The sequence below is a fragment of the Pseudomonas sp. B424 genome (genome assembly GCF_055408345.1).
This window is the reverse complement of sequence record NZ_JBUZTL010000002.1, coordinates 1-55278: the sequence shown is the minus strand read 5'-3', so window position 1 is coordinate 55278 and position 55278 is coordinate 1. Positions and strand designations below refer to the sequence as shown.

General features: G+C 58.0%; 57 protein-coding genes and 1 tRNA gene (1 of these 58 only partly in view). 25 read left to right on the top strand and 33 right to left on the bottom strand.

Going from position 1 to position 55278, the window contains the following annotated elements; genetic code table 11:
* Positions 1–335, top strand: the final stretch of a protein-coding gene (locus ACZRMS_RS02615) for a mannose-1-phosphate guanylyltransferase/mannose-6-phosphate isomerase (RefSeq protein ID WP_463994002.1). 1111 nt of this gene lie to the left of the window's left edge; only the last 335 of its 1446 coding nucleotides appear in the window; its start codon lies beyond the left edge, outside the window; it ends in the stop codon at positions 333–335.
* Between the two features lie 129 nt (positions 336–464).
* Here the strand turns inward: ACZRMS_RS02615 and ACZRMS_RS02610 are convergent, their stop codons facing one another.
* A complete protein-coding gene (locus ACZRMS_RS02610) occupies positions 465–1691 on the bottom strand; it encodes a molybdopterin molybdotransferase MoeA (protein WP_463994001.1) in 1227 nt (408 codons plus the stop codon).
* Complete coding sequence (gene moaB, locus ACZRMS_RS02605) at positions 1675–2214, bottom strand: molybdenum cofactor biosynthesis protein B (protein ID WP_463994000.1); 540 nt, start codon at positions 2212–2214, stop codon at positions 1675–1677. Before moaB ends, ACZRMS_RS02610 begins: the two co-directional genes overlap by 17 nt.
* Before the next feature lie 79 nt (positions 2215–2293).
* Here moaB and mobA point away from each other — a divergent pair, with 79 nt between their 5' ends.
* Both mobA and ACZRMS_RS02595 read left to right on the top strand, forming a co-directional pair.
* Entirely contained in the window at positions 2294–2863 is a 570-nt protein-coding gene (gene mobA, locus ACZRMS_RS02600) for a molybdenum cofactor guanylyltransferase MobA (protein WP_463993999.1), read from the top strand.
* Between the two features lie 143 nt (positions 2864–3006).
* The gene (locus tag ACZRMS_RS02595; protein ID WP_463993998.1) at positions 3007–3228 is read left to right on the top strand and encodes a YgdI/YgdR family lipoprotein; all 222 of its coding nucleotides are present in this window, start codon (positions 3007–3009) and stop codon (positions 3226–3228) included.
* Between the two features lie 58 nt (positions 3229–3286).
* Here the strand turns inward: ACZRMS_RS02595 and ACZRMS_RS02590 are convergent, their stop codons facing one another.
* Positions 3287–4177, bottom strand: coding sequence for a pseudouridine synthase (locus ACZRMS_RS02590; RefSeq protein WP_463993997.1), 891 nt, complete (start codon positions 4175–4177; stop codon positions 3287–3289).
* Between the two features lie 327 nt (positions 4178–4504).
* Entirely contained in the window at positions 4505–4741 is a 237-nt protein-coding gene (locus ACZRMS_RS02585; protein ID WP_463993996.1) for a glutaredoxin family protein, read from the bottom strand.
* 209 nt (positions 4742–4950) lie between these two features.
* On the opposite strand from ACZRMS_RS02585, the gene ACZRMS_RS02580 reads away from it, so the two are divergent.
* From ACZRMS_RS02580 to ACZRMS_RS02545, 8 genes are all read left to right on the top strand, one after another.
* On the top strand, positions 4951–6684 hold the full coding sequence (locus ACZRMS_RS02580; protein ID WP_463993995.1) for a cation:proton antiporter: 1734 nt from the start codon (positions 4951–4953) through the stop codon (positions 6682–6684).
* 143 nt (positions 6685–6827) lie between these two features.
* Positions 6828–7142: an ElaB/YgaM/YqjD family protein gene (locus tag ACZRMS_RS02575; RefSeq protein WP_463993994.1), complete on the top strand. Its 315-nt coding sequence runs from the start codon at positions 6828–6830 to the stop codon at positions 7140–7142.
* Position 7143: 1 nt separating this feature from the next.
* Positions 7144–7518 carry a phage holin family protein gene (locus ACZRMS_RS02570; RefSeq protein ID WP_463993993.1) on the top strand — a complete coding sequence of 125 codons (375 nt, stop codon included), beginning with the start codon at positions 7144–7146 and terminating at the stop codon, positions 7516–7518.
* The gene (locus tag ACZRMS_RS02565) at positions 7515–7856 is read left to right on the top strand and encodes a hypothetical protein (protein ID WP_463993992.1); all 342 of its coding nucleotides are present in this window, start codon (positions 7515–7517) and stop codon (positions 7854–7856) included. The genes ACZRMS_RS02570 and ACZRMS_RS02565 overlap by 4 nt, the downstream gene beginning before the upstream one ends.
* Before the next feature lie 138 nt (positions 7857–7994).
* Positions 7995–9326 (top strand): deoxyguanosinetriphosphate triphosphohydrolase, encoded by a 1332-nt coding sequence (locus tag ACZRMS_RS02560; RefSeq protein ID WP_463993991.1) that lies wholly within the window; start codon positions 7995–7997, stop codon positions 9324–9326.
* A 325-nt stretch (positions 9327–9651) separates the two neighbouring features.
* A complete protein-coding gene (locus tag ACZRMS_RS02555) occupies positions 9652–10278 on the top strand; it encodes a response regulator (protein ID WP_463993990.1) in 627 nt (208 codons plus the stop codon).
* Between the two features lie 8 nt (positions 10279–10286).
* Entirely contained in the window at positions 10287–13910 is a 3624-nt protein-coding gene (locus ACZRMS_RS02550; RefSeq protein WP_463993989.1) for a transporter substrate-binding domain-containing protein, read from the top strand.
* Positions 13911–14005: 95 nt separating this feature from the next.
* Entirely contained in the window at positions 14006–16963 is a 2958-nt protein-coding gene (locus ACZRMS_RS02545) for an HD domain-containing phosphohydrolase (protein ID WP_463993988.1), read from the top strand.
* Here the strand turns inward: ACZRMS_RS02545 and ACZRMS_RS02540 are convergent.
* Both ACZRMS_RS02540 and ACZRMS_RS02535 read right to left on the bottom strand, forming a co-directional pair.
* A complete protein-coding gene (locus tag ACZRMS_RS02540; RefSeq protein ID WP_463993987.1) occupies positions 16960–17442 on the bottom strand; it encodes a GAF domain-containing protein in 483 nt (160 codons plus the stop codon). The genes ACZRMS_RS02545 and ACZRMS_RS02540 overlap by 4 nt on opposite strands.
* Positions 17435–18328, bottom strand: a complete 894-nt coding sequence (locus ACZRMS_RS02535) for an ATP-binding protein (protein ID WP_463993986.1) — start codon at positions 18326–18328, stop codon at positions 17435–17437. The genes ACZRMS_RS02540 and ACZRMS_RS02535 overlap by 8 nt, the downstream gene beginning before the upstream one ends.
* 176 nt (positions 18329–18504) lie before the next feature.
* On the opposite strand from ACZRMS_RS02535, the gene ACZRMS_RS02530 reads away from it, so the two are divergent.
* Positions 18505–20820 (top strand): response regulator, encoded by a 2316-nt coding sequence (locus tag ACZRMS_RS02530; RefSeq protein ID WP_463993985.1) that lies wholly within the window; start codon positions 18505–18507, stop codon positions 20818–20820.
* A 4-nt stretch (positions 20821–20824) separates the two neighbouring features.
* Here the strand turns inward: ACZRMS_RS02530 and ACZRMS_RS02525 are convergent, their stop codons facing one another.
* On the bottom strand, positions 20825–21310 hold the full coding sequence (locus ACZRMS_RS02525) for a glutathione peroxidase (RefSeq protein ID WP_463993984.1): 486 nt from the start codon (positions 21308–21310) through the stop codon (positions 20825–20827).
* 17 nt (positions 21311–21327) lie between these two features.
* On the bottom strand, positions 21328–21723 hold the full coding sequence (gene msrB / locus ACZRMS_RS02520) for a peptide-methionine (R)-S-oxide reductase MsrB (RefSeq protein ID WP_463993983.1): 396 nt from the start codon (positions 21721–21723) through the stop codon (positions 21328–21330).
* A 208-nt stretch (positions 21724–21931) separates the two neighbouring features.
* On the opposite strand from msrB, the gene ACZRMS_RS02515 reads away from it, so the two are divergent.
* Together ACZRMS_RS02515 and htpX are read left to right on the top strand one after the other, a co-directional pair.
* Positions 21932–23143 carry a pyridoxal phosphate-dependent aminotransferase gene (locus ACZRMS_RS02515; RefSeq protein WP_463993982.1) on the top strand — a complete coding sequence of 404 codons (1212 nt, stop codon included), beginning with the start codon at positions 21932–21934 and terminating at the stop codon, positions 23141–23143.
* A gap of 314 nt (positions 23144–23457) precedes the next feature.
* Positions 23458–24345 carry a protease HtpX gene (htpX, locus tag ACZRMS_RS02510; protein WP_463993981.1) on the top strand — a complete coding sequence of 296 codons (888 nt, stop codon included), beginning with the start codon at positions 23458–23460 and terminating at the stop codon, positions 24343–24345.
* Positions 24346–24401: 56 nt separating this feature from the next.
* On the opposite strand, the gene ACZRMS_RS02505 is transcribed toward htpX, so the two are convergent.
* A complete protein-coding gene (locus ACZRMS_RS02505) occupies positions 24402–25067 on the bottom strand; it encodes a thiopurine S-methyltransferase (RefSeq protein ID WP_463993980.1) in 666 nt (221 codons plus the stop codon).
* A gap of 101 nt (positions 25068–25168) precedes the next feature.
* Between ACZRMS_RS02505 and ACZRMS_RS02500 the strand changes: the two genes are divergently transcribed.
* Positions 25169–25936: a DODA-type extradiol aromatic ring-opening family dioxygenase gene (locus tag ACZRMS_RS02500; RefSeq protein ID WP_463993979.1), complete on the top strand. Its 768-nt coding sequence runs from the start codon at positions 25169–25171 to the stop codon at positions 25934–25936.
* A 150-nt stretch (positions 25937–26086) separates the two neighbouring features.
* On the opposite strand, the gene ACZRMS_RS02495 is transcribed toward ACZRMS_RS02500, so the two are convergent.
* Complete coding sequence (locus ACZRMS_RS02495; protein ID WP_048358745.1) at positions 26087–27760, bottom strand: DEAD/DEAH box helicase; 1674 nt, start codon at positions 27758–27760, stop codon at positions 26087–26089.
* A gap of 371 nt (positions 27761–28131) precedes the next feature.
* Positions 28132–28887: a spermidine synthase gene (locus ACZRMS_RS02490; RefSeq protein WP_463993978.1), complete on the bottom strand. Its 756-nt coding sequence runs from the start codon at positions 28885–28887 to the stop codon at positions 28132–28134.
* Between the two features lie 158 nt (positions 28888–29045).
* On the opposite strand from ACZRMS_RS02490, the gene ACZRMS_RS02485 reads away from it, so the two are divergent.
* Positions 29046–30392, top strand: a complete 1347-nt coding sequence (locus ACZRMS_RS02485; RefSeq protein WP_463993977.1) for a class II 3-deoxy-7-phosphoheptulonate synthase — start codon at positions 29046–29048, stop codon at positions 30390–30392.
* A 134-nt stretch (positions 30393–30526) separates the two neighbouring features.
* Here ACZRMS_RS02485 and ACZRMS_RS02480 read toward each other — a convergent pair whose 3' ends face one another.
* Complete coding sequence (locus ACZRMS_RS02480; RefSeq protein WP_019827444.1) at positions 30527–30706, bottom strand: DUF1127 domain-containing protein; 180 nt, start codon at positions 30704–30706, stop codon at positions 30527–30529.
* Between the two features lie 96 nt (positions 30707–30802).
* On the opposite strand from ACZRMS_RS02480, the gene ACZRMS_RS02475 reads away from it, so the two are divergent.
* Positions 30803–31660 carry a LysR substrate-binding domain-containing protein gene (locus ACZRMS_RS02475; protein WP_048358749.1) on the top strand — a complete coding sequence of 286 codons (858 nt, stop codon included), beginning with the start codon at positions 30803–30805 and terminating at the stop codon, positions 31658–31660.
* Here the strand turns inward: ACZRMS_RS02475 and ACZRMS_RS02470 are convergent.
* The 3 genes from ACZRMS_RS02470 to earP all read right to left on the bottom strand — a co-directional run bounded on the left by ACZRMS_RS02470 (position 31650) and on the right by earP (position 34293).
* Positions 31650–32402: a sulfite exporter TauE/SafE family protein gene (locus ACZRMS_RS02470; RefSeq protein ID WP_463993976.1), complete on the bottom strand. Its 753-nt coding sequence runs from the start codon at positions 32400–32402 to the stop codon at positions 31650–31652. The genes ACZRMS_RS02475 and ACZRMS_RS02470 overlap by 11 nt on opposite strands.
* A gap of 135 nt (positions 32403–32537) precedes the next feature.
* Complete coding sequence (locus ACZRMS_RS02465) at positions 32538–33110, bottom strand: elongation factor P (protein ID WP_016780001.1); 573 nt, start codon at positions 33108–33110, stop codon at positions 32538–32540.
* 49 nt (positions 33111–33159) lie between these two features.
* Positions 33160–34293 (bottom strand): elongation factor P maturation arginine rhamnosyltransferase EarP, encoded by a 1134-nt coding sequence (gene earP / locus ACZRMS_RS02460; protein WP_463993975.1) that lies wholly within the window; start codon positions 34291–34293, stop codon positions 33160–33162.
* Positions 34294–34417: 124 nt separating this feature from the next.
* Here earP and ACZRMS_RS02455 point away from each other — a divergent pair, with 124 nt between their 5' ends.
* Positions 34418–34900: a GreA/GreB family elongation factor gene (locus tag ACZRMS_RS02455; RefSeq protein ID WP_463993974.1), complete on the top strand. Its 483-nt coding sequence runs from the start codon at positions 34418–34420 to the stop codon at positions 34898–34900.
* A gap of 30 nt (positions 34901–34930) precedes the next feature.
* Here ACZRMS_RS02455 and ACZRMS_RS02450 read toward each other — a convergent pair whose 3' ends face one another.
* Positions 34931–35185, bottom strand: coding sequence for a hypothetical protein (locus tag ACZRMS_RS02450; RefSeq protein WP_016779998.1), 255 nt, complete (start codon positions 35183–35185; stop codon positions 34931–34933).
* 178 nt (positions 35186–35363) lie between these two features.
* On the opposite strand from ACZRMS_RS02450, the gene ACZRMS_RS02445 reads away from it, so the two are divergent.
* The 3 genes from ACZRMS_RS02445 (at position 35364) to ACZRMS_RS02435 (ending at position 37434) form a co-directional block, all read left to right on the top strand.
* The gene (locus ACZRMS_RS02445; protein ID WP_463993973.1) at positions 35364–35681 is read left to right on the top strand and encodes an ElaB/YgaM/YqjD family protein; all 318 of its coding nucleotides are present in this window, start codon (positions 35364–35366) and stop codon (positions 35679–35681) included.
* A 147-nt stretch (positions 35682–35828) separates the two neighbouring features.
* Entirely contained in the window at positions 35829–37031 is a 1203-nt protein-coding gene (locus ACZRMS_RS02440; RefSeq protein WP_463993972.1) for an MFS transporter, read from the top strand.
* A 106-nt stretch (positions 37032–37137) separates the two neighbouring features.
* The gene (locus ACZRMS_RS02435) at positions 37138–37434 is read left to right on the top strand and encodes a DUF6388 family protein (RefSeq protein WP_016779995.1); all 297 of its coding nucleotides are present in this window, start codon (positions 37138–37140) and stop codon (positions 37432–37434) included.
* Between the two features lie 58 nt (positions 37435–37492).
* Here ACZRMS_RS02435 and ACZRMS_RS02430 read toward each other — a convergent pair whose 3' ends face one another.
* On the bottom strand, positions 37493–38011 hold the full coding sequence (locus tag ACZRMS_RS02430) for a DUF4142 domain-containing protein (RefSeq protein ID WP_463993971.1): 519 nt from the start codon (positions 38009–38011) through the stop codon (positions 37493–37495).
* 234 nt (positions 38012–38245) lie between these two features.
* Between ACZRMS_RS02430 and ACZRMS_RS02425 the strand changes: the two genes are divergently transcribed.
* The gene (locus ACZRMS_RS02425; RefSeq protein ID WP_463993970.1) at positions 38246–38581 is read left to right on the top strand and encodes a hypothetical protein; all 336 of its coding nucleotides are present in this window, start codon (positions 38246–38248) and stop codon (positions 38579–38581) included.
* Positions 38582–38776: 195 nt separating this feature from the next.
* Here the strand turns inward: ACZRMS_RS02425 and ACZRMS_RS02420 are convergent, their stop codons facing one another.
* From ACZRMS_RS02420 to ACZRMS_RS02395, 6 genes are all read right to left on the bottom strand, one after another.
* On the bottom strand, positions 38777–39298 hold the full coding sequence (locus tag ACZRMS_RS02420) for a hypothetical protein (protein ID WP_463993969.1): 522 nt from the start codon (positions 39296–39298) through the stop codon (positions 38777–38779).
* Positions 39299–39475: 177 nt separating this feature from the next.
* Complete coding sequence (locus ACZRMS_RS02415) at positions 39476–40294, bottom strand: helix-turn-helix transcriptional regulator (RefSeq protein WP_463993968.1); 819 nt, start codon at positions 40292–40294, stop codon at positions 39476–39478.
* Positions 40291–41616 carry an MFS transporter gene (locus ACZRMS_RS02410; RefSeq protein ID WP_463993967.1) on the bottom strand — a complete coding sequence of 442 codons (1326 nt, stop codon included), beginning with the start codon at positions 41614–41616 and terminating at the stop codon, positions 40291–40293. Before ACZRMS_RS02410 ends, ACZRMS_RS02415 begins: the two co-directional genes overlap by 4 nt.
* Before the next feature lie 40 nt (positions 41617–41656).
* The gene (locus tag ACZRMS_RS02405; RefSeq protein ID WP_463993966.1) at positions 41657–41839 is read right to left on the bottom strand and encodes a DUF2783 domain-containing protein; all 183 of its coding nucleotides are present in this window, start codon (positions 41837–41839) and stop codon (positions 41657–41659) included.
* Positions 41836–43548: an FAD-dependent monooxygenase gene (locus ACZRMS_RS02400; RefSeq protein WP_463993965.1), complete on the bottom strand. Its 1713-nt coding sequence runs from the start codon at positions 43546–43548 to the stop codon at positions 41836–41838. The genes ACZRMS_RS02405 and ACZRMS_RS02400 overlap by 4 nt, the downstream gene beginning before the upstream one ends.
* A gap of 321 nt (positions 43549–43869) precedes the next feature.
* Positions 43870–43959, bottom strand: a tRNA-Ser gene (locus ACZRMS_RS02395).
* Between the two features lie 320 nt (positions 43960–44279).
* Here ACZRMS_RS02395 and ACZRMS_RS02390 point away from each other — a divergent pair.
* The 3 genes from ACZRMS_RS02390 to ACZRMS_RS02380 all read left to right on the top strand — a co-directional run bounded on the left by ACZRMS_RS02390 (position 44280) and on the right by ACZRMS_RS02380 (position 47027).
* Complete coding sequence (locus tag ACZRMS_RS02390) at positions 44280–44969, top strand: crotonase/enoyl-CoA hydratase family protein (RefSeq protein ID WP_463993964.1); 690 nt, start codon at positions 44280–44282, stop codon at positions 44967–44969.
* Between the two features lie 220 nt (positions 44970–45189).
* Positions 45190–45972, top strand: a complete 783-nt coding sequence (locus tag ACZRMS_RS02385; RefSeq protein WP_463993963.1) for a lysophospholipid acyltransferase family protein — start codon at positions 45190–45192, stop codon at positions 45970–45972.
* Positions 45973–46055: 83 nt separating this feature from the next.
* Entirely contained in the window at positions 46056–47027 is a 972-nt protein-coding gene (locus ACZRMS_RS02380; RefSeq protein WP_463993962.1) for a magnesium and cobalt transport protein CorA, read from the top strand.
* Between the two features lie 36 nt (positions 47028–47063).
* Here ACZRMS_RS02380 and ACZRMS_RS02375 read toward each other — a convergent pair whose 3' ends face one another.
* From ACZRMS_RS02375 to ACZRMS_RS02330, 10 genes are all read right to left on the bottom strand, one after another.
* Positions 47064–47777, bottom strand: a complete 714-nt coding sequence (locus tag ACZRMS_RS02375) for an amidotransferase (RefSeq protein ID WP_463993961.1) — start codon at positions 47775–47777, stop codon at positions 47064–47066.
* Positions 47778–48431: 654 nt separating this feature from the next.
* Positions 48432–48773 carry a ribonuclease E inhibitor RraB gene (locus ACZRMS_RS02370; RefSeq protein WP_003446510.1) on the bottom strand — a complete coding sequence of 114 codons (342 nt, stop codon included), beginning with the start codon at positions 48771–48773 and terminating at the stop codon, positions 48432–48434.
* 274 nt (positions 48774–49047) lie between these two features.
* Positions 49048–49656 carry an START domain-containing protein gene (locus tag ACZRMS_RS02365; protein ID WP_463993960.1) on the bottom strand — a complete coding sequence of 203 codons (609 nt, stop codon included), beginning with the start codon at positions 49654–49656 and terminating at the stop codon, positions 49048–49050.
* Positions 49657–49703: 47 nt separating this feature from the next.
* Positions 49704–49958 (bottom strand): YkgJ family cysteine cluster protein, encoded by a 255-nt coding sequence (locus ACZRMS_RS02360; protein WP_048358771.1) that lies wholly within the window; start codon positions 49956–49958, stop codon positions 49704–49706.
* Positions 49959–50115: 157 nt separating this feature from the next.
* Positions 50116–50589: a translation initiation factor 2 gene (locus ACZRMS_RS02355; RefSeq protein ID WP_463993959.1), complete on the bottom strand. Its 474-nt coding sequence runs from the start codon at positions 50587–50589 to the stop codon at positions 50116–50118.
* 70 nt (positions 50590–50659) lie between these two features.
* Positions 50660–52132 carry an aminotransferase-like domain-containing protein gene (locus ACZRMS_RS02350; RefSeq protein ID WP_463993958.1) on the bottom strand — a complete coding sequence of 491 codons (1473 nt, stop codon included), beginning with the start codon at positions 52130–52132 and terminating at the stop codon, positions 50660–50662.
* A gap of 293 nt (positions 52133–52425) precedes the next feature.
* On the bottom strand, positions 52426–53241 hold the full coding sequence (locus tag ACZRMS_RS02345; RefSeq protein WP_463993957.1) for an OmpA family protein: 816 nt from the start codon (positions 53239–53241) through the stop codon (positions 52426–52428).
* On the bottom strand, positions 53238–53594 hold the full coding sequence (locus ACZRMS_RS02340; RefSeq protein ID WP_463993956.1) for a DUF4398 domain-containing protein: 357 nt from the start codon (positions 53592–53594) through the stop codon (positions 53238–53240). Before ACZRMS_RS02340 ends, ACZRMS_RS02345 begins: the two co-directional genes overlap by 4 nt.
* A 9-nt stretch (positions 53595–53603) precedes the next feature.
* A complete protein-coding gene (locus tag ACZRMS_RS02335; protein WP_463993955.1) occupies positions 53604–54422 on the bottom strand; it encodes a substrate-binding periplasmic protein in 819 nt (272 codons plus the stop codon).
* Between the two features lie 138 nt (positions 54423–54560).
* Positions 54561–55278 (bottom strand): electron transfer flavoprotein subunit alpha/FixB family protein (locus ACZRMS_RS02330; protein ID WP_463993954.1); only part of this gene is annotated, 718 nt, incomplete at its 5' end.

Sequence of the window (55278 nt, the reverse complement as noted above, 5' to 3'; positions counted from 1 at the left end):
GCCCGTGGGGTACTTACACCGTGCTCGAAGAAGGCCCGGGGTTCAAAATCAAGCGCATCGTGGTCAAGCCTCAGGCCGCGTTGTCCTTGCAGGTCCATCAGCACCGCAGCGAACACTGGATCGTGGTCAGCGGCACGGCACAAGTGACCAATGGCGAACTCGATTTCGCCCTCGCCACCAACGAGTCCACCTTTATAAAACCCGGCAGCCCCCACCGCCTGAGCAACGACGGGCAGGTTGATCTGGTGATGATTGAAGTGCAAAGCGGCGAGTACGTGGGTGAAGACGACATCGTGCGCCTGAACGACAGGTACGGCCGCGCGCCTGTGGCATAAAGCCTTTGGAACAAGGCACAAAACTTGTGGGCGCCGGCCTTGCCCGCGATGGCATCGCTGCGGTGTCAGTGAAACACCGAGGTGCCTGCATCGCGATGCAAGCACGCTCCCACAGATGGTCCGACACTTTTAACCCAGCACTTCACTCAACGGGATAAACCCCACCCAGTCGCCCTCAACCAGCGTGCGATCTTCGAGCACTTCCACCAGCCCTTCGGCCCAGGCGGCGCTGCGCAAGACACCCGAACTCTGGTTTTTGTAAATCACCGCACGGCCTTGCTCCAAGCGGGCGCGCAGGTATTCGCGGCGATTGCCCGGCTTGGGCCAGACGAACCCGGCAGGCACCTGGAATTTCAGTGGTTCGACGGCTTGTACACCCTGAAGGCGCAGCAGGTAAGGTCGTGCAAGCAGCGCGAAAGTCACCAGGGTCGACGCCGGATTGCCCGGCAAGCCAATCACCGGCACACCACGAAAATGCCCGCAGGTCAGGGGTTTGCCCGGCTTGATTGCCAGTTTCCACAAGGCCAGCTCGCCTTCTTCGCGCAACGCAATGCCCAGAAAATCCGCCTCGCCCACAGACACGCCACCCGTGGACAAAATCAGGTCAACTGCCCCCAGCTCACCCAGGCGCTGACGGGTCGCAGGCAAGTCATCGGGCAAAATACCCGCGTCCACGACCTCGCAGCCCAGACGGTTCAACCAGCTGCAGAGCAACACGCGGTTGCTGTTGTAGATTTGCCCCGGCCCCAGCGGCTGCCCCGGCTCGACCAACTCGTCGCCCGTCGACAACACCGCCACCTTGACCCGCCGGACCACTTGCAGCCCGGCACAGCCCAAGGAGGCTGCCAGCCCCTGCTCGATCGGCCCCAAGCGGGTACCCGCCGGCAGGACAACTTCGCCAACAGTGGTTTCCTGCCCTTGAGGACGAATATTCTGACCTGCATGCAAGGCTTCGGTAAAAATGACTCGGCCGTCAGCCTGAACCTGGACGTTCTCCTGCATTTCGACGCAGTCCGCACCCGCCGGTACCGGCGCGCCAGTGAAGATCCGCGCACAAGTGCCCGGGACCAAAGGCTCGGGGGCGGCGCCAGCAAAAATGCGCTGGCTGACCGTTAACGGCTCGCCAGACCAGTCGGCCACGTTCAGCGCATAGCCGTCCATGGCACTGTTGGGCCATGGCGGCAGGTCAAAACCAGAAACCAGGTCATGGGCCAACACCCGGCCTTCACTCGCGGCCAGGAGCACCGTCTCGGCGCCCTGGATCGGAGCAGCTTCAGCCAGCGCCAGCAGACGCGCCAACGCCACTTCAACCGGCATCAACTCGCCCGTACGACCCGGCTTACCCACGGGTTTCACAGGCCGCTACCTGCTTCAGATGGGCGACGAAATTGCACGGGCGATGACGCGAATCCAGCTGCTCGGCCAAAATCCCGTCCCAGCCGGTACGTACCGCGTTGGTCGAACCCGGCAGGCAGCACACCAGCGTACCGTTGGCCAAACCGGCCAGGGCCCGGGACTGCACGGTCGAAGTGCCAATATCGGCCACCGAGATCTGACGGAACAGCTCGCCAAAACCATCAACCTGTTTATCCAGCAAGCAACTCACTGCTTCAGGCGTGCTGTCGCGTGCGGTAAACCCGGTGCCACCGGTAATCAGCACCACTTGCACTTCGTCATCGGCAATCCAGTTCGCGACCTGGGCGCGGATTTTGTAGAGATCATCCTTGAGCAGTACCCGTGCGGCCAGGTTGTGCCCGGCAACATTCAGGCGGTCGACAAAGACCTGGCCCGAGGTGTCGGTTTCCAGGGTGCGGGTGTCACTGACGGTCAACACGGCGATGTTCAAAGGTACGAAAGGTGCATCAACCTTGGCTTTCATAGACGAGGTCCAGTTGTCGAAGAAACAGCCCGGTGTTATATCACAGCCCTACTTTTAGCTGGTTGCACGGAGCCCCCCTATGAGCGTGTTTCAATGTTCCGTTGTGCTGCTGGCGGGTGGGCGCGGCCAGCGCATGGGCGGTCAGGACAAAGGTCTGGTGATATGGAAGGGCCAACCGCTGATCGAGTTCGCACAGCGCGTTGTGCGCCCCCTGACAGATGACCTGATCATTTCGTGCAATCGCAACCGCGAACACTACGCACGCTATGCCGACCGGCTGGTCAATGATGGCAATGAAGATTTTGACGGGCCTGTGGCGGGCATCCGCGCCGGGCTGGCGGCAGCCCGGCACTCTCACCTGCTGGTATTGCCCTGTGATGTGCCCAATATCGACAGCGACTTGCTCGACGCCCTGCTTGGCACCGCCCGCGAACACCCCGGGCAGCCGGTGATGGTGCGCCACGGCGAGCATTGGGAACCGCTGCTGTGCGTGATCCCGACCGCCCTGGCCCCGGCATTCGAAGCGGCTTGGCAGGCGGGCGAGCGCAGCCCGCGCAAAATCATGCTCCAGCTCAATGCTCGGGCCTGGCAATGCGCAGAGAATGACCCGCGACTGAGCAATTTCAATACACCGGACTTGCTGAAATAATCTGCCCCTGCACCACGCGGACTATCATCGCGGTCGCAATGAAACAGGAACAGCCCCTGGCACTAGCCATGGAACTTGCAGGCGATGTATACGTCTCAGGGACAGTAATCAATAAAAGCACATTCATTTGTTGGAGAAACACCATGACTCATCGGACTCTCGCAGCCCTAATGCTCGCTGCTGGCCTGGCCGCCCTTGCCGGTTGCTCGTCGCCATCCGTGATCACGCTCAACGACGGCCGTGAAATCCAGACAGTCGACTCACCCAAGTACGATGACGACTCGGGCTTCTACCAGTTCAAACAATTGGACGGCAAAGATACCCGCATCAACAAAGACCAGATTCGTACCGTGAAAGAGCTGTAAGCCTCAATTCAAGCGTCAGCACAAAACCCGCCTTGCGCGGGTTTTGTTGTTTATGCGCTTACCAGTCCAGATGAAGCCGGCTTTCAAAGTACCGTTCTTCGCCAGTCAGCGGATCGACAAAACGCAAGCTCCGGGCCAGCAGCTTTAGAGGGTTGGCATAGTCATCGACGGCGTCCTTGATCACGTCGGGATAGAACGGGTCATTGCAAATCCCCGCCCCCAGCGCCGCCATGTGGACTCGCAGCTGATGCTTTTTGCCCGTCACGGGGTACAGCGCGTAACGCCACAGATCACCGTTTTTCTCACACACATCGACCAGGGTTTCAGTGTTGCTGGCCCCCGGCCCTTCTTGCATGCGAAAAAACGGTTCGCCCTCCACCAAACGGCTTTTGTGCACCCGCGGCAGCTCCAGATCCGGCAAGGCCCGAGCAATGGCTTCGTAGCGTTTGTCGATCTTTCGCGTGGGGAATAACGACTGATACGCAGAACGACTGTCCGGGTTGGCAGAGAACAGCACCAGGCCTGCCGTGTGGCGATCGATCCTGTGCAGCGGCACCAGGTGCGGGTTATCCAGGGTCCGGATCAGGCGCCGCAACAGCGTTTGCTCAACGTACTCGCCCGCCGGGGTCACCGGCAGGAAGTGCGGTTTGTCCGCCACCACCAGATGCTCATCCGCATACAGGATGGTCTCCTGCACCGGGATCGGCGTTTCGTTGGGCACTTCACGAAAGTAGTGAATGCGCAGGCCTTCCTTGTACGCCAGCTGCAGGCTGATCGGAACGCCATTCGCATCCAGCACCCGGCCACGGGCGATGCGGTCGAGCCACTGTTCGCGGCTGATGGCGCGAAAGTGCTCACACAGACAATCGAGCACCGTCAGCCACGTGCCCGGCGGCAGGTACAAAGTGCTGGCTTGATGCTCGGCGGCGTTAAAAGGCTGGGGCGACATAGAAAACTCGGGGGATAAAGGCAGCCGCCGATTATCGCGCAAAGGCATAGGGTCTGTTGGCGTTTTGTTGTGAGCCGCGTCGCTGGGTCAAATTTTGCCAGGCAAAGCGAAGGGCGAAGGGCGAAGGGAATGGTTGTTCCATTCTCAAGCCCAGCAACGCAGCCTGGCGAAATTTGACACGCGACCCGAAGGGCCGATAGCCCATGTGGCGCAGGGCGGCGTTGCTCGCAGCTTATTTAGAACAACTAAACCACGCTGCTCGCGCCTTGCCCTGCACCACATGGACTATCGGCGCGACCACAACGAAACGTCAACAGACCCTAGGGTTTATCCGAGAAAGTTCACCACCTGCTCAGTATCAAACGGCCAGTCCAGTTCCGCGCCCGTATCGACACGGCGCAGTGCGGGAATACGCAAACCGTAGGTTTCAAACATCGATTCGCTGTCGGCAATATCGACCAGCTCAACCATCAGCCCATGCTCGACCAGCGGCATCAGAACCGCCTCGGCCAATTCACACAGGTGGCAACCCAGGGTGCCGAACAGTTGACATTCGGGAGGCATGATTAACGACCTAAGTAATAAAGTGTTCATCTTAAGAGCCTTGCCCCGTGACGTCGACCCGCAGCGGGCACCGCCAGTCAATTGCGCAAACCTGAATTCAATCGCTCTATTGCGCTGCTTGCGACTACGCTTGACCCACATCAGCGACCGCGCGTCACAAATGCCGGATGCTCGCGACTTTTTCACTTGATCTGACCAGGAAGACTTTTGTGTTTGCCAATTTGTTAATCATCCTTGCCTCGTCATTGGTGGTAATCGCTCTGTTCCGGCGCCTGAAATTACCGCCGGTGCTGGGCTATTTGTGTGTCGGCCTGCTGGTGGGCCCGACCGCCCTGGACTGGATCAACGACAGCCCGAACCTGCCTGACCTTGCTGAACTGGGGGTCGTATTCTTGCTGTTTTCCCTGGGGCTGGAATTCTCGCTGCCCAAGATGCTCAAGCTGCGCCGGGTGGTGTTTGGCCTCGGAAGCCTGCAGGTGCTGGGCTGTGGCGCCGCACTGGGCGGTTTGCTGTATGCATTCGGGATGAGCGCCAACGGCGCATTCTTGCTCGGTGCGGGGCTTGCCCTGTCGTCCACCGCGATCGTCAGCAAAGAGCTCACCAGCCTGGGTGAGATCTTCAGCCGACACGGCCAGAACGCCATCGGCGTGCTGCTCTTCCAGGACGTTGTCGCGGTGCTGTTGCTCACCCTGGTGCCAGTGTTCTCAGGCACCAGCGATCAGGCCTGGTACTGGGCCTTGCCGATCACCCTGGGCAAGACGGTCATCCTGTTTTTCGGGCTGCTGTTTGCCAGCCGTTTCCTGCTGCCACGCCTGTTCCACGAAGTGGCCGCGTCACGCTCCGCCGAGCTGTTCGTTCTGCTGGCCCTGGTGATCGTACTGCTCACCGCCTGGCTTACCCATCTGCTCGGCCTGTCGCCCGCGCTGGGCGCCTTTTTGGCGGGGATGCTGCTGGGTGAGAGCCACTACCGGCACCAGATCGAGGCTGATATCCGGCCATTCCGCGACATCCTGCTGGGCCTGTTTTTCGTCAGCATCGGCATGCTGATTGACCTCCAGCTGTTCGTTCACGATGGCTTCCTGATTCTGGGCCTGACCCTGGCCCTGATGTTGATCAAAGGCGCCATCGTCGCGCTCCTGGTCAAACTGCGCGGCAGCGACGGTGAAACCGCCTGGCGCAGCGGTCTGGCCCTGGCCCAGGGCGGGGAATTCTGCTTTGCCCTGATGGCGCAAATGCAGCTCAACTCGTTGATCCCGCCTGAAATGGCCGGTTACCTGCTGGCGGCCACCTTTTGTTCGATGGTGCTGACACCCCTGCTGTTGCGGGCCGCGCCGAAAATCGCCGCGAGCCTGCACCGCCAGTCATATGAAGAGGCCGAACTGGAAGAAATCACCGCACAAAATGCCGAATTGCATGGCCACGTGGTGATGTGTGGCTATGGCCGCGTCGGCCAGTCCATCGGCCGTTTTCTGCGCCACGAAAATAAAGAATTTGTCGCCCTGGACTATGACCCCGACCGCATCCAGGAAGCGCCAAAAGAGGAGAACAACGTGCATTACGGTGACGCCCGCCGCGGTGATTTGCTGCGCGCCGTCGGCCTGGATCGTGCGCGACTGCTGGTGATTGCAGTAGACAACACCGAAGTCGCCATGCGGGTGCTAGAAGAGGCACGTCTGATTACCATCGAGGTTCCCATCCTGGTCAGAACCCGCGATGACAGCCAGCTCGCAGAGCTCAAGGCCGCGGGTGCGACAGAAGTGGTGCCCGAACTGCTGGAGTCGAGCCTCATGCTCGCTTCACACGCGCTGATCATGCTTGGGCTGCCAGACAAACTCGTGCAACGCCGGGTGGATGAAGTGCGCCATGATCGCTATCACTTGCTCGAAGGCTGCTTTGAGACTGAAGATCCGCGTGATGCATCAACCTCCCGCGAAAGCGATTGAGTTAAGGTAAGGTTTTATACCTGTTGGCTACGGATACCTCTGAGACCTGTAGCCAACCTGCTCAAGCAATGTCACAGAATCTGAGTGAACCTTCGCCGAAGGCCTACACTCGAATCTTCAACAAGCCACTAACGGAGTTAATCATGGCCCGCAAAACAGCAAAGAATGCTCAAGAAATACTGATGGCCGATTTCCAGGCTCTGGTGCTCGACACCGAAAAGCTGCTGGAGCACACAGCCTCGCTGGCCGGAGATCAGGTTGAGGAGCTGCGTGCCCAGATCAAGGACAGCCTGTTTAAAGCCCGCGAAACACTGGAAGAAACCAAGGGCACTTTGCAGGACCGTGGCCAGGCTGCCGTGGTGGCTACTGAAGATTACGTTCAGGCAAATCCTTGGCAGTCCGTGGGTATCGCGGCTGGTGTGGGTTTTTTGATTGGCCTGCTGGCAACTCGGCGCTGATATGACAGACGAATCCGGTTCCCCCCGTTCTTCACCGCGGCGCCTGGGTGCCGCATTCCTGGGTCTGCTGCACAGCCACGTCGAACTGCTGGGCATCGAACTGCAAGAGCAGAAGGCACGCACTGTCAGCCTGCTGTTGTTTGCCGGGTTGGCACTGGTGTTCGCGCTGTTGCTGCTGATCGGGCTATCGGCGCTGGTGCTGATTTTGCTCTGGGACAGTTACCGCCTGAGCGGCATTCTCGGGCTTTGCCTGTTTTATACGCTGGCCGCTATTTTCTGCGGGCTGCGTCTTAAAGCCGCGGTGTTCGATGAGTCCTCTCCTTTCAACGCCACGCTCGAAGAGCTGGCCAAAGACCGCGAGCGTTTGCTGCCATGAACCTGCCTGAAATGCCAAAAAATGCCTCACGCCAGGAACTGCGCAAAACGTTGATTCGTTTACGCATGGAAATGCACCGCCAGGAGATTCGTCACGAATCGCAACAGTTGCTGCAACCGCTGCAAAAAATGCGCGGCATGACCAGCAACTGGCAAGAAAACCTGGGCATCAAGCACGCGCCTCTTTGGGGCGTCGGGATTGTGTCCCTGCTCGGTTTTCTGACGGGCAGAAGCGCAAAAAGCAAAGGGGGCGACGGGACATCGCGCTGGATCGGCTTGACCACAGGTCTGTTGCCACTGATCAAAATGGTCATCCAGGCCGCTTCGCGCAAGCCTTGATACTCGCTTTGTGTAGCCGCTGAAGAGCCTAGCGAGGCTGCGATCGAGGTGATGCCGATCGCAGCCTTCGGCAGCGGCTACAACATACTGCCCATAAGCGATAAGCTGCGTTATCAGCCATTAACGGAGCACAGCGCCTTGGATTGGCAAACCCTGCTTAATCGCGAACGCCTCGGCAAGCCTCACCACAGCCCGGAAGAACTCGGGCGCAGCCCGTTCCACAAAGACCACGACCGGATTATCTTTTCGGGCGCATTTCGCCGTCTGGGCCGCAAGACCCAAGTCCACCCGGTCAACAGTAACGACCATATCCACACCCGGCTCACCCACTCGCTTGAAGTCAGCTGCGTCGGTCGCTCGCTGGGCATGCGCGTGGGCGAGACAATCCGCAGTGCCTTGCCACAATGGTGTGACCCGGCCGATCTGGGCATGGTGGTGCAGTCCGCCTGCCTGGCCCATGACATTGGCAATCCGCCCTTCGGTCACTCCGGGGAAGACGCCATTCGCAACTGGTTCGGGCAAGCCGCCGAGCGTGGCTGGCTGGACGACATGAGTGATGCCGAGCGCAATGACTTCTTGAACTTTGAAGGGAACGCCCAGGGTTTCCGGGTGCTGACGCAACTGGAGTATCACCAGTTCGATGGCGGCACGCGCCTGACACATGCAACCCTGGGGACTTTCCTCAAATACCCCTGGACTGCCCGCCATGCCGACTCGCTGGGGTATAAAAAGCACAAGTTCGGGTGCTACCAGAGCGAGCTGCACCTGCTCGAAGGCATCGCCCACAAGCTGGGCCTGCCCCAGATTGAAGACCAGCGCTGGGCACGTCACCCCTTGGTGTACCTGATGGAGGCAGCCGATGACATTTGTTACGGCCTGATCGACCTTGAGGATGGCCTGGAGATGGACCTGCTGCAGTACAGCGAAGTCGAGTCGCTGCTATTGGGGCTGGTGGGCGATGACTTGCCCCAGACCTATCGCCAGCTCGGGCCCCGGGACTCTGAGCGACGCAAGCTGGCGATCCTGCGCGGCAAGGCCATCGAGCACCTGACCAACGCAGCCGCACGTGCCTTTGTCGAACAGCAGGAAGCCCTGCTGGCAGGCACCCTGCAGGGGGATCTGGTCGAACATATGCACGGCCCGGCCAAGCGCTGCGTCCTGGATGCCAAAGACATGGCACGCAAAAAAATCTTCCAGGACAAACGCAAAACCCTGCATGAAATCGGCGCTTACACGACCCTGGAAATCCTGCTCAATGCTTTTTGTGGCGCAGCACTGGAGCAGCATGGCGGACGAGCACCATCGTTCAAGAATCGTCGCATTCTCGACTTGCTGGGCAATAACGCCCCGGACCCAAACGGGTCATTACATCGCTCGTACATGCGCATCATCGACTTTATCGCCGGCATGACCGACAACTACGCCACTGACATGGCAAGGGAAATGACCGGTCGCTCCAGCCCGGTCTGATCGCTGTTGCCCACCCGAAAAACCGGGCGGGCAACATCGTTTAAAACACTAAACACATACAACTTAACACTACTTAAAGAATATACATTATTGTAGGAGCGCTCTTACAAACACAAAAAACATCTACACATTCGAAACTCCAGACCATAAATCCGACTAGACAAACAGCCAATTCCCTAAACCCCCCAAACAATTAGTGAGCACACGCCTTATTTGCCGTAGGGATTTTCCCATACTACGCTTGCGGGCTACTCAATTCGTGCCTCCACTCTTACATCTGAGATAAGGTGCCCGCTTTCTATACAGCACTTTATGGGGAAGCAATATGAATACCGTTTTTATTGTTGATGACCATCCGGTTATCCGACTGGCCATTCGCATGTTGTTAGAGCATGAAGGTTATGAAATAGTCGGCGAAACCGACAATGGCGTAGATGCAATGCAGATGATCCGCGAATGCGTCCCGGACCTGATAATTCTTGATATCAGCATTCCAAAACTGGATGGCCTGGAAGTGCTGTCCCGCTTCAACGCAATGAATTCGACCCTTAAAACCCTGGTCCTCACAGCTCAGTCTCCTACGCTTTTCGCCATGCGTTGCATGCAATCCGGCGCGGCGGGCTATGTGTGCAAACAAGAAGACTTGAGTGAACTTGTCAGTGCAATAAAAGCTGTCTTTTCTGGCTACAATTACTTTCCAAGCCAAGCATTGACTCCTGAAAACTGCAGCGACAGTAACTTATCCGAAGTCGAGCTTTTTAAATTAGTCAACGACCGGGAACTCATGGTACTTAAGCTGTTCGCTCAAGGTAAAACAAACAAGGAAATCGCCACTGGCATGTTCCTCAGTAATAAAACCGTGAGCACGTACAAAAAGCGACTCATGCAAAAATTAAAAGCCAATTCACTGGTTGATCTTATCGAGCTGGCCAAACGTAACGCCTTGGTGTGAGAAACAGGATGCCCACGCGGTTAAACAAGTATCTATCACTGTTTGCAGGGTTAATCCTGTGCGCATCAGTGCACGCCGAAACACCCCGCACTGAAACCTACTCTTTGCTCAGCCGCTCGGGCACCCATCACATGGAAGTGCCACTGGATAAAGCGCAACGTTATTGGCTCCAGGAAAAACGCGAACTCCTGGTAGGAACCTCCACTCCCGACTATCCCCCCTTCGACATGACCGACAGCCGTCAGGACTACGAAGGTTTAACAGCCGACTATGTCGGCATTCTGGCCAAAGCCCTGAATGTGTCGATCCTGGTTCAGCGCTTTGCTTCCAGAGAGGCTGCAATCACCGCGCTTGAAGAAGGCAGAATTGACCTGCTCGGCACTTCAAACGGCTTTGAAGCCTCCAACCAGAACCTGTTGCTGTCCACGCCATACGCCATCGACCAGCCCGTGCTGGTAACCCGCGAAGGGGAAACACGCTCGCTATCGCAAGGCCTGGCGGGCTTGCGCTTGAGCATGGTGTACCACTACTTGCCACTGGATGAGGTCAAGGCGCTCTACCCCAACGCAATCATCCAGTCATACCCTTCCTATCAAAATGCCATTAATGCAGTGGCTTTCGATCAGGCGGATGTATTTTTGGGGGACACCCTGTCGACCCATTACATGATCAACAAGGGGTATCTGAAAAACATCAAAATGGCCAACTTCAGCAAACACGAAGCCAATGGTTTCAGTTTTGCCGTACGCCGTGACAACGTGCAACTGCTCGAGATTATCAACACCACACTCAACGCCGTCCCCAATGGTGAGCAAGAGAACATTGCCAAACGCTGGAGCGCAGGCAGTGACATTCTGCTGTCCGATCAAAAACTTCAACTTACCGAGCGTGAAAAACGCTGGCTGGCCCAACACCCGGTGGTCAAGGTGGCGGTCAACGAGGCCATGGCGCCACTGACTTTCTTTAACGCCAACGGCAATTTCAGGGGCATAACTGCCGACCTGCTGGAGATGGTCCGCCTGCGCACGGGCCTGCGTTTCGAGATACAGCGCGCCCATAGCCTCAACACCATGATCCAGATGATCGATCAACACGAAATCGACATCATAGCCGCCATCAGCCCGTCTGCTTCCCGGGAAGAGACCCTTAACTTCAGCCGTCCTTATCTCGTTAACTCATCTGTCCTGCTCACGGCAAAAGGCCCGGAACAACCTTCAAGCCTTGAACAACTGGCCGGTAAAAAGCTGGCCCTGACCCAGGGCAACCCCCTGACCGAATACCTGCGCACTGAATACCCAAAAATACAACTGGTCCAAACCGAGGATATCTATAGCGCCACAGAGCTGTTGGCCGAAGGCAAAGTGCAAGGTGCGGTCAATACTCTGGTCATTGCCAATTACCTGCTGAACTCCCGCCTGTTCCAGGGCCGCTTGCAGATCAGCGCCACCATTGGCGCCCAACCTGCAACGTTTTCCCTCGCCACGGCACGGGACGCCACCGAACTGGGCTCCATCCTCAACAAGGCCCTGTTGAGCATTGCCCCTGATGAACTGGGCATCATCAACAGTCGCTGGCGAGGCTATATCCCTGCCTCTGACAGTTACTGGCGCAACTATCACCGCCTGATTTACCAGATCATCATTGGCGCCAGCCTTTTGCTGCTGTTGTCAGTGGTGTGGAATGCCTATATGCGGCGTCAGATCTGCCAGCGAAAACTGGCTGAACGGGCACTCAACGACCAGTTCGAGTTCATGCGGGCACTGGTCGATGGCACGCCCCATCCCATTTATGTAAGAGATCGGGAAGGCATTCTCAAAACCTGCAATAACAGCTACCTCGAAGCTTTTTCGGCCAGGCGCGAAGAGATCATTGGCAAAACAGTGATGCAAACCTGCAGTTTTTTGAACAATGAATGTGAAGCCCATGATTATCAGGCCGACTACGTGCGTGTGATGCGCGAAGGCATACCGCTTGTCGTTGATCGCCCGCTGAATATCGGCGACAAAACGCTCACCATCTACCACTGGATTCTTCCCTACAGGGATTCGCTGGGTGAAGTACAGGGCATTATCGGAGGCTGGATTGACATCAGTGAGCGCCGCCAGCTGCTGGATGAGCTGCGCACGGCCAAAGAACTGGCAGATGAAGCCAACCGCGCCAAAAGCACGTTCCTGGCAACCATGAGCCATGAAATTCGCACGCCAATGAACGCAGTGATCGGCTTGCTCGAACTCACCTTGAAGCGTGCAGACCAGGGGCATCTTGACCGGCCCTCCATTGAAGTCGCCTACAACTCGGCCAAAGATCTGCTGGAGCTGATCGGCGATATTCTCGACATCGCCCGCATCGAATCCGGCCGCCTTAACCTGTCCCCCGAACGGGTCAACCTGCGCAACCTGGCCAATTCAGTAATTCGGGTTTTTGATGGCCTGGCCCGGCAAAAAAACCTGACCCTCTCACTGATCTTCAAACCTGAAAGCAGAGCCCCCGACGTACTGATCGACCCGCTTCGATTCAAGCAAATCCTGACCAACCTGATCAGCAATGCAATCAAGTTCACCAAATACGGGCAAGTGACCCTGGAGCTGGGCTTGCGGCCGACCGGCACCCCCGATCAGGTTGAGCTGCTGTTGAGCGTTAAAGACACCGGCATCGGCATCAGCCAGCGCGACCAGGCACGCCTGTTCGAACCTTTCGCCCAAGCGGAAAGCAGCGGGCAACTGGCCCTCAGTGGCGCAGGGCTGGGGCTGGTGATCTGCCGTAGCCTGTGTGAAATGATGGGTGGAACGCTTGAACTCAGCAGTCAGCCAAACGTCGGGACTCTCGTTCGAATAACACTCAAGATGCCAACCCTGCCACCTTGTCTGGCCACCACCACCCAGGAGCCTGCAATCAATCCCGCCGCCCGCCAGCTCAACGTACTGGTAGTGGACGACCATCCCGCCAACCGCCTGCTGATGTGCCAGCAACTGGGGTTTTTAGGGCATCGGTTTACCACCGAACATAACGGTGCCGAAGGACTGAAAGCCTGGAAAGAAGGAGCATTCGACCTGATCATTGCTGACTGCAACATGCCTGTCATGAACGGCTATGAACTGGCCCGGGCCATACGCGAGCATGAACAGGCGTCACATCTACGCCCCTGCACGGTATTGGGGTTCACAGCCAATGCCCAGCCTGAAGAGCGCCAGCGCTGCCTCGACGCTGGCATGGATGACTGCCTGTTCAAACCCATTAGTCTGACCCTGCTCAGTCAGCGTCTGACCACGCTGGAGTCGCTCCATACCGGCCCCCAGGTGTTCAACGTCGAATGCCTTTACTCGCTTTCAGGGCGCAATAACGCGCGGACAAAACTGTTGCTGGAGGAATTGTTGCGCAGCAACCAGCAGGATCTGAAGGCACTGCTCGAGCTGCCGGCTGACGGGGGGGTGCAAGGGTTTATCGACATTGCGCACCGGATCAAGGGCGCCGCCCGCATTGTGGGAGCCCATAGCCTGATCGAGCACTGTGAAACGCTGGAGCAAGCCAACCTTTCAAATCTCGTAGTGGCCCGCAATGAGGTTCAGGCGGCCATGAAAACCCTAGAGCAGGCATTGGCTCAACAGCTGGAAGAGCTGGCGAACAACGGCTGAACCGCAGATAGCCCCGGGCCGACCAAAGAGCAAGCTGGCCCGGATTTACTATGCTTACAGGCACCAGCACACTGTTATCTGCGGAGTAACTGCTCATGCGCAATACTGCGCACTCCCATAGTCGCCCGTTCCCTCTGCATGTCCACATCAGTGCGATGTTTACATTTTTGTTGTTCCTGCTGGGCATCGTACTGGGCGTATTCAACTACCAGCAAACGACCCTGATCATCCTCAGCAGCAGCCAGAAGCTGTTCAGCCCCATAGAACATGATGTACAGCAGGACCTGCTCAACACCTACCAGCCCATTCGGCACGCCCTGAATCTACTGGCCCTCAACCCCGATGCCATAACGGATCAGGTCGAGCTTCGAACGGGGTTGCTGCAACCCTTCGTACAAACACTCGAGGACAACCACACGCTGGCAGCGTTGTACCTTGGAGATGACGCCGGTAATTTTTTCCTTGTCAGGCCTTTGCGCAATGAAGCCGCCAGGCTCCGGGTGAAAGCCCCGTCACAGGCGAGCTACGAAGTCTGGACAATAGAGCGCTCAGCACATCCCGGCGCAGTGGAATCAAAAAAGCAGTATCTGGATGCATCCATGGTTGTACTGGAGCAGCGAGCCATTACCAATGAAGTGTATGACCCCCGCATCCGCAGCTGGTTTATCCCCGAACGCACCAGCACCGATCATCTGACCACTCCCCCCTACCTTTTTTTCACCACCCGGGAGGTCGGCACAACCTTGTCCAAACGCAGCACGGCTAAAACGGTCATTGGAGCGGATGTCACCCTTTCCGAACTCTCCAGCACCCTCGCCAGGCATCAGGTAACGCCCGGCACACAAATCGTTTTGTTCGGTGACGATGGCCGGGCGATCGCCTATCCGGACGCCAGCAAATTATTGAACGCCCAGGATCCCAAGCAGCTCCCCAAAGTTTCGGAATTAAGCCCGGCCCTGAGCACCCTGATCAGTCAGGGGGTAGATGCTCAACAGCGTCTGAACGACGGTCAGCGTCAATGGATCGTTACACGCTTCACGGTGAGCGACAGCGGTTCCAATGGCTTGCAATTGGCCATGATGATCCCGGAGGACGAGCTGCTGGCAGATGCTTACCATTTGCGCTGGCAAGGAGCGCTGGTGACCCTGGCCGCCCTGCTGCTCTGCCTGCCCCTGGGCTGGATAACGTCCCGATTGCTGGTCAGACCCTTGCAGGCGCTGGTGCAGGAAGCCGATGCCATTCGACGTTTCGATTTCAACTACCCGCTCAGGCAGCACTCGCCGGTGCTCGAAATCGACCAGTTGGCGGCGTCCATGGGCCGCATGAAAGAAACCCTCGCCAGTTTTTTTGAAATTACCTCCAGCCTCTCGTCCCATACCCGGTTTGAACCTTTATTGCAGTCAGTCCTGGTTGAGACGCTCAAGATTGCCCAGGCACAGGCCGGCCTGATTTACCTCACCAAAAACGAAAGCACGCTGCTGGAATTAAAGGGATTGATCATCAATGACCATCCCCGGGACCTGACGGCACTGCCACAGCCTGAAGTGGACCCGGGCGACAGCCAGACCCCGCAGTGGCTGCGCGAACTGTGTGAAGGCAAGGACAATGTTGCATGCACCCTCGACCTTGAGCAGGCCGGGAGCCTGCAGCCCGTGATGCGTGAACTGGGCAGCCAGAGCATCCACCTGATCGGTATCCGCCTGCACAACCGCCAGGGCGAGACCGTGGGCATTCTGGCGCTGGTGCTGAACGACAGCGGCTCCAGCGCCGACAAGGATCACTTGCGAGCTGACCGGGTGGCCTTTATCCAGGCCGTGTCCGGCACGGCGGCAGTGGCGATTGAAAGCCAGCGCCTGCAAGCCCGTCAAAAGCAATTGCTGGATGCGTTGATCGAACTGCTGGCGGGCGCTATCGACGCCAAAAGCCCCTATACCGCCAACCACTGCCAGCGCGTTCCGATCCTCACGCTGATGCTGGCCGAAGCGGCCGCAGCCAGCCAAAAGCCACCGTTCGAGCAGTACAGTCCCTCGGATGAACAATGGGAAGCCCTGCGCATTGCCGCCTGGCTACATGACTGCGGCAAGGTCACTACACCCGAGTATGTGGTCGACAAGGCCACCAAACTGGAAACCCTGTACGACCGTATTCACGAGATCCGCACCCGTTTTGAAGTGCTCAAGCGCGATACCTGGATCAACTACTGGCAAGCGCGCGCCATGGGCGGGGACGATCAGCAACTGACGCTGATACGCGATGCCTGCCTCTGTGCGCTGGATGACGATTTCGCCTTTGTCGCCCGGTGCAATCTGGGGGGCGAGGCCATGGCGGAGGCAGATCTGGAGCGTTTGAACACGATAGCCAGGCGCACATGGAGCCGGACACTGGACGATCGCCTCGGCGTGTCCTGGGAAGAGAACAATCGCCAGTCCACCCGCGAGCCACAAGCATTACCGGTGACCGAACAACTGCTGGCTGACAAACCCGAACACCTGCTCCCCCGGGCCGAATCCGAAGTGATTGCCCCTGACAACCCATGGGGCTTCAAACTCGATGTGCCCCACTACAAATTCAATCGGGGAGAACTCTACAACCTGAGTATCAGGCGCGGCACATTGACCGCAGAAGAGCGCTACATCATCAACAATCACATCGTTCAGACCATCCTGATGCTAAACAGCCTGCCCCTGCCCGGCTACCTGAGCAACATTGCCGAAATTGCCGGTGGCCATCACGAAAAAATGGACGGCAGCGGTTATCCAAAACGCCTGAAGCGTGAGGAGATGAGCCTGGAGTCACGGATGATGGCGATTGCCGATATTTTCGAGGCATTGACCGCCTCTGATCGCCCCTACAAACGCAGCAAAACGTTAAGCGAGGCGCTGAGCATCATGGCCGCCATGTGCCACGATGCTCATATTGACCCGCAGCTGTTCGCGCTGTTTATGCACGAACAGATTTTCATGCAGTACGCCCGGAAGTTTCTCGACCCTCAACAAATAGATTCGGTCGACATCGATGCGCTAATGCGCAAGGCCGGGCTCACGGGGAGTTAGCAGTCGCTCAGGCGCAGGAAGATAGCCGCCAGTGCTTCAACGCCCTGCTGGTCCTGCTCGGTAAACCGTCCGATGCTTGGGCTGTCCAGGTCCAGTACGCCAATCAGGCGGCCGTCCTTGAGCAGCGGAACCACCAGTTCACTGTTAGAAGCGCTGTCACAAGCAATATGCCCGGCAAACGCGTGCACATCCTCAACCCGCTGTGTTTGCCGGCTCGCCGCCGCAGCCCCGCATACGCCACGCCCGAAAGGAATGCGCACACAGGCAATCTGCCCCTGGAACGGCCCCAGCACCAGCTCTTCATTGCGATTAAGGTAAAACCCGGCCCAGTTCAGATCGTCCAGCTGGTGGTACAAAAAAGCCGAAAACTGCGCGGCATTGGCGATAAAATCCCGCTCATCGGCCAACAACGACTCCAGTTGGGCCTGCAGCAGGGTGTAGCCATTCAGGCCTGAACCTGCGGCGTTCAAATCAATCATTCGCTTGCTCCAGCAATTTTAAACCCACCCAATAACGCGCGAACTGATAGGCGCAACGGCCGTTGCGGTTGCCACGCCCGGTCGCCCAGCGCACGGCAAGAATATCCAGCGCCTCGTCGCGCTGCCACTGCAAACCGGCTTTGCCGGCCAGAACGTCGATCCAGTGCTCGACCACGCTCAGGAAGTGTTCCTGGGTAAACGGGTAGAACGACAGCCACAGACCGAAGCGGTCCGACAAGGCGATCTTGTCTTCCACCGCCTCGTTGGGATGAAGTTCACCGTCAACGTTCTTCCAGTTTTCGTTGTCGCTTTCCTTTTCAGGCACCAGGTGTCGACGGTTCGATGTGGCGTAGAGCAAAACGTTGTCCGGGGCTTGCTCCAGCGAGCCATCAAGCACACTTTTCAGCACCCGGTAATCACTCTCACCGGCCTCGAAGGACAAGTCATCGCAAAACAGCACAAAGCGCTGAGGCAAGCCCTGCAACTGCTCCACCACACGCGGCAGGTCGGCCAGATGGTCACGCTCGATTTCAATCAGGCGCAGGCCGGCCGACCCGTACTCCGCCAGCAGGGCCCGGATGATTGAAGACTTGCCAGTACCCCGTGATCCCCAGAGCAAGGCATGGTTGGCCGGCAAACCGTCGAGAAACTGCTTGGTGTTGCGGGCCAGCTGGTCACGCTGGGTATCGACGCCGATCAGGTCCGAAAGGCGCATTTCAAGGCTGACCTCGAGCGGCATCAAATAACCCGAGCGACCTTCACGCTGCCATCGGGCTGCGAGACAATCGTGCCACCCGATCGACTGGCGCGGCGCCGGCAACAGGGGTTCAAGACGTGCAAGGACCGCTTCGGCCCGCTCTAGAAAGGCATCCAGTTTAGAATCCACAACATGTCCTCGGACTGATACATAATGATGGCGTATTGCCATGAAAGGTGATCAACACCCATCCGCGATATGACTCACTCGCATTAGCCGCAAATACCGCAGTTATGCCTGCCGGTAAACCCGCTAATCGACTACTCTTGCACGCCGTAAGGAAATGGAAACAGGTGCAACACCCCATGGATACAAAACTCACCCATCGCCTGTCTTTCAAACAAGCCAAGCTGACAGTAATGGTCGGCCTGATTCTCGGGGCCATGCTTAGCCTGCTGCAAATCGGCATCGATTATGCCAGCGAAACAGCAGCCATCAATCGCGAAATCCAGTCGCTGCTTGAGATCAGTCATAGCCCGGCCTCACGCATTGCCTACAACCTTGACTCCGAACTGGCACAGGAACTGTTGTCGGGCCTCGTGCGCTCACCTGCGATCACCGGTGCAAAACTCACCGACAGCGACAATCTGGTCCTCGCATCGGTGCAGGATCAACCTGAAAGCGGGCGCTATCGGGCACTGAGCGACTTTCTTTTCGGCTCCAGCCGCTCCTTTGACGAGCGACTGTATTTCGACCACATGCCTGAGCGGAGCATGGGCGTGTTGCACCTTGACGTAGACACCTACCCTTTTGGCAGCCGGTTTTTGCACCGGGCGGAAGTCACGCTGATCAGCGGGTTTGTACGCAGCATTATCCTGACGTTTATCCTCCTGGGGCTGTTTTACGTGATGTTGACCCAGCCCCTGGTGCGGGTCATTCGCGAGATCAGCAACAGCAAGCCGGGGGACCCCGGGCAATCGAAGGTGCAGTGCCCTCCCGGCCATGAAGACGATGAAATTGGTGTCCTGGTCAACGCTGCCAATCAGCAGTTCGAAGCCATGGCACGCGAAATCGAGCATCGGCGCCGCGCCGAAAACCGCCTGACCGAGTATCTGGCGCAGCTGGAAACCATGGTCGCGGAGCGCACCCAGGAGCTGGAGGCCACCAACGACCAACTGCGCCACTCCAATGAAGAACTCGAAGCCGCGCGCAGCACTGCACTGGAAATGGCCCAGGCACGGTCAGCGTTCCTGGCCAACATGAGCCATGAGATACGCACACCGCTCAATGGTCTGCTTGGCATGCTCGCGCTGTGTCTGGACAGCCCGCTCAATGCCGAACAGCACCAGCAGCTGTCGATTGCCCATGACTCGGGCAAGGTCCTGGTCGAACTGCTGAATGACATTCTCGACCTGTCTAAATTCGATGCCGGGCAATTGGAACTTGAACATATTGCGTTCGATCTGGGCACGCTGATCGAAGACACCGCCAACCTGTTATCACAGAACGCCGCTCCCAGTGTGGAGCTGACGTGCCTGATCGATCCCGATTTTCCGGCACTGGTACTGGGCGACCCTACCCGGGCGCGCCAGATCGTCAGCAACCTGCTGTCCAACGCCTTGAAGTTCACCCGGTTCGGCCGGGTAGACGTGCGCCTGAGTGCCAAAAACGATCAGGTACGCATCGAAGTATGCGATACCGGCATCGGTATCGCCCAGGAGGCTCAGGCCAGGATCTTCAGACCCTTCACCCAGGCCGGCGCCGGCATCACCCGCCAGTTTGGCGGCACCGGCCTTGGGCTGACGCTGACCAACAGCCTGTGCGAGGTGATGCAGGGTCGATTGACCATCAGTTCGGAAATCGGTTTTGGCAGCCAGTTCTGCGCCGAACTGCCCCTGCCCTGCCACACCCCGGCTATCCGGCCAAAACCGCTGAGCGGCAGGGTGATTGTGGTGAGCGCGGCAAGCAGCGGCCTCAACGAAATGCTCAGCAGCTTTTTGCCTCTTTGGGGGCTGGAGTTCAAACGCTACTCGATGGACGATTCGTTGGCCGGTACCGATCCGCAGTTGCTGATTACTGACTGCCCGGAGTGCCTGTTTGGCCTGCGACCTGCCATCAGCGCGCCGATTTTGCTGGTCACTGCCTATGGCATCTTCATGCCCGGCGAGCAAGTCAATGCACTCGCGCCACTGCAGCAAAAGGCCAGGCCCTTGTCGCGTCTCGCCCTGTACCAAACCTTGCAACACTTGCTGCAAAAAGAAGAAGACAAACTCCCGAGCATTCGGACCAGCAACACGCCGGTGCAGCACCGCGCGCGAATCCTGCTGGTCGAAGACAACCCGGTCAACCAACTGGTGGCCAAGGGCATGCTGAGCAAGCTGGGGTGTGACGTAGTGGTCGCGTCCCACGGCGGCGAAGCCCTGAGCCGACTGGAACAGAGCACTTTCGATCTGGTGTTGATGGACTGCAACATGCCGGTGATGGATGGCTACGAAGCCAGCCGGCAAATTCGCCAGCGTGTGCGCTGGTCAAAGCTGCCCATCGTTGCCCTCACCGCCAATGCCATGCCCGAAGAGCGCGAACGTTGCCGCTCGGCCGGGATGAACGACTACCTGGCCAAACCCTTTCGGCGTGAAGAACTCGCCGCCCTGATCGACACCTGGGTAGCGCCAAAAGCCTGAGCCTTCACACCAGCAATGCTTCGATGTCCGCCTTGAGGGCTTCCGGTTTGGTGGTCGGGGCATAACGCTTGACGCTTTTGCCGTCGCCACTGACCAGGAACTTGGTGAAGTTCCACTTGATGCCTTGCGAGCCCAGCAACCCCGGGGCGCGTTTCTTGAGCTGGATAAACAGCGGGTGCGCCTGACTGCCGTTGACGTCGATCTTCTTGAACAGCGGGAAGGTCACGCCAAAATTCAACTCGCAAAACTGCGAGATGGCCGCCTCATCGCCCGGCTCCTGCTGCCCGAACTGGTTGCACGGGAAGCCCAGAATAACCAGCCCCTGATCCCCGTACTGCTGCCACAAGGCTTCGAGCCCCTTGTACTGCGGCGTAAAGCCGCACTTGCTGGCGGTATTGACCACCAGCACGGCCTTGCCCCCGAAATCCGCCAGGGTTTTTGCCTCACCGCCCAGAGTGGTACAGGGAATGTCGAACAGATTGTCGTTCATCACGGTGCCTCAAAAAGTCAGTCGCGGGGAACCAGGTCCAGGCACACCGAGTTGATGCAGTAGCGCAACCCGGTCGGTGGCGGACCATCGGGAAATACATGGCCCAAATGCGCATCACATTTGGCGCAGACCACTTCGGTACGCACCATGCCGTGGCTGACGTCACGGATCTCGATCATCGCATTGTCGCCAATCGGCTGATAAAAGCTCGGCCAGCCGCAACCGGAATCGAACTTGGCCGCCGAGTCGAACAACGGCTCGTTGCAGCAAATGCAGTGGTAGACACCGTCCGTTTTAGTGGCATTGTACTTACCCGAAAACGGCCGTTCGGTGCCTTTAAGGCGGCACACGTTGTATTGCTCAGGATCGAGCATGGCCTTCCATTCTTCTTGGGTTTTGCTCAACTTTTCCATGGTTCTGCCTCTGCAACTGAAAAACCACGACCAGTGGCTTTTCCAGGGGTCGGGTGGCACGTATGATTGCGCCTCGCTAAGCGCCAGTCTGGCACCCGCCCCAGCTGCATTCAAACGGATTCTTGAAGCGAGGCGGTGTTAGCGCAGGATTTCCCAGTGCAGGGGTGCTCACTCTGTCTGGATCGTTCATTTTCGGGATCACATCGCCATGCAGGTCAGCAAATCAAACAAGCTCGCCAACGTCTGTTATGACATTCGCGGCCCAGTGCTCAAGCACGCCAAGCGTCTGGAGGAGGAAGGTCATCGCATCCTCAAGCTGAATATCGGCAACCCGGCGCCTTTTGGTTTTGAAGCGCCGGACGAAATCCTTCAGGACGTGATCCGCAACCTGCCGACTGCCCAGGGCTACAGTGACTCAAAAGGCCTGTTCAGCGCGCGCAAGGCGGTGATGCAGTACTACCAGCAAAAGCAGGTAGAGGGTGTCGGCATTGAAGACATCTACCTGGGCAACGGCGTGTCCGAGCTGATCGTGATGTCGCTGCAAGCGCTGCTCAACAACGGCGACGAAGTTCTGGTGCCGGCACCTGACTACCCGCTGTGGACTGCTGCAGTAACGCTGGCCGGCGGTCACCCTGTGCACTACCTCTGTGACGAACAGGCCAACTGGTGGCCTGACCTGGCCGACATCAAGGCCAGGATCACCCCCAATACCAAGGCCATGGTCATCATCAACCCGAACAACCCAACGGGTGCGGTGTACTCCAGGGAAGTGCTGCTGGACATGCTGGAGATTGCACGCCAGCACAACCTGGTGGTGTTTTCGGACGAAATCTACGACAAGATCCTGTACGACGATGCCGTGCACATCTGCACCGCGTCGCTGGCGCCGGACGTGCTGTGTCTGACCTTCAACGGCCTGTCCAAGTCGTACCGGGTAGCAGGTTTCCGCTCGGGCTGGATCGCCATCTCCGGGCCCAAGCAAAACGCCCAGAGCTACATCGAGGGCATCGACATGCTGGCCAACATGCGCCTGTGCGCCAACGTGCCCAGCCAGCATGCCATTCAGACGGCACTGGGCGGCTACCAGAGCATCAACGACCTGGTGCTGCCGAACGGCCGTCTGCTGGAGCAGCGCAACCGTACATGGGAACTGCTCAACGATATCCCTGGCGTGAGCTGCGTGAAACCCATGGGCGCGCTGTACGCGTTCCCGCGCATCGACCCGAAAGTGTGCCCGATCCTCAACGACGAGAAGTTCGTACTGGACCTGCTGCTCTCGGAAAAGCTGCTGGTGGTTCAAGGCACCGCGTTCAACTGGCCATGGCCCGACCACTTCCGTGTCGTGACCTTGCCCCGTGTCGACGAACTGGATATGGCCATCGGCCGGATCGGTAACTTCCTGAAGACCTACCGTCAGTAGTTTCTTTATATGCTGTGTGACCTATCAAAAGTCGCACAGCATGTGTCTGATGAAATATTCTTCACACCTGCCTCCCATCCCCCTCCCGCACTGCCGCACTTATCCCGATAACGGGTCAATCCCCTGTATTTACGAGGTTCGGATGGCACTTTCGGCGTGAAAAAAAGTCAATCCGTATTAGGAAACGCCGGCCAGGCGACTAGAATCGGTCTGTAGGACACAGTTTGAAATAGTCACTCGGTTGAATAGCCTGAAGCAGCACCTTATATACCCGCATACGGCAACACCCCCAAGTCGAGGAGATTCTTACAACCATGATGCGCATCCTGCTGTTTTTGGCCACTAACCTGGCGGTCGTGCTGATTGCCAGCATCACCCTGAGCCTGTTCGGCTTTGACGGGTTCATGGCGGCCAACGGGGTTGATCTGAACCTCAGTCAGCTGTTGGTATTCTGTGCAGTCTTTGGTTTCGCAGGGTCCTTGTTCTCGCTGTTCATTTCCAAATGGATGGCAAAAATGAGCACCAGCACCCAGGTGATTACTCAGCCTCGTACCCGTCACGAACAATGGTTGATGCAAACCGTTGAGCAATTGTCCCGCGAAGCCGGGATAAAAATGCCTGAAGTGGGTATCTTCCCGGCATACGAGGCCAATGCCTTCGCCACGGGCTGGAATAAAAACGATGCGCTGGTTGCAGTCAGCCAGGGCTTGCTGGAGCGTTTCTCACCCGACGAGGTGAAAGCGGTACTGGCTCACGAAATCGGTCACGTCGCCAACGGCGACATGGTCACCCTGGCACTGGTGCAGGGCGTGGTGAACACCTTTGTCATGTTCTTCGCCCGTATCATCGGCAACTTTGTCGACAAGGTCGTGTTCAAGAACAATGAAGGGCGCGGCATTGCCTACTATGTGGCGACCATCTTCGCTGAACTGGTACTGGGCTTCCTGGCCAGCGCCATTGTGATGTGGTTCTCGCGCAAACGTGAGTTCCGGGCAGACGAAGCCGGTGCGCAGCTTGCTGGCACTGCGGCCATGATCAGTGCCCTGCAGCGCCTGCGCTCCGAGCAGGGCCTGCCGGTGCACATGCCTGACACCATGGCGGCCTTTGGCATCAACGGCGGCCTCAAGCAAGGCCTGGCGCGGATGTTCATGAGCCACCCGCCACTGGAAGAGCGTATCGATGCACTGCGTCGCCGCGGCTAACCCCACGGCAAGCACAAAAAAGGGCAACCGAGGTTGCCCTTTTTTTGTGCCCGCATTCAGGCCTTGCCGGTTTTCTCCAGGCGATACACCCGCTCCACCAGGCGCGTCACACCGCCCTTGAGGAACTTCCATTCCTTATCGAGCACATCCGGCTGCTCGATAATTTCCAGCGCCCAGTCCGGGGCCAGCAAGCCCTGGACCTCGGCGTCCGGCACCGAGAACGGCGGCCCTTTCATTTCCGACTGATCGTAGTCGAGAGTAATCAGCAGCCCCTTGCAACCCGTCGGCAGGATCCTGGACAGATGCCGGGCATAGGCTGCGCGCATCTCGGGAGGGAATGCGATCATTGCCGCACGATCGTACAGCCCCACACAGGACGCCACATCGGCCGCCGTCAGCGCAAAGACATCACCGCACAAGATGGTCACCGGGCCCGCCTCGTACACCTTGAAGGCGCCCTGCTGACGAATCTGCGGCTCGACCTTCTGTTCGCTGAAGAACTGCTCCACGGCTGTCTGGGTCAGCTCTACGCCCAGAACTTCAAAGCCGCTGGACGCCAGCCAGCTCAAATCCAGGCTTTTCCCGCACAACGGCACCAGCACACGGCCGCCCTGCTCCAGTTCGAGCCCGGACCAAAGCCGCTGCAGGTACGGGTTGACCGCCTGCAGATGAAAGCCGATCTGATTGCGGTCCCAGCGGTCGTGCCAAAATTCGGGCTGCATGATTCACCTTTAAATTCGATAGATAAGTACTAAAACTTATATTGGATTTAGATCAATGATCGGGATGAAGATGAAGCATCTTAACCTTGAGGACGTCTTTCATGCTCCCCAGCCTGTTTATCTCCCATGGCTCGCCAATGCTAGCACTGGAACCGGGCGCCAGTGGCCCGGCACTCAAGCGCCTGGCGGCCGAGCTGCCGCGCCCGAAAGCCATCGTGCTGGTTTCCGCGCACTGGGAAAGTCCCGACCTGAGGGTCGCCAGCCATCCGGCACCCGAAACCTGGCACGACTTCGCAGGCTTCCCGCCGGCGCTATTTGCGGTGCAGTACCCTGCCCCCGGCGAACCGGCACTGGCTGCGCATATCGTCCAATTGCTGGCAGACCATGGCTTGCGGGCCCGACTGGACGCCAAACGCCCTTTTGACCATGGCGCCTGGGTGCCGTTGTCGTTGATGTACCCGGCAGCCGACATTCCCGTGGTGCAGGTGTCCCTCCCCAGCCAGCTGGGCCCGGCCGCACAGACCGAGGTGGGCCGCGCCCTGGCCGGCCTGCGCAGTGAAGGTGTCCTGATCATCGGTTCGGGCAGCATCACCCACAACCTGCGCGAGCTGGACTGGCACGCCGGACCCGAAAGCATTGAGCCGTGGGCCAAGGCCTTTCGTGACTGGATGATCGACAAACTCGCCAGTGATGACGAAGCAGCACTGCACCACTACCGCCAACTGGCACCCTTTGCCGCCAAAAACCATCCCAGCGACGAGCACCTGCTGCCGTTGTACTTTGCCCGCGGCGCCGGTGGTGCGTTCAGCATTGCCCACCAGGGCTGGACGCTGGGTGCGTTGGGGATGGATATTTATAAATTTGCCTGACCACTTGCGGGAGCGGGTTTGCTCGCGATTGTAGCGACTCGACTTGCCTGACAGATCCGTCGCCGACAGCACGCATCCTCAAATCCCAGGCAAAAAAAATCCCCGAACCGGTCGGGGATTTTTTTAGCGATCAATCACAGCAAGCCGTGATCAATCTTCGCGATAGCGACGCAGCTTGAGCTGCTTGCCAGCAACGCGGGTGTCTTTCAGTTTGGCCAGCAAACCTTCCAGACCTGCTTCCGGCAGTTCTACCAGGCTGAAGCTGTCACGCACCTGGATACGACCGATTGCTTCACGTGCCAGGCCACCCTCATTGAGGATAGCGCCCAGCAGGTTTTTGGCAGCGATACCATCACGCGCACCCAGCGCGGTACGGCAGCGAGCACGGCCTTCGGCCAATGGAACCGGAGCACGACGCTCACGATCACCACGGTCCGGACGGTCGCCAGTACGCTCGGACGAACGCTCACGTGGAGCGCTGTTCGGCACCAGTGGGCGATCGCGCTCGATAGCAGCCAGGGTCAGGGCCTGACCGTTGGTTGCCTTGCGCAGCAGAGCAGCGGCCAGAGCACGAGGGCTGCAACCGATATCGGCAATCAGGCGATCCAGCAGATCACCGTGAGTTGCTTCAGCGTCAGCTACCAGCGGGGTCAGGCTGTTGGTCAACTTCTTGATGCGGGCATCGAGAACAGCTTGAGCATCCGGTAGGCGGACTTCGGCAACCTTCTGACCGGTTACACGCTCGATCACTTGCAGCATGCGGCGCTCACGAGGAGTTACCAGCAACAGCGCGCGACCTTCGCGACCTGCACGGCCGGTACGGCCGATACGGTGAACGTAGGACTCTGGATCGTAAGGCATGTCAACGTTGAACACGTGAGTGATACGTGGAACATCAAGACCACGAGCAGCAACGTCGGTCGCCACAACGATGTCCAGACGGCCATCCTTGAGGGATTCGATCACGCGCTCACGCTGGTTCTGAGCAATGTCACCGTTCAGCGCAGCAGCTTTATAGCCTTTGGCTTCAAGGGCACTTGCCAGATCCAGGGTCGCTTGCTTGGTGCGAACGAACATGATCAGGGCGTCGAAATCTTCAACTTCCAGCAGGCTCAATACAGCCGAGGTCTTCTGGTCAGCGTGAACCAACAGGTGAGCCTGTTCGATCGCGGTAACGGTCTGAGTCTTGGTCTGGATCTTCACGTGTTGCGGATCGCGCAGATGGCGCTCAGCAATGGCACGGATCGACTGCGGCAAGGTTGCCGAGAACAATACGGTCTGACGGGTTGGAGGAAGAGCCTTGAAGATAACTTCAAGATCGTCCATGAAACCCAGTTTCAACATTTCGTCAGCTTCGTCCAGAACCAGGTGGTTCACGGTCGACAGAACTTTTTCGTCGCGACGCAGGTGGTCGCACAGACGGCCCGGAGTGGCGACAACGATCTGTGCGCCATTACGGATTGCTTTCAGTTGTGGACCCATAGGGGCGCCGCCGTAAACGGCCACAACGGTAACGCCAGGCATTTGCTTGGCATAGGTTTCGAAAGCGGTTGCTACTTGCAGCGCCAACTCACGGGTTGGCGCCAGGATCAGGGCTTGCGGCTCGCGCTTAGCAGGATCGATGCGGTGCAGGATCGGCAGGGCGAACGCTGCGGTTTTACCCGTACCGGTTTGCGCCTGACCAATCATGTCGTGACCGGCCATGATGATCGGGATCGATTGATGCTGAATAGCCGAAGGTTCTTCGTAGCCAGTCGCGATGACAGCTGCAAGAATGTTCGGATTAAGATTAAAAGCGGCGAAGCCGCCGGTTTCCTGGGTCATGGGTCTGCCTCTAAGTGCATCCGCAAAGACCCATGCTCCAAAGCTGCGCATGCCGTGTAAGACTCAAGAGTCGCCCTGGCTGCTTTGTCGGCGGGGATTTGCGAAAACGTTAAATGAATGGAGCGTTCAGGAGTTGTCCGCGAAACGGACGAGCAGCCGAAGCGTGCTTCGGGAAATGCGACACCTAAACGTGGCCCGGCTAAAGGCCGGCGCGCACTATACCGGATTTATCAAAAAAAAGAAGGGTTTTTTTAGGGAACAATCGTCTGTACCCCTCTGTAGACCGGGCTTTAACGATATTTTCGACCTCAAAAAAACCCGCAACGCCTGCCCACTCAGGGGCAAACGCTAAAACGTTTCATCCTGGAGCCTCAAGTCGCCGGGCGGATTGCCTTGATCAGCGACTCCAGCGAATAGCCCAGGCGCGGTGCCAGAGCCTGTGCCCGGGCGCTCAGCGCGTTGATATCCAGGGTTTGCTCAAGGTCGGCAGGCACCATCAGGATGACGTTGCCCTCTTTCACCGGCAACTCCCAGTAATGGCGGTGATACAACCCGCGCAGCAAGGCCGCACCCAGAGGCTTGCCGTCATCGGTAGCCCACTGATTGATGATGAGCCAGCCGTTGGGGGCGAGTTTCTTTTGGCAGTTTTCGAGGAATGTCCACGCCAGATGACCGGCAGCAGGCCCAAGGTCGTTATAAAGGTCGACAAAGATCAGATCGGCCGGCTCGGCGCTGTCCAGCAGCTCGAGGGCATCACCAATGCGGATGAACAACCGCGGATCATCGTCCAGGCCCAGGAATTCAATAGCCAGACGCGGAACGTCCGGGCGCAGCTCAATGGCTTCAACATCTTCAAGGGGCAAAAACTTGAGGCACGCCTGGGTCAGGGTCCCGGCGCCAAGGCCCAGGAACAAGGCGCTCTCAGGGGCCTCATGGCACAGCGCGCCGATGAACATGGCGCGGGTGTAGTCGTATTCCAGCCAGCTGGGATCAGCGGTGAACACACAACTTTGCTCGATCGCATCGCCAAATTCGAGGAAGCGGTAGTCTGCCACCTCCAGCACCCGAATCATGCCGAAGTCATCATGGACTTCGGCGAGCAGACGCTCAACGCGCTCCTCAGACATTTCCTCTCCTTGCCGCACCACGGTACTACCCGCAACGCTGTAAAAAACAACCACTCGGTGTCGAGCGCAAAGGCGCGATTGTCGGCCATTGCAGCGCAACAGGTCACGCACTAATTACTGCTACCATGGCCCATCCCCTACAAATACTAGAGTCTGCGATGAGCCCAATCTGGACCCCTGACAGCTGGCGTGCCCTGCCGATCCAGCAGCAACCCCACTACCCTGACGCCGCGCATCTGTTGCGCGTCGAGCAAAGCCTGGCCAGTTACCCGCCGCTGGTATTTGCCGGGGAAGCCCGCGAGCTGCGTCGCCAGTTTGCCGAGGTCACTCAAGGTAGGGCGTTTCTGCTTCAGGGCGGCGATTGTGCCGAAAGTTTTGCAGAGTTTTCTGCAGCCAAGATTCGCGACACGTTCAAGGTCTTGCTGCAAATGGCCATTGTGATGACCTTTGCGGCAGGTTGCCCGGTGGTCAAGGTCGGACGCATGGCCGGGCAATTCGCCAAGCCGCGCTCGGCCAATGACGAAACGATCAACGGCGTCACGCTGCCGGCCTACCGTGGCGACATCGTCAACGGTATCGGCTTCGATGAAAAAAGCCGCGTGCCCGATCCGGAGCGCCTGTTGCAGTCGTATCACCAGTCCACCGCCACGCTCAACCTGCTGCGCGCCTTCGCCCAGGGCGGCTTTGCCGACCTGCATCAGGTGCACAAGTGGAACCTGGACTTTATCGCCAACTCGGCGCTGGCTGAAAAGTACAGCCAACTGGCCGACCGCATCGACGAAACCCTGGCTTTTATGCGTGCCTGCGGCATGGACAGTTCGCCGCAACTGCGCGAAACCAGCTTCTTTACCGCCCACGAAGCGTTGCTGTTGAACTACGAAGAAGCTTTCGTGCGCCGCGACAGCCTGACCAACGATTACTACGATTGCTCGGCGCACATGCTGTGGATCGGTGACCGTACGCGCCAGCTGGACGGTGCCCACGTCGAGTTCCTGCGCGGGGTAAACAACCCGATCGGGGTCAAGGTCGGCCCCAGCATGAACAACGAAGACCTGATCCGCCTGATCGACATCCTCAACCCGGACAACGACCCGGGCCGCCTCAACCTGATCGTGCGCATGGGCGCCGACAAGGTGGGCGATCACTTGCCGCAGCTGATTCGCGCCGTTGAAGGCGAAGGCAAACAGGTGCTGTGGAGCTGCGACCCGATGCACGCCAACACCATCAAGGCCAGCAGCGGCTACAAGACCCGCGACTTTGCGCAGATCCTGGGCGAGGTGAAGCAGTTCTTCCAGGTGCACGAGGCTGAGGGCAGCTACGCCGGCGGGATTCACATCGAAATGACCGGGCAGAACGTTACCGAGTGCATCGGCGGGGCCAACCCGATTACCGAAGACGGTTTGTCGGACCGCTACCACACCCACTGCGACCCGCGCATGAACGCCGACCAGTCGCTGGAACTGGCGTTTTTGATTGCCGAGACGCTAAAGCAAGTTAAGCGCTGATCCACCACCTTGCGGATGAAACTCTTGTGGGAGCGGGCTTGCTCGCGATGCAGACACCCCGGTGCCTCAGACAAAGCGGGTTGATGCCATCGCGAGCAAGCCCGCTCCCACAGGTCGGTTGAGGTGAGCCCGTCTCACTTGTTGAACGGATCGTCCCAAAAAGCCCGATGGCTTTCGATCTCGATATCCGCCCTGCTCAGCCCAAGATCCTTGAGCGCCGCATCACTGATCTGCCTCAGATTCGCCCTTTCCCGCGACAGTTGATACCAGCGGGATATACGGGCAAACCACATCACACTTTTTCGACCTTTCATCACTTGAGCCCTCCTGGGGTATGGCTCAAGTCTCGGCCCGGGCTTAAGATCAATCCAACGAATGTTTCTTATGCGATACATCTGTGAGATTGATCAATGGCCGAATTCCCCAGTATCGACACTGACCTGCTGCGCACCTTTGCCGCGATCGCCGATCATGGTGGTTTCACCCGTGCCGCCGAAGTGGTCAATCGCACCCAGTCAGCGGTCAGCATGCAGATGAAGCGGCTGGAAGAAGACGTGCTGCAATGTGCGCTGTTCCAGCGCGAGGGGCGCAATGTCAGCCTTACCCCCGAGGGGCACGTACTGCTCGGCTACGCACGACGCATCCTCAAGCTGCACAGTGAGGTGTTCAACACACTGCGCCAGCCGCAGATGGTGGGCACGGTCAAAATCGGTTCGCCTGATGATTACGTCATGCGCTTTTTGCCCGGCGTACTGTCTCGCTTTGCCCAGGACTACCCGCTGATCAGCGTGGAGGTGCATTGCGAGCCGTCGTCGCAATTGCTGCAGCGCAACGATCTGGACCTGACCATCGTGACCCGCAAACCTGGCACCGAGATGGGCCAGATCCTGCGCCAGGAGCGCTTCGTGTGGATGGTGGCCCAAGGGTACTCGCCCCACGAACAAACGCCCTTGCCCTTGGCGATGTTCAATACCGACTGCTTTTGCCGAACCTGGGCGTGCAATGCACTGGACATCCAGCAGCGCGAATACCGGGTCGCCTATACCAGCGCCAGCCTGGCCGCCATCAATGCCGTGGTGAGCACCGGGCTGGCGGTGACCGCCCAGCTGCAAAGCCTGCTCACACCCGACTTGAGGATTATTGGCGAGGCGGAAAACCTGCCACAGCTGCCCTCCGCCAGTATTGTGCTACTACGCAAACCCAACAGCGGGTCTTCGCCCATCATTGAGTGTTTTGCCGAGTACATCGTTGAGGGCTTTAAGCCTTGATCGCCAACAAGGCTGCGCACAGCAGCAAAAAGGCGCAATACAAACCGCGCAACAGGCGCTCGGGCGCCGCATAAGCAAGCTTTACCCCCCAACTGACACTCAGCAGACCACCAAACGCCATCGCCAGCCCCATCACCCAGTTGACTTCGCCATGCAGGGCATAGGTCAACAGAGTGACGCTGGTGCTGGGTGCCGCCAGTGCCAGCGACAAGCCTTGGGCCATTATCTGGGTAGTCCCGAACACACTCGTCAGCACCGGCACTGCGACCACCGCTCCGCCCACGCCAAACAACCCACCCGTGGTACCGGCAAGCACACCCAGCAGGCCAAACCAGGGCCAGCCAAAGCGAGAACCGGTCGCCGGCTGACCGGGCGAGCCGTACAGCTTGAACAGGTTGTAGAGGGTGATAGTCAGCAAAAAGCCAATAAAGCCCCAACGTATAAAGCGCGCATCCACCCCCACGGCCAGCGTTGCTCCCAGCCACGCGAAGCAAAAACTCATCAACACCAGCGGTAATGCCTGACGCAAATCGATCTTGTTGCGCTGGTTATAGCGATACAACGCGAGATACACGTTAGGCACGGACATCACCAGAGCGGTACCCTGCGCCATTTGCTGATCAAGGCCGAACCAGAGCCCCAGCACCGGGATCGCGATCAAGGCGCCACCTATCCCGAACAACCCGCCCAACGCCCCCAGCACGACGCCCAACGCCCCATACATTGCAAAATCGATCAGCATTGCGGCCCCTCTTAGTGAACGCCCATGCTAACCAGTCGCCTGCGCGGGGCAAAGCGCTAAACCGGGGCTTTTTGCCAGGCAAAAAAAAGCCCGACCATGAAGTCGGGCTTTTTCATCGCGCGGTTGACGCCAGGTTTAAACCTTGGCGCGGCCCTTGTAGGAGCCACCGTCACGGGTATCGATTTCGATCCAGTCGCCGATTTCAACGAAATCTGCAACGCTCAGCTCGGTACCGTTTTTCAGTTTTGCAGGCTTCATCACCTTGCCCGAAGTGTCACCGCGAGCGGAACCTTCGGTGTAGTCAACCTGACGCACGATAGTGGTCGGCAGCTCTACGGAAACCAGGCGGTCTTCGAAGAAGATGGCTTCGCAAACGTCGGTCATGCCTTCTTCAACGAATGGCAGAACGGCTTCGATGTCTTCAGCGTTCAGCTCGTACATGGTGTAGTCAGTGGTGTCCATGAACGTGTAGGTGTCGCCGCTGATGAAGGACAGGGTCGCTTCTTTGCGATCCAGGATCACGTCTTCGAGCTTGTCGTCAGCGCTGTATACGATTTCAGTCTTGTAGCCAGTCAGCAGGTTTTTCAGCTTGGTCTTCATGATTGCGCTGTTACGACCGGACTTGGTGAATTCAGCTTTCTGAACCAACCAAGGGTCGTTTTCGAGCTTGATGACTGTACCGGGTTTAAGCTCTTTACCAGTTTTCATTGCGAGTATCCGAATTTGGATTGAGATTTACAAAAATCTAGGCCGCGTATCATATCCAATTTCTATAAAACAGTACTAGCGCTTGCGCAAGATCGGCCTGCAATGACTGTTCCAGACACCATCGCTCGGCGTGTGCCGTGATCTCGGGCCAGTGCTCAAGCAGTAAATTCCAGCTTTGCGCCATGTCGGTGCCGCCATTCCAGGCGTGCCACAACCCGGTAAAGGCCTGTGCGGCGGCTGGCGAAAGGTCTTTGACATACAAGGCGAGGAACGCATTGAGCTTGACCCAGTGCGCGTCTTCTTCCTGCTCATAGATATGCCAAAGCAGCGGCCGCCCCGCCCATTGCGCCCGCACAAACGAGTCTTCACCGCGCACCGCATTGAAATCACAGCTCCACAACAGGTGGTCGTAGTCCTGTTGCCTGACGAACGGCAGAGCCTGAACCGTCAGGACCCCACGCTGCTCAGCAACCCCCGGCGCCAGATGATCCACGCCGAGCCAGCGCAGCAGATCACCCATTATCCGCCCCTGGGGCACCAGCAGGTGGGTCGGCACGCCGCCAGCCGCCATGGCATCCAGCCAGCTGGCCAGCCCGGTGTTTTCATAGGCAAACAGTGAGATCAGCCGCGCATTGCTGGCCGGAAAAACACCCAGCCCCTGCAAAAATGCCTGCCTGGCCCCGGGGTCCTGCTCAAAGGCACGACGGCGCTGCAACAGGTCAGCTTCACGCAGCAGCCCCCCTGTCCCCGAATCAAACCCCGGAAAGAAGAACATCCGCTTCAGGCCGTCGGGCCGCATGGAAGGCAAGCCGTGGCAACCACTGACCCAGTCTTCGGCACTCAAGTACTCGAGATTGATCCACAGCGCCGGCGTTTCCCGCAGCTTCATCGCCTCTAAATAACCTTCAGGCAATTTGCAGGCGAAGGCCTCCACCACCACATCGGCGACATCCACCGGCTGCCACGGCTCAGGCCACCGGCACACCTCGACCCCCTGCTGCCATTGCCGCGCAGCACCCGCATCCGCCTCGGGGCACAGCGGCACAAACGCCTGCAGATCATCGACCCAAAGGCGAACGCGCTGCTGGTGCTCGGCCGCCAGTTGCCGGGCCAGACGCCAGGTCACACCAATGTCGCCGTAGTTATCGACCACACTGCAAAAAATATCCCAGGAGGCTTTCATTCCGGGCTCCCATATTCAAAGGGTGGATTGTCCGCATAATTCAACGCGCAAAGAAGGCTTGAGGCGGATTAATCTGCGGGGCACTCGTGCGACAATCGCGGCTCGCCTCTTTCAAGCCAGACCCATGATCAAGACCGCCGTGCACCTGCTGCTGCTGGAAAAACTCGAAATAGATCTCGATGTGCTCCAGCGCGCAGCGCAAACCGCCTATGAAGCTGCAACCCACGCGGAAAACATTGCCGAGAACAAGTACGACACCCTGGGTCTTGAAGCGTCGTATCTGGCGACAGGCCAGGCCCGCCGGGTAGAGGAGATCCGCCAGGCGCTCAAAAATTGCCAGGCCATGACCCTCGCACCGTTCAGCGCGGCGCAGGGCATTCAGGTCGGGGCATTGGTCCGTCTGGAGGCCGAAAACGGCAGCGGGCAGTGGCTGTTCCTCGCCCCCGACGCGGCCGGGCTCAAGGTCAATCACGACGGGCACACAGTGACCGTCATCACCCCGCGCTCACCGCTGGGTGCAGCATTGCTGGGCAAGCAGCTCGATGACGAGGTGCAGATCAACGTGGGCGGGGCTGTGCAAATGTTTACCGTCTGCGAGATGCACTGAACGACCCGTGGGAGCGGTTTTGCGCAAAGCTTACTTGGCAGCAGCCATCATGCGGTTCACTTCACTGCGTACCATGTTGGCGTATTCCGGAGGCGACATCGCGTCCAGTTCCGAGCGCACCCATTCAGCCCATTTGCCCTTGCGCTTGGCGCGCTCACCGAACAAACGAGCCGCATCCCCTTTGGCCTTGCCCAGATTGCTCTGCCAAAGGTCATACAAACGGGACTTTTCATCTTCAAGCGCAGCACGCTCGGCGAGAGGCTTGTTGGCGAGGTTGAAGCTCATGAGAATTTCCTGCGGCGTAAATTTAGGTGACATCTTACACCCTAGAAAGCAGTGTCTTAGCCTGGTTTTTGACTACTCTGTCAGCTCACGACAACACTTGGCCCAAAACAGATGCAACTTTTTAGCATTGGGTTGACTCCATTACTCATCACCCTTTTTACCTGCAAGGAGTACCGCAATGGCTCGAAAAACTGCCGTACAAGCTGAAGATCAAATCAAGGATCAAGCGTTCAGCGAGCTGCAAGATCTGATTGCCGAATCTGAAAAGCTGCTCAAGGACAGCGCGTCCCTGATCGGCGAAGAGGGCGAAACCCTGCGTGCACAGGTAAGCCTCAAGCTCAAGCAAGCGCTGGACTCGGTCAGTAACGTACGCGAGCGTACCAAGCCTGTGGTGGACGCCACCGAGAGCTATATCGGTGGCCATCCGTGGCAAACCGTGGCCATCTCGGCCGGCTTCGGGCTGGTAGTGGGCCTGCTGCTGGGCCGTCGCAACTAAGTCACGCAAAACAGCTTCAAGCAAAGCCCCAGGCTGTCAGAGCCCGGGGCTTTGTTGTTTATAAATTAAAATCATCGACATATTCAGTGACATTCACCCACAGCGTTCTGATACTTCGCCGCTCTTTCCATGCCGACGAGATGGTCAATGTCCGCCTCTATAACGACTACCAAACCCTTAAGTACCGCCCTGATCCTGCTGATGGCCACCGCTACCGGCCTGGCTGTCGCGAGCAACTATTACGCACAGCCCCTGCTGCACACCATCGCCCAGGAACTGGGTTTGAGCATGAGCAGCGCCGGCACCGTGGTGATCACTGCACAACTGAGCTACGGCGCCGGCCTGTTGTTACTGGTGCCGCTGGGCGACCTGTTCGAGCAACGCCGCCTGATCGTTACCATGACGGTGCTCAGCGCCCTGGGCCTGCTGTTAAGCGCGTTCGCGCCTTCGCTCACATGGCTGTTGATCGGCACCGCGATGACTGGGCTGTTTTCAGTATCGGCACAAGTCCTGGTACCCATGGCTGCCAGCCTGACCGACCCGCAAAGTCGCGGACGGGTGGTGGGCACACTCATGAGCGGCCTGCTGCTGGGGATATTGTTGGCGCGCACTGTAGCCGGAGCGCTGTCGTCTGCCGGTGACTGGCGAACCATCTACCTGGTAGCTGCTGCATTGATGCTGATCAGCTCCATTGCCCTTTATTGCGCCCTGCCCAACCATCACCAGAGCGCCGGTCTGAGCTACCCGAAGTTGTTGGGTTCGGTGTTCAAGCTGTTTGTCGAAGAACCTGTATTGCGCCTGCGCTCGCTGTTGGGGCTGCTGACCTTTTCGCTGTTTGCCTTGTTCTGGACGCCGCTGGCCTTCCTGCTGGCCGTGCCGCCTTACAGCTTTTCAGACGCCGTGATCGGCCTGTTCGGTCTGGCGGGCGCAGTCGGCGCCGTGGCAGCAAACTGGGCCGGGCGCATGGCCGACCGCGGCAAAGGTCAACTGGCCACTACCGTCGGTCTGCTGGCCCTTCTGGCGTGCTGGCTGCCCATGGCCTTTGCCGGCCACTCATTGGTCGCCTTGCTGATCGGCGTACTGGTGCTCGATTTTGCCGTGCAACTGGTACACGTCAGCAACCAGAACGCGGTATTCAAAGTCCGCCCCGCTGCTCGCAACCGTCTGAACGCCGGTTACATCACCTGTTATTTCATTGGCGGCGCGCTGGGCTCGCTGGTGGGCGCACAGACCTATCCGGTATATGGCTGGGATGGCATCGTGGTGGTTGGCTCGGTGGTAGCAACGCTGGCACTGGCCGTGTGGGGCTACAGCCTGCAGCGCGAAAGCAAGCTGCAGCCTGTCGGCTAACCGCCTATGTGACGCTTTTCATCGTATGGCGAACTCGCTAGCATGCGAGAAAACGCCCTGACGACAGTCTGCCCGCGCAGACCGTCCTAACGATCCGAGACGCCATATGATCCCTAAAGAATCCCGTAACGAATTGGCCCTGGATACTTTTATCAAGGCGCACCCTGAACTGATCGAAGAAATGAAAGAGCTGAGCGCCGAGGACCGCCAGCAACAGATTTTGTGGGCTTTTGAAGATGAAGCCGAAAGCCGCGGCCTGGAAGCCTGGGAGCTGGCACTGGAACTGATCGCCCGCTCGCCCGAGGAACTCAAGAGCATGCGCCTTGAAGTACATCAGGAAGTCGCCGAAGCGCTGGACATGAGCTGGGAAGAGTACTGCGGCTTCAACGAAATCGCCGTCTGAACCCGTCCACTCACAAGCGACGCCCGCTCATTGACCGGGCGTCGCTTGCATTCAGGCATCAGGACTTGTGATGCGCATCTACCAGCTTTTGGGCCATCACCAGATGCATCTCCAGTTTGGGCAAATACTTGTCGGCAAACGCCTGCAACTGGGGTGAGTCAGGGCTGCTCACCTGCTGTTTGAACAGCTCGATGGCCTCCTCACGGGTTTTAACCTGATTGGCCGCATACGCCGCATCAAATGAATCCCCCTCCTGCACTTCAAGCATCAGCTTTTTGGCCTTGTCGAGTATCTGCTCGTCGGTGGAAACCTGCAGATCCAGCTTGCCGGCAATGTCCTTCAAATCCCGGTTGGCGTTGGTGTAGTCCTTGATCACCTCCACGGCATAGCTTTCTATGTCCGTCGAAGAGGTTTTACTGATCGCCATACGACTGGTTTCAATCTCCGCAATCCCTGCTGCGTGCGCCTCATCAACAAAGTCTGCCGGACTGGCTGCGACTGCTGTGGCCGCCACGATCAGGGAGCAGACCAAGGCACAGCCTGCCACGAAGCGTTTAGGGCCAATCAGGGTTTTCATAATGTCCTCCAGAAAAAGGCAGGTTTATTCCCTGCACAGAATCTGAAGGCCCATGGCCGCAAAGGTTTAGACGAAGCCGGTTTTTCTGACGGGTGGTAGCTTCAGATACGCTGCCCGAGCCAGGATTCATTGGAAGCAACCCTGAGAACTGCACAACCTATGGCCTTGCCGTCCTTTCAGCGAACCGTGAGCCATACTGTCCGGGAACACTTCCAGCCAAACAGGTGAAACCTTATGGACATCTTCAGGGACATGCTCAACAACTGGGAATCCAGGTCTCAGGAATCAAGTGAGCGGGTTGAATACACCCTGGCGTTGCACAAGCATGACCTGGTCAAAATCAAGGCTTTCGCACAAGCCTACGGGCTGGATGAGGCCACTATCACCCAAGGCCTGATCCACAGTGCACTCAAGCAAGCAGAACAGGCCATGCCATACGTGAAGGGTTCTGAGGTCATCAGGGTAGAAGAAGGTGAAAACATTTATGCCGACGCCGGCAGGACACCTGCATTCATTGAAGCAGAACAAGCTATCTCCAGGGCTCTGGATGTGAAAAGCCAGCCATCCTGAACCAGGCCTCGCAAGAGACTTGCGAACGGTGCGAAGCGCTTTTATCACCTTGAAACGGGTTGGCCCGACCTGAGCAGCCTGGCAAACCACGTGGATGCCAACACAGGCAAACCCGCCCCCACAGATTGGTGACAGCAGGCCCCTTCGAGCCGGATCCCGGCTACTTGCGCCACGCCCGGATGCAGGCACCGGGGGTCAACGCACCGTAAACGGCAACTTATCCAGCGTACAACCGTTGCCCTTGAGCGCTGACGGCTCGACCATTCGCAGAGGCGCTCCGGTGTCCTCGTCAAAAACCTTGACCTGGCATGAGTCGAAAGTCTCGGGGTTTTCAATAATCCCGCCCTTGATCACATAGCGCGCACCCGGAGCGAACTCACTGACGAATTCGACCTTGCAGGTACGACCGGCATTCGCCGCGCCATCCACCACCAAATGGATTGGCTTTGCTGCTTCTACAGGGATAAACCCTTCTGGCCGGGATGTTTTGTCCCGCACGGCGAACAATTGCCGACCCGGTTTCACCGCCACTGTTCTGCCGTACTTGCAACCCACCACCGGCGCCTCGGTCAGGGTCAGGTAATTGCGATAATTGCTCAACGCGTCCATTTCACTGCGGATCAACGCCTGGGGCGCGCCGGGAGGGGGCGCATAGTGCTGGACCTGTGCGCAGCCTGCTGTCAGTACTAACAGCACGCCGAGTGGGAGCCATTTCATGATCGTCTAAATCCATTTGAGTTCGAATTGGAGCACTCAACGGGACGACAGACGTATTGGGCGTTCCAGCCTGAGATCTATCGTCCTTGATGATTGCCAAGGCCCGATAGTAACGCAGCTCACGCCTGAACGTGTGCCAGCGCCGCTGGCCAGTAGTGCGAGCGCCGCAATCACTTCTCAGGACCAACGCCCTCTCACTACTAGCCCCAGCAATTCACGATGCCCGCTGACCCCTGTTTTTCGATAAAGCCGCTTGATGTAGGTCGCGGCACTTGAACGCTGGATGCCCATCAGGGGGGCAATCTCATCGGCTCCCAGCCCACTGAGCAAGTGCCTGAGCAACTCACGATCCCGACGAGTCAGTTCAGGATAAAGTTGCTCGACGCGCTGGCTCAGCAAGGACGGCATCTGATTGGCTTCGATATAAGCGCGGTAGTGCAACCTCGCGACCTGAATCAGCAAGGGCGCAACCGACTCGATAAATTCTATTTCACGCTGATTGAAGTTGCGGTGCTCACGACCTCGATAAAAGTTGATCGACAGCCAGCCGCCGCCCTCCTCCTGATGGTTGAGCAAAGCCATGCGCTGGGAAATTTTCGGTTGCTCGTAACAGATTCGGCGGTAGTCACGATGAGTGATGTCTTCGACCGACTGAATCTGAGCCAGAATTCGCGTACCACCGTACTTGGCCCTGTGACTGAGCATTGCCTGGCGATTGCCATCCAGGCTGTGAAAACGCTCGACGTAATCCTGGGAAATACGCGATATCTGCACCAGCCTGGACTGATCGGAGCACGATAACACCTGCGGCTCCTGGCCTTCGGGATAAGCGAAAACGGTACATTGAGCCAGCGGCATCACACCTCTTACCAACGTCAATAACTCTGCCGCCAGCCAGGTTCGGCAATCCTCGCCAACACGAGCCAGCAGATGGGCGATTTGCCCCGTCGTCAGCGGTATCTGGTGGTAAACGGTAGTGAGCGGCCAGTGGTTCATTCAGGGACCAGTTCGCGCGATGACGGTTGGCTTTCGTGGGGTAGCGTGCGCACCAGTATGGCAGCCATCAATAGCAACAGCGCCGCGTACAGGCAACCGGCCGTATAAGTGTGGGTCAGGTCTTTGAGCCAGCCTACTACCAGAGGGTTAAGGGCCGACCCTAGATTTCCCACAGCGTTGATCAGTGCGATGCCCACAGCCCGGGCCTGGAAGCTCAACGAACGATCTGGCAGGGTCCAGAAGATCGACATGGCTGTATAGGAACCTGTTGCCGCCATGCAGACCCCGGCCAGTTGCACGATCGGCTCACTGGACAGAGCCGTGCAGAACCAGCCCGCAGCAGCCATCAGCATTGGCAACGCCAGGTGCCAGCGACGCTCCTGGGTCAGATCGGAGTGTCGGCCCCAGAGGATCATGCCCACAATGGTGCATATTTGCGGAATTGCCGACAAGAAGCCAACCAGCGTATTGCTCTGACCTGCGCTGAAGCTCTTGACGATCAACGGTGTCCATACCGCGATCATCGCCAACGTATTCACCAGGCAAAAGTACACCAGACAGAACCGGACTACCGCTGGCGACAACAGCTCTCGCCCTATATGAGCGTGAGGGGACGGTGCCTGGCGGTCCCGCAGCATCAACTCGGCCAGCTGCACTTTATCCTGATCACTCAGCCAGCGTGCCTGGCGCGGGTGATCGTCCAGATAACCGAACACCACCAGTCCAAGTACAACGCTGGGCATTCCTTCGAGCAGAAACAGCCATTGCCAGCCAGCCAGGCCCCATTGACCGTCAAGCCCCAAAATGGCTCCGGACAAGACCGAACCAAAACCCGCAGTAAACGGCATGGCGATCATGAACAGCGCATTGGCTCGAGCCCGGTACGCCGCAGGAAACCAGAACGTCATGTACAACAGCACACCCGGCAGGAATCCAGCCTCAGTGATACCGACCAATGCACGCAACCAATACAGGCTGGTCGCATCATGCGCCAACAGGGTTGCGGTCGACGCCAGCCCCCAGGCGATCATCATGCAGCCGATCCAGCGGCGGGCACCAAGCTTCGCCAGAACCATGTTGCTGGGAATGCCGCACGCGATGTACGCCAGGTAGAAAATTGTCGTTGCCATGCCGAACTGGGTACTGCTCAAACCCAGGTCGTCCATCATCGTCAGCCCGGCAAAGCCAATATTGATGCGGTCCAGAAATGAAAAAACGAAGCAGATGAAGAGAAACCACAGCAGGCGTTTCGAGACTTTGGCAATGACAGGCGCGTGAGCGCCCGCCTCCGCGCCAAGGGGCGCAGCAGGACGGGATGGCATAGGGTGATCCTGTTTTTGTAATTATTGGATGACGCAAGGTTTACAGGTCCTGCACAGCGCACTCGATCAGTGACTCGAAGTGCTCGACATTGTTCAGTACCTCGGCCGCCAGCAGCGCCAGCTTGACCAGAAACAACTCACTGTCGCTGCCTGTACGATCAATCGCCTCTGCGAGCCGATCATAAACGCGCTCGAGGTCTGTCACGCTTATCGACTGACTCATGATTGCCCCCTCCCGTTGTGGCCAAGGGCCTGATTGAATCCATGGCGCAAACGCTCGGCATCCAGATGGAGCCAGCGAGCACAAACGTGTTGGTCCGGGCGTGCCAGATAGGCGGCGCCTGCGCGCTGCACGCCATAACGCGCGCTGAACAGGCCGTCCGGATCGGCCAGGGTCAGGTCAGCGTGTTGCACCTGGCCACTCCCGTTCATGGCAATCGCAATCACTTGTATCGGTAGCCCGTGACGCCGCAAGGCCTGGACCTGGGCATGGACGCCGGCATCGAGTTGCGCCGCATCAGTGAAACAAATCAAATGAAACGCGGGCGCCAGTTCGTCAAACAAGTAATGCTGCTCGGCCAGACGAACATTAAGCAAAGGCGCACCATTACGCGGCCCATCGGTGAACAGCAAGTTGTCGTCATTCACTGCATTGAGTCGCGAGTCTGCATAATCGTGAGCCCTTGAAGTGCGCCAATGATACAGCGGGCGCACGAACTCACGGGTCAACGACAGTGATAGCACCGCATCGCGTAACAGTCGATAGCCGCGACTGGGTGGCGCCATGAATCGCGTGCTCTTGCCTGCCTCTTCAATAATTTCCCTGGCAGCCTTGACCCGCTCGTCGCTGTAAGAAGCCAGAAGTCCGTCCCCGGCCAGGCCCTTGATATGCAGTGCCAGCTTCCAGCCCAGGTCGTGGCAATCCTGGAACCCGGTATTGGCACCACGCACGCCAAAAATCGGTAACAGATGCGCCGCATCTCCGGCGAAAATCACCCGGTCATTTATATACTGCGCCAGGGTCAACGCCCGGGCCGAATACACAGAGCTCCAATCCAGCTCCCATTCCGGGTTCTCAACGTTGAGCATCGCCAGTTGAGCATTGATGCGCTCATTCAAGGAGTCAGGGTGCAGCGCCTGCTCGGGCGTTTCGTCCGCGGGCAACTGGTAATCGATGCGCCAGATATCACCGGGCTCACGGTGCATCAAAACAGTGTTGCCAGGGTTCCAGGAGGGATCGAAAAACGCCAGGCGTTCGGTCGGCAGATCGAGCTTGATACGGATGTCGGCAATAACGAACCGCCCTTCGTAGGACGCACCTTCAAGCTTGAGCCCCAGCATCGAACGTAGCCCGGAGCGGGCGCCATCAGCAGCCACCACCCAATCTGCATCCAGGGTGTAGGTATCTCCCGGTGTATCGACTTGCAATACCGCGCGGTCGACGCCTTGCTCGATCCCAATGACCTTGTTGCCCCAACGCAAATCAATCAGGGGCTGGGCCTGGACGGCCTCCACCAGATGCTGCTCGAGGTACTGTTGTTGCAAGTTGGTCATCGGTGCAAAACGGTCGTGCTCGTCAACCGGTGCTTCCATGCGAAAAACTCGTTGGCCGCGGTAGAACGAATTGCCGCAACGCCAGGGTAGGCCTTGCTCGGCCACCACCCCGGACACTCCCACTTGCTGGAAAATCTCCATGGAGCGGCGGGTAAACACGATCGCGCGGCTGCCTTCACATACTTGCTGCTGAGCCGACAGAACGGTGCTTCTGACACCGTAGCGTGCCAGTTCGAGCGCGAGCGTCAGGCCTATGGGGCCGGCACCCACAATAACAACGGGCGAACGCTTCACGACGCCCGGAGATGGCATGAAGGCGGGGTAAACCTGATAGGGGAAATACAGGGACTGATGGGGTACGACTTGCGGTTGATGCATGGTCCGGTGGCTCCCGGTTTATTGTTATCGGGGAACAGGTTTTGTCCGCGACCACTCTAAATCCAAGGACTGAGGCTGATGTCCCCTGGAGAGGACATCTTGTTGGAGCGTTAGCGCTGGTTTAAAACAGCTGATTCCCGACCACATATCTCCATTCATGCCTTACAGGTATCGCACTACCCCCAAACGATATCTGCACGCCCCTGAACTGCAAAAGCACTCACAGCCCCATATTGTTCCCATATCGCCCTTTTCCAGACGCCAGAAACCACAAACCCCCGACTTTCTCTAGGAAAATCAGGGGTTTGTGTTTACTTAATGTGGCGGTGAAGGAGAGATTCGAACTCTCGATACAATTTCTTGTATACACACTTTCCAGGCGTGCTCCTTAAGCCACTCGGACACTTCACCGTATCTCTTCAAACAAGTTCTGTCTGTCGAGGCGCGCTAATGTAGTCGAAAGCTTTCGATATGACAAATGTTTTTTTCAGAATTTTCATGTGCTTACGCAATTAGCTGTTTTTGAGCCATGGCCAGGGCGGGTGATTCTGCCAAATCCCGGCCTTGGCACCTTGACCCCTCCCACCATCACCGTTGCTGCGCCGCCTTCTATATAAGCCTCTATATAGAAGGCACAGGCCAATCGCCTGACTCATCAGTCAGTCATAGCCCTTTACCTGCGCCGTGGGGCTGGGTAACGTCTGCTCCACTTCAAAACAAGGAATTGCGCCATGAGTGACTTGATTGCCTACCACCTGGAAGACGGTATCGCCACGCTGACCTTGAGCAACGGCAAGGTGAATGCCCTTTCCCCCGACGTGATCACTGCGTTCAACGCAGCACTGGATCAGGCCGAGCAGGATCGTGCCGTCGTCATTATTACCGGGCAGCCGGGCATTCTCTCCGGTGGTTACGACTTGAAGGTAATGACGGCCAGCCCGGAACAAGCCATTGAGCTGGTAAGGCAGGGGTCGACCCTCGCTCGCCGCATGCTGGCGCATCCCTTCCCCATCGTGATCGCCTGCACGGGCCATGCAGTGGCCAAGGGCGCATTCCTGTTGCTATCGGTGGATTACCGTATCGGCGTCGAAGGCCCGTTCAGCATTGGTCTGAATGAAGTGCAAATCGGCATGACCATGCACCACGCCGGGATTGAACTGGCCCGCGACCGGCTGCGCAAATCGGCATTCCATCGTTCAGTGATCAATGGCGAAATGTTTAACCCGACCACCGCCGTCGACGCAGGCTTCCTCGATCAGGTGGTCAAACCTGAAGAGTTGCAGGCCGCAGCCCTTGAAGTGGCCCGTCAGTTGAAAAAGATCAATATGAAAGCCCACAGGAATACCAAGCTCAAAGTGCGCAAAGAGCTACTGGAAACCCTGGACAAGGCCATCGAGGAAGACCAGCTCCACCCGCTCTGATCCGGGCCCTCAAAAACCTGCCCCGATTGCAACCTGCGGTCGGGGCAGCGCTTCCCTCCCGCCTCTCGTAAATCCCCCTCAAACATCTCTAGCCCGCACCTCGACAGCCACACTGAAACAAATACTAAAACTTCAGCTATCTCCTAGTTGTGTCGGGGTAATTGCTGAATCCAGTGCACATCCGTACACTGCGCCCACTTTAGTTTCAGCGGGCTTATAAATGCTATTTTTGATACGTATGTTATTGATGTGCCTGCATTTTATGATCGCAGGGGTACTGGGCGTACTGCTGGGTATATGCCGTCCCTTCAACCCGGACAACAGCCGCCTGTGCGCGCGACTGTATGCCTGGCCGTCCAGATGGATCCTGGGCTACAAGCTCAAGACCGAAGTCGGGCCGTTGATGGACAAGCCGCAAAGCTGCGTGGTCATCGCCAACCATCAGTCCAACTACGATCTGTTTGTATTCGGCAACGTAGTGCCGCGACGCACTGTGTGCATCGGCAAAAAAAGTCTGAAGTGGGTCCCCCTGTTTGGCCAGTTGTTCTGGCTGGCCGGCAACGTGCTTATTGACCGGGGCAATGCCCAAAAAGCCCGTCAATCCATGCTGACCACCACCCGCACCCTGCAAGAAAAAGACACGTCCATCTGGGTCTTCCCCGAAGGCACACGCAACTTCGGCAAAACCCTGCTGCCGTTCAAAAAAGGCGCATTCCAGATGGCAATTACTGCCGGGGTACCGATTGTGCCGGTCTGCGTGAGCACCTATAGCCAGCACCTCAAGCTCAACCGCTGGCACAGTGCCGATATTCAGATTCGCTCTTTGCCTGCGATCCCGACTGACGGCCTGACCCTGGATGACATGCCACAGCTGATGGAACAATGCAGCGAACAGATGCGCGAGTGCATCGAAGCCATGGACCGCGAGCTGCTGGCCCAACAAAATCGCGATGTGCCAAGCGTCAACGGGAGCAACACCGCAGCCTCTAACCCGAACGCCTGAACGGTTATAGACTCAAAGAGATCAATTGCGCGCTAAGCTGCATCTTCGTGCCATAACCCTTTGAAGAAGAAGCGATTAGAACTATGGGGAGAGTTGTTGCTGCTGCGGTTTACAACGCAGGCAAGAAAGTCACCAATATCACTCTGGACGAAGGCATTGCCTGGGCTAAAAAACCCGGGCACTTCGTCTGGATTGGTCTGGAACAACCCGACGCGCAGGAACTGAGCAACTTGCAGCGCCAGTTCAACCTGCATGAACTGGCCATCGAAGACGCCCTTGAGCAACACAGCCGCCCCAAGCTCGAAACCTTTGGCGATGCGCTGTTTATCGTTATCTATTCGCCGATTCGGCATGAAGGCAAACTGGAGTTCGTCGAAACCCATATTTTTGCCGGCAATGGCTACATCATCACCAGCCGCAATGGCCACTCGGCTTCGTACAAGGCCGTACGCCAGCGCTGCGAGGCACGCCCGCTGCTGCTGGATCATGGCGAAGACTTCGTGCTGTATGCCCTGCTCGACTTCGTGACGGAGAGCTACCAGCCCGTCAGCGAAGCCATCCACGCCGAAATCGACCAGCTCGAGCAGAACATTCTGGGCAACGCCCTCAATGAAGCCGACATCGTGCACCTGCATGCCCTGCGCCGCGATGTGCTGCGACTGCGACGCTATGTGGCGCCCATGGTGGAAATCAGCGAAGAGCTGCAGCGCCTGACCTTCCCCTTTATCGACAAGAACATGCGCCCGTATTTTCGCGATGTGCAGATTCACGTCACCCGGCAGATGGAAGACCTCACCACCCTGCGCGACATCGCCACCCAAACGATTGAAATCGTCGTTTTGCTGGAGTCGTCACGCCAAAGCATTGTGCAGCGCAAATTCGCAGCCTGGGCAGCCATTCTGGCCTTCCCCACTGCGGTGGCGGGCATTTACGGGATGAACTTTCAGAACATGCCGGAGCTGAGCTGGCATTACGGCTATTTCGGCGTGCTGGGATTTATTGCCGTAGGCGTTACCGGGCTGTGGGTCAGCTTCAAGCGCTCCGGCTGGCTGTAGACTTGAGCCGCAAGCTTGAAGCTTGCGGCTTGATGCTTACGACTTCTGCGCCACAAAGCGCATCATCCACTCGGCCACGGTCCGACCATGATGGTCCTGACCCAGGCTGGCAATACCGGTGCTGTATATCTGCTCGCCCAGATGTTCCTGGCGCAGATCCAGCAAGGCCCGCGAATAGTCGTGGATAAACTCGGGATGCCCCTGGAAGCACAGCACCTGGTCGTTGATGTGATAAGCAGCAAACGGGCAAAAATCGCTCGAAGCAATCACCGTGGCGTTTTCCGGCAAGGCCGTTACCTGGTCCTGATGGCTGATCAGCAGCGTCAGCTCCTCAACCACGGGGCTCATCCAGGGCGCCTTGGCTGCCAGTTTGTACTGATGGGTACCGACGCCCCACCCCTGTGTGGCACGTTCGCTCTTGCCGCCCAGCAGCAACGCAAGCAACTGGTGGCCAAAGCAAACGCCGAGCAGCTTGTCACCACGCTCAAAGCGGGTCAGCAGGTAGCTTTTCAGGGTTTGAATCCAGGGGTCGGTGCCAAATGAATCGGCTTTGCTGCCAGTCACCAAATAAGCATCAAACACCTGGTCGTCAGACGGGTACTCGCCATGCATCACGTTAAAGACGCTGAATTGCGCCGCAATTGGCTGAGTGGAGAACAGCCGTACGAACATTTGCCCGTAGCCCTGATATTGATCAACAAACTCTGGACGCAGAATGTCGGTTTCCAGAATGCAAATGCGTAGCGACATAAAAGTACCTGGCACGATAAAAGCGAAAGTAATGATGGCAACGCGACAGAGCCTGCCTTGAAACGGCATTTCAAGGCAAGTACTGAACGTAGCCCACGCCTGCGGCCAACTGCCATCTCAACGGCTTCGCCCTTACATTTGTCGGGCAAAAGATACCGGGGCAACGCGCCCTGACGAACGGTAGGGGGCTAATAAAATAGGCCGGTTGCGAGCCCGTTGCGTCTAGCAACGGGGTGACAGCGCGAGTTAAAAAAACCTAATAGCTTTTTAGAAACTTACTGCACTTGGATGATGTTAAAGGGTTCTAAGCCATATGTTATGAGGGCTCTAATGTTAAGCCTGTCGCTGGGGCCGTACTTTTTAAAGGACTGGAGCCCCTGTCGCAGGCATTGTCGTTCGGGAATAACAAAAAAAGGCAGATAGCCATGTTCAAACATACGAAAGTACGTCAGGCCGGACTCATCCTCTTTGCTACCACCCTGCTGCTGATCTTGCCGAATTTGACCAAAGTCATCGGCTAAAGACGCGCCTGAATGCCGAAGACGTGCAGCCGCTGCGCGTCTTCGACGGCTACAGGTTTGCGGCACCAAAACACTTCCTGCAAAAACCGGAACGGCCAGCCCTCAGGCCAGCCGCTAACCAGTCAAACCTACGTCAATTCAACAGGCCACGCACCTCCTGCTTGACGCCCCAACCCTCGATAATGCCGCCGAGCGGTACCACTACAGCTTCGAAGTCCTGCTCGAAATCACCGATACCACCGTAGGTGGCGTACATCACCTTACTCAACTCCAAATGCCATGCGCCGTCATCGCGCACGTTGATCTGTGCATTCAGGGACTCACCACAAAATTTGCCTGCAGCTCGGCGCGCCCGCTCCTCGTCCGGGAAGATCGCGTAAAACTCGATGGGATGGATGCGTGAAAAATCAAAACCGCCTTCTTTCATGCGGCGCAGCACATAGCTGCTGAGGTCTTCTTGATGGGCTGTGCTCATGAAACGTCCTCCTCGCAATGGATAGACATTCAGCACTCCCTTCCGGGCGCAATCAGGCCTTTAGAAGGGAGGAAATAAGCATGTAGCGAACAAGATCAGAGCCAGTCGAATACTTCGCTGGTCTGGATGCAGAGTAGCCCTGGTGTGCGGCGTCTGCCAAGAGGAGAGCACATGAATTTCAACAAGTTTTTTCAGCAACCGGGCCGTTCAAAAAGACGGATACCCGGCGCCTGGGCAGATGCGCTGCCCGGGGCCAGGCGAACCCTGCGAAGGATTACGGCTTTTCAGCACGCTCCTTGAGGCCCTTGAGGGTGTTGAACGGGGCATCGACCACAAACTTGTTGGCCAACCAGGACGGCACGCTGCCACCTGGCTCGGTGTGCACCTGATAGGTCACTTCGGTGAGGTTGTCGCCTTTTGGCACAAGCTTCCAGAAGCCATCAACCTGGGCAACCCGGACAAAGCCTTTTTCTTCAGGAACGTAGGTCGGCTGGCCCTTGAGCGTGCGGGTCAGGCTGCCATCAGCGCCTTGGGCCGTGGTCACCAGCAGTACCGAGTCACGCGGCGTTACCGGCCATGGAGTTTTGAACTGGGTGTAGGTCCAGCTCTGGTCACCTTCATGCTTGAGCAGTTTTTGCGTCTGGCATTCATGAATCCAGGCACAGGCGCCCGCCACGTCTTCCTGCAGCTTGCTGATCCTGGCTAGTGGCGCCTTGATGGTGGTCACCCCCTGGTAAGCCTTGTACTGGGAACCGGCGACTTCACTCAGCGACACCTTGATGCCGTCCTGGTCCTTGGCGACCTTCCAGTCTTCAGCCTGGGCCACGCCCGTTATCAGAACACTCAAACCACATACCAATGCCACTCGATGCAACGAACCCATTGTCTTATTCCTTATTGTTGAAGGTCTGTTAACTGGACACGAACACACTATGCCGCGGTCATCTGCTCCCACCAACCGATCAGGTTGATCGCTTCTTCCCGGTTGCTGCCGCACACTTCGATGTCGGCCTTGAAGTCGCCACATACAGCCGGGCGCTCAGGCTGACCGAACAAACCGCACAGGTAGTCGACAGAAAGATGCAGGCAGCGTTCCCCGGCAGGCTTGCCGTTGGGCATGCCGGGCAGCGGTGTGCTGATGGAAGGGGCTATGCAGCAGGCGCCACAGCCTTCACGGCAATTCATGACGTTAGCTCCTCGTTCGGGGCAAAGTGTGTTGATGACAAGGGATAGTACTCGCTGGAACAGGTGTTTGAAATTGACCGTTCAGCAGAATATGCCGATAAATGGCAGTGACCGGACAGTCAGTTTAGAAGCCTGTTTTTCACTGCCAGGCACTTACTTATTGCTTGAACTCGAAATCCAGCGCGGCACCTTCGATCTCGTTGTGTCGGGCGTCATTGCGCAATTGCAGGTTCATCTCGTTGCTGAGCAAACGCCCGTTGAGCTGAAACGGGCTCTCTTCAGCCGGCTTTTCGCCAAACATGTTCGGCAGCAACGGTTTGTGCGCAGGCATGGGGACAGTGCCCAAAGGACGGAGCTGGCGAACCATCTCAGGCGGCAATCGCAAATCAAGGTTCGTGGTGGGCAAACGCTTTTTGGCGATTTCATGGGCCGATGTGGACTTGGACGCCATTGGCTTACGTCTTTTGACGGGGGCTTTTTTCGTACTCTCCACAGGCTTTGCCGCAGAGCGGGCAGATTTCGCCTCGGTGGTGGCTGCCCCGGATTGTGCCGGGGCTGCTGTCGCAGCAACAACATTGAGCGCACTCAAGACGCACACCAGCACAAACCCTGCACAAAACTTCGTTTTCATAACTCCACAGCTTTAACGGTTCAGGGGCGTATGCTCGCGCTTTACGCACAGGGTGACAAGTTGATTATAGTCAAAATGCCATCCCCGCTGCTGCCGGACCACCGCCATACAGACCAGCCGCTTCCTGGCAGAGCTGGCTGGCAAGCATTCCCAGGGTCATCAAGGCCCGATCGGCCTCCCGGTTCCAGGGTGTGCCACAGTTCAGCCGTATGCAGTGATTGAACTGCTCGGTGTTACTGAAAATCAGCCCCGGTGCGATGCTGATCCCTTGTTGCAGGGCCCGGACATGCAACTCCTGGGTATTGACCCGGCCCGGCAGGCTGACCCACAGGATAAACCCCCCGCCAGGGCGCGACATCTGCGTGCCTTCCGGAAAGTGCTGCTGCACGGCCAGCTGGAATGCGCTCAGGTTTTTTCTGTATTCCTGGCGGATATAGCGCAAGTGGCGGTCGTACCCTCCGTTTTCAAGGTAGGCCGCCACGGCCATCTGGGTCACGCTGCACGCAGAATGCGTGGTGAATGTCTGCAGGCGCTGGATTTCTTGCTGAAACTTGCCAGCTATCATCCAGCCGATGCGCACTCCGGGGGACAGGGTTTTGGAGAAGCTCGAACAGTAGATCACCCGGTCCAGGCGGTCATAGGCCTTCAAGGCCTTGGTGCGCCCCACCTCAAACATCAATTCGCCATAGATGTCGTCTTCAACAATCTGGATATCAAAGTCCGAAGCCAGGCGCAGCAACTGCTTTTGCCGCTCTTCAGGCATTGTCCCGCCCAGAGGATTGCTCAGGCGCGTGGTCAGGACCAATGCCTTGATCGACCACTGATTGGCCGCCAGTTGCAGGGCTTCAAGGCTCATGCCGGTGGCCGGATCGCTGGGGATCTCAATCACTTTCAGCCCCAGCAGATCAGCCAGTTGCAGCAGCCCGTAGTAAGTCGGCGACTCTGCCGCAATCAGGTCGCCGGGACGGGTGAGTACCCGCAACGACATTTGCAGGGCATCGACACAGCCATGGGTGATGATGACTTCAGAAGGGTCAACCACCACTCCCGCGTCACGCATACGGATTGCTACCTGCCGGCGCAACGGCTCAAAGCCCGGGCTGAACATATAGCTGAATGCCCGCGGGCTATGAAAGCGCGTGACCTTGGCCAGCTGCTGGTGCAGCGCACGTACGGGCAAGTAATCGACACTGGGCACGGCCGCCCCGAGCGGAAACACACCTTCACGACGGGACTCGACCAGTACCTGCTGAATGATGCTGCTGCGGGTGACCAACCCCGGGCGCTCTACACGTGCGATATCAGGGGTCGGCGCCGTCAGTGCGGGGGTCTGGTGTACGTAGTAGCCCGACTGCGGCCGCGCCCGGATCAAACCCTGATCTTCAAGGTTGGCGTAAGCCTGCAGCACGGTGGCATGGCTGACATTGAGCTGTGAACTCATCTTGCGCACCGACGGCACACGCTCGCCCGGCTGATAAACGCCACGCCGAATATCCTCAGCCAGTTGCTGAGCAATACGTTGGTAGAGCAAAAGGTTGGTCATGGCGTAGCACTCGATGTTCAGGCATTTTTTTTATTTAGAACAATACCGGAACAGTTTAGAAGTGTACGGGCACAGTTGTCACTTTTCTAAGCCGTACACCCCGAATGCGGGGGGAACTGTATGGGTGCAATTTAATGAAATGAACAGCTGGTTCGACTGGATCATATTTGGCGAGCACTGCAATTCCTGTGGGAGCCGGGCTTGCCCGCGATGGCATCACCGCGGCCTGCCAGGGGCACCGGGTCGATCCAGTCGCGGGCGAGCCCGCTCCCACAGTTAATCCATGCCCGGCTTTAACGTGCAGCGCCCAGCTGACCTTTTTCGTCAGAAAATACGATTTCGACACGACGGTTTTGCGCACGACCACGCTCGGTAGCATTTACGTCCACTGGATACTGGTCGCCGTAGCCTTCCACCTGGATGCGCTTTTCGTCGATGCCCAAGTCGACCAACACATCCGCCACGGCTTGTGCCCGGGCAAGGGACAGTTTGAGGTTGTCTTCCGTGCCGCCGGTGCTGTCGGTGTAGCCCTCGATGCGCACAATGCGCTTGGGGTTCAGTTGCAGGAACTGCACCAGCTTGAGCACCGTCCGGTTGGCGGAGTTTTTCAGATCGGCAGCGCCGGTATCGAACAGCACGTCACCCAGGGTCATCACCAGACCACGGTCAGTCTGGGTGGTGGCCAGGCTGACGATCTGTTCTTCCAGCCATTGCCCCTGCTGCTGAACACTCAACAACTTGGCTTCACGCAAGGCCAGCTGCAGGCGCTGGCGCTCCAGTTCGAGCCTGGCCGCGCGCTCTTCGTTCAGCACCTGCTGAGTGTGCTCGCGGGCGATCTCACTGTAGCGCTGGCTCAAATAGGCGTAATGCGCCACGTCTTCCCCACTGCCCCAGTAGCTGGACAAGCGGTCAGCACGCGCCAGGGATTCACCGGCGCGGATCACATCCTTGGGCGCGATGCGCAACACGTTAGTGTCTTCCTTGACCGCCTGGAAGTCCGTACTGGCCTGTTGCAAGGCCTGATCACTGTTGTGATGCCCGGCACATCCGGCCAGGCTGACGCAACCTAGCGCCAGCGCGCCCATGAAAGCTTTGGACTTGAGGCTCATTGCGCCTCCGCCAGTTGTTTGCGCAAGCGCGAGATACGGGTATTGAGCACGTTCAATTGTTCCTGGCTTTTTTGCGTCAACACGCGGGCTTCGGCCAATCGGGCGTCGAGTTCGGCTTGTTCGGCCTGCATGCGGGCATCTTTGTAAGACTCTTCAGCCATATCTGCCAGCGCTTGGGCCAGCTTGCTTTGCGCCTGTTTCAGCTCAGCCAGATCGTCGGCTTTCGCGCCTACGGCCCTGGCTTGTTCCAGAGCTTGTTCGGTCAAACGCAATTGTTCATTCGGCGCAGGATCGGCTGCACAACCCGCCAGAGCCAAAACGGCCAGGGCAGCGAAAAGAGGTCGAATTGTCACGAGGAATTCCTACTGTTTTGGGGCGCTGAGCGGTTGTTGCAGCTGGGTTTTCCACCGCTCCAGATTGCGTTGCAATGCCGCCTCGGTCAGGCCGGACGCGGGCAATTCTGTCATCTTTTTGGCGAGCTGTCCGCGCAACCACGGCTCATTGCAGGCCGAGTCATGGGAAACCGCCAAAAACAGCCCCGGTTGATCGATAGGGTGCGGGTGCGCCAACAGGTCATCGGCAATGCCCAGGGTTTGAGCGGTGGCCATCCCGGCGTAGCGGCCGGCCAAAACGTATTCAACCTGCCCGAGCAACAACTTCTGGAAGGCCTGGGTCAGGCCGGGCTGGCGCTCCAGGTTCAACTGGTGTTGCGCAAACTCGTTGAAGGTTTCGCTTAACCGGGCTTTCTCCGAGACGGCGCCCGTATGCCCATGCAAATCGGCAGGCGTTTCGTAGCTCAGGGTCGATGCCTTGAGCGTCCACACCAGATAGTCGTTACGCACCAACGGCGGATGAATGTAGTCGAACGACGAAAGCCCGGCCACCGTCAGTGGCGCATCCAGCAGCATGTCCATGCGCCCGGTGCGCACTTCGTCCTGGGCCTGGGCGCGCTTGCCACCATAGAGCACTTCAACCTTGATCCCCAGCTCCTGACCCGCCTGCTGTATCAGGTCGGCACTGACACCGATCAAGTGCGCCGGGTCGGCCGGATCGCGCCACAGGTAAGGCGGGGCATCGGGGCTGCCGGTGACGATCAGGCGCTCGCACTTGCCCGCGGCTTCAGACAGCAGTGGCAAAAACGCCAACCCCACCAGCAGCCTGCTCATCTGACGCATATCCATACACCCTGCACCCCACACACAATTGAGACCTGTAAAAAAACCCGGTCACCCGGGCCGTGAAGAGCGGGCAAGGCACTGAGTGCCTTGCCCTTCCCCACAGCCCCGATGACCGGGCTCTTTATAAGTGAAGCAACTGGATTAAACCAGCTTCTCCAGCTCAGGTACGGCTTCGAACAAGTCCGCTACCAGGCCGTAATCGGCCACCTGGAAGATCGGTGCTTCTTCATCCTTGTTGATCGCAACGATCACTTTGGAGTCTTTCATGCCCGCCAGATGCTGGATCGCACCGGAGATACCGACCGCGATGTACAGCTGTGGCGCAACGATTTTGCCGGTCTGGCCGACCTGCATGTCGTTGGGTACGAAACCTGCGTCCACTGCTGCGCGGGATGCGCCCACAGCGGCGCCCAGCTTGTCGGCCAGGGTGTACAGGAGTTTGAAGTTGTCGCCGTTCTGCATGCCGCGACCGCCGGAAACGACGATTTTGGCTGCGGTCAGCTCAGGACGGTCGGACTTGGCCAGCTCTTCGCCAACAAACGACGAAGTGCCTGCATCGTGAACCGCTGCAACCGCTTCAACCGCTGCCGAACCACCTTGTGCAGCAACCGGGTCGAAACCGGTGGCACGTACGGTGATCACTTTGATTGCGGCCGTGGACTGCACGGTGGCAATGGCGTTACCGGCATAGATCGGGCGCTTGAAGGTGTCGGCGCTTTCAACCGAGATGATCTCGGAGATCTGGTCCACGTCCAGCTGTGCAGCAACGCGCGGCAGGATGTTTTTGCCGTTGGAGGTGGCAGCAGCCAGGATGTGGCTGTAGCCCTTGCCCAGTTCAGCTACCAGGGGAGCCACGTTT

What these genes read in the sequence shown, in the direction of transcription:
- ACZRMS_RS02335 (WP_463993955.1), bottom strand. Translation starts at nt 54,422, where the DNA reads ATGGATATGCGTCAGATGAGCAGGCTGCTGGTGGGGTTGGCGTTTTTG.
- ACZRMS_RS02530 (WP_463993985.1), top strand. Translation starts at nt 18,505, where the DNA reads ATGGATACAAAACTCACCCATCGCCTGTCTTTCAAACAAGCCAAGCTG.
- ACZRMS_RS02475 (WP_048358749.1), top strand. Translation starts at nt 30,803, where the DNA reads ATGGCCGAATTCCCCAGTATCGACACTGACCTGCTGCGCACCTTTGCC.
- ACZRMS_RS02455 (WP_463993974.1), top strand. Translation starts at nt 34,418, where the DNA reads ATGATCAAGACCGCCGTGCACCTGCTGCTGCTGGAAAAACTCGAAATA.
- ACZRMS_RS02385 (WP_463993963.1), top strand. Translation starts at nt 45,190, where the DNA reads ATGCTATTTTTGATACGTATGTTATTGATGTGCCTGCATTTTATGATC.
- ACZRMS_RS02525 (WP_463993984.1), bottom strand. Translation starts at nt 21,310, where the DNA reads ATGAACGACAATCTGTTCGACATTCCCTGTACCACTCTGGGCGGTGAG.
- moaB (WP_463994000.1), bottom strand. Translation starts at nt 2,214, where the DNA reads ATGAAAGCCAAGGTTGATGCACCTTTCGTACCTTTGAACATCGCCGTG.
- ACZRMS_RS02465 (WP_016780001.1), bottom strand. Translation starts at nt 33,110, where the DNA reads ATGAAAACTGGTAAAGAGCTTAAACCCGGTACAGTCATCAAGCTCGAA.
- ACZRMS_RS02430 (WP_463993971.1), bottom strand. Translation starts at nt 38,011, where the DNA reads ATGAAAACCCTGATTGGCCCTAAACGCTTCGTGGCAGGCTGTGCCTTG.
- ACZRMS_RS02590 (WP_463993997.1), bottom strand. Translation starts at nt 4,177, where the DNA reads ATGTCGCCCCAGCCTTTTAACGCCGCCGAGCATCAAGCCAGCACTTTG.
- ACZRMS_RS02515 (WP_463993982.1), top strand. Translation starts at nt 21,932, where the DNA reads ATGCAGGTCAGCAAATCAAACAAGCTCGCCAACGTCTGTTATGACATT.
- ACZRMS_RS02405 (WP_463993966.1), bottom strand. Translation starts at nt 41,839, where the DNA reads ATGAGTCAGTCGATAAGCGTGACAGACCTCGAGCGCGTTTATGATCGG.
- ACZRMS_RS02555 (WP_463993990.1), top strand. Translation starts at nt 9,652, where the DNA reads ATGAATACCGTTTTTATTGTTGATGACCATCCGGTTATCCGACTGGCC.
- ACZRMS_RS02345 (WP_463993957.1), bottom strand. Translation starts at nt 53,241, where the DNA reads ATGAGCCTCAAGTCCAAAGCTTTCATGGGCGCGCTGGCGCTAGGTTGC.
- ACZRMS_RS02575 (WP_463993994.1), top strand. Translation starts at nt 6,828, where the DNA reads ATGGCCCGCAAAACAGCAAAGAATGCTCAAGAAATACTGATGGCCGAT.
- ACZRMS_RS02360 (WP_048358771.1), bottom strand. Translation starts at nt 49,958, where the DNA reads ATGAATTGCCGTGAAGGCTGTGGCGCCTGCTGCATAGCCCCTTCCATC.
- ACZRMS_RS02545 (WP_463993988.1), top strand. Translation starts at nt 14,006, where the DNA reads ATGCGCAATACTGCGCACTCCCATAGTCGCCCGTTCCCTCTGCATGTC.
- ACZRMS_RS02415 (WP_463993968.1), bottom strand. Translation starts at nt 40,294, where the DNA reads ATGAACCACTGGCCGCTCACTACCGTTTACCACCAGATACCGCTGACG.
- ACZRMS_RS02445 (WP_463993973.1), top strand. Translation starts at nt 35,364, where the DNA reads ATGGCTCGAAAAACTGCCGTACAAGCTGAAGATCAAATCAAGGATCAA.
- ACZRMS_RS02355 (WP_463993959.1), bottom strand. Translation starts at nt 50,589, where the DNA reads ATGAAAACGAAGTTTTGTGCAGGGTTTGTGCTGGTGTGCGTCTTGAGT.
- ACZRMS_RS02450 (WP_016779998.1), bottom strand. Translation starts at nt 35,185, where the DNA reads ATGAGCTTCAACCTCGCCAACAAGCCTCTCGCCGAGCGTGCTGCGCTT.
- ACZRMS_RS02370 (WP_003446510.1), bottom strand. Translation starts at nt 48,773, where the DNA reads ATGAGCACAGCCCATCAAGAAGACCTCAGCAGCTATGTGCTGCGCCGC.
- ACZRMS_RS02505 (WP_463993980.1), bottom strand. Translation starts at nt 25,067, where the DNA reads ATGCAGCCCGAATTTTGGCACGACCGCTGGGACCGCAATCAGATCGGC.
- ACZRMS_RS02420 (WP_463993969.1), bottom strand. Translation starts at nt 39,298, where the DNA reads ATGAAATGGCTCCCACTCGGCGTGCTGTTAGTACTGACAGCAGGCTGC.
- ACZRMS_RS02435 (WP_016779995.1), top strand. Translation starts at nt 37,138, where the DNA reads ATGATCCCTAAAGAATCCCGTAACGAATTGGCCCTGGATACTTTTATC.
- ACZRMS_RS02495 (WP_048358745.1), bottom strand. Translation starts at nt 27,760, where the DNA reads ATGACCCAGGAAACCGGCGGCTTCGCCGCTTTTAATCTTAATCCGAAC.
- ACZRMS_RS02440 (WP_463993972.1), top strand. Translation starts at nt 35,829, where the DNA reads ATGTCCGCCTCTATAACGACTACCAAACCCTTAAGTACCGCCCTGATC.
- ACZRMS_RS02550 (WP_463993989.1), top strand. Translation starts at nt 10,287, where the DNA reads ATGCCCACGCGGTTAAACAAGTATCTATCACTGTTTGCAGGGTTAATC.
- ACZRMS_RS02585 (WP_463993996.1), bottom strand. Translation starts at nt 4,741, where the DNA reads ATGCCTCCCGAATGTCAACTGTTCGGCACCCTGGGTTGCCACCTGTGT.
- mobA (WP_463993999.1), top strand. Translation starts at nt 2,294, where the DNA reads ATGAGCGTGTTTCAATGTTCCGTTGTGCTGCTGGCGGGTGGGCGCGGC.
- ACZRMS_RS02380 (WP_463993962.1), top strand. Translation starts at nt 46,056, where the DNA reads ATGGGGAGAGTTGTTGCTGCTGCGGTTTACAACGCAGGCAAGAAAGTC.
- ACZRMS_RS02425 (WP_463993970.1), top strand. Translation starts at nt 38,246, where the DNA reads ATGGACATCTTCAGGGACATGCTCAACAACTGGGAATCCAGGTCTCAG.
- ACZRMS_RS02480 (WP_019827444.1), bottom strand. Translation starts at nt 30,706, where the DNA reads ATGAAAGGTCGAAAAAGTGTGATGTGGTTTGCCCGTATATCCCGCTGG.
- ACZRMS_RS02365 (WP_463993960.1), bottom strand. Translation starts at nt 49,656, where the DNA reads ATGGGTTCGTTGCATCGAGTGGCATTGGTATGTGGTTTGAGTGTTCTG.
- ACZRMS_RS02490 (WP_463993978.1), bottom strand. Translation starts at nt 28,887, where the DNA reads ATGTCTGAGGAGCGCGTTGAGCGTCTGCTCGCCGAAGTCCATGATGAC.
- ACZRMS_RS02485 (WP_463993977.1), top strand. Translation starts at nt 29,046, where the DNA reads ATGAGCCCAATCTGGACCCCTGACAGCTGGCGTGCCCTGCCGATCCAG.
- ACZRMS_RS02470 (WP_463993976.1), bottom strand. Translation starts at nt 32,402, where the DNA reads ATGCTGATCGATTTTGCAATGTATGGGGCGTTGGGCGTCGTGCTGGGG.
- ACZRMS_RS02375 (WP_463993961.1), bottom strand. Translation starts at nt 47,777, where the DNA reads ATGTCGCTACGCATTTGCATTCTGGAAACCGACATTCTGCGTCCAGAG.
- msrB (WP_463993983.1), bottom strand. Translation starts at nt 21,723, where the DNA reads ATGGAAAAGTTGAGCAAAACCCAAGAAGAATGGAAGGCCATGCTCGAT.
- ACZRMS_RS02400 (WP_463993965.1), bottom strand. Translation starts at nt 43,548, where the DNA reads ATGCATCAACCGCAAGTCGTACCCCATCAGTCCCTGTATTTCCCCTAT.
- ACZRMS_RS02570 (WP_463993993.1), top strand. Translation starts at nt 7,144, where the DNA reads ATGACAGACGAATCCGGTTCCCCCCGTTCTTCACCGCGGCGCCTGGGT.
- ACZRMS_RS02595 (WP_463993998.1), top strand. Translation starts at nt 3,007, where the DNA reads ATGACTCATCGGACTCTCGCAGCCCTAATGCTCGCTGCTGGCCTGGCC.
- ACZRMS_RS02410 (WP_463993967.1), bottom strand. Translation starts at nt 41,616, where the DNA reads ATGCCATCCCGTCCTGCTGCGCCCCTTGGCGCGGAGGCGGGCGCTCAC.
- earP (WP_463993975.1), bottom strand. Translation starts at nt 34,293, where the DNA reads ATGAAAGCCTCCTGGGATATTTTTTGCAGTGTGGTCGATAACTACGGC.
- ACZRMS_RS02500 (WP_463993979.1), top strand. Translation starts at nt 25,169, where the DNA reads ATGCTCCCCAGCCTGTTTATCTCCCATGGCTCGCCAATGCTAGCACTG.
- ACZRMS_RS02350 (WP_463993958.1), bottom strand. Translation starts at nt 52,132, where the DNA reads ATGACCAACCTTTTGCTCTACCAACGTATTGCTCAGCAACTGGCTGAG.
- ACZRMS_RS02565 (WP_463993992.1), top strand. Translation starts at nt 7,515, where the DNA reads ATGAACCTGCCTGAAATGCCAAAAAATGCCTCACGCCAGGAACTGCGC.
- htpX (WP_463993981.1), top strand. Translation starts at nt 23,458, where the DNA reads ATGATGCGCATCCTGCTGTTTTTGGCCACTAACCTGGCGGTCGTGCTG.
- ACZRMS_RS02390 (WP_463993964.1), top strand. Translation starts at nt 44,280, where the DNA reads ATGAGTGACTTGATTGCCTACCACCTGGAAGACGGTATCGCCACGCTG.
- ACZRMS_RS02540 (WP_463993987.1), bottom strand. Translation starts at nt 17,442, where the DNA reads ATGATTGATTTGAACGCCGCAGGTTCAGGCCTGAATGGCTACACCCTG.